The organism is Streptomyces sp. NPDC048504, assembly GCF_043200035.1.
In the GTDB taxonomy this organism is placed as follows: domain Bacteria; phylum Actinomycetota; class Actinomycetes; order Streptomycetales; family Streptomycetaceae; genus Streptomyces.
In genome coordinates this window covers 223,899-281,569 of sequence record NZ_JBICXA010000005.1, presented here as the reverse complement: position 1 = coordinate 281,569, position 57,671 = coordinate 223,899, and the positions used below count along the sequence as shown (strand labels likewise).

The window sequence follows — 57,671 nt, the reverse complement described above, 5'->3', positions numbered from 1 at the left end:
GCGGGCGTGCGGGCCGAAGGAGACGGCGAGGCGGTTGGGAGCGTCCGTGACTACCCGCACCGGCACGTCGATTGAAGGTGTCGCTGTCAGCCAACGGTCGAACCGCGCGTCGTGCACGGCGACCGCGCGCATGCCCGGGGCGGTTCGTTCCGCCGCCTCGATGATGTGCTGGACGATCGTGGTCGCGGGGACCACCGGCCAACGGTCCGCCACGTCGGGCCAGTCGGGGCGTTGCGGGAAGAAGCAGTGGTCCATGAGGTAGGGCATGGACTCGGGGGAGACGTGGACCGTGGTCTGCCATTCCCTTGGGGGACTGGGGAGTTGGGGTGGGGGAACGGGGGCGGACACCCGGGGCGCGGAGGCGGTCGCTACGGCACGACGGCTGCCCGCGCTGATGAGTTGGGCGGCCGTGTCCGCGGTGTCGCGCATGAGCGCGTGCAGTTCGGCGGCGGCCGGGAAGCGGTCGGTGAGGGCGTCGAGGGGAGACAGAGCGGCGAGGGTCGGTGCGGTCGCGGCCGCCGGTGTGCGCAGTTCCGCCCGTAGCGTCACCAAGGTCGGCGCGTCGAGGGACACCAGCGCGCCGCCCAGGTCGAGCCGTACCGGGGGCCGTTCCCGTCGTGGAGCCGGTTTCTGCGGGGCCAGCGTCGTCGGGTCCACCGTTGCGCCCGCCGACCACAACGCCGTGGCGACGCGCCGGAGTTGGGCCAGTCCGGTGCGGTGGGGCGAGTTGGCGGCGACGACCAGGTGATCGCGTCCGCTGAGGGTCGCGTCGATGAGGGAACGGAGTTGGCCGGTGCCGACCTGGACGAAGGCGCGGTGGCCGGCGGTGTACATGGCCTCGACGAGTTGCCGGAAGCGCACGGGCTCCAGCAGGTGCCGGATGAAGAGTTCGCGGACCGCCTTCTCGTCCGAGGGGTACGGCGAGGCGGTGGTCCCGGACCACAGGGGGACCGTCGGCGGGTGGAGGCGGAAGCGGTTCGTGGCCTCTTCGATCGGGGCGAGGTAGGGCTTCAACATCGGTGTGTGGAAGCCGGATTGGAACGGGAGGACCTGACTGAGGACGCCCTGCGCGCGGAAGGACCGCACGAACTCGTCCACGGCGTCGTCCGGTCCGCACACCATCGACTGGCCCGGCGCGTTGTCGTGGGAGAGCACGATTCCGGCGTCCGGCCAGTCGGTGGCGAGCGCCGAGAGCACGCGCTCGGCCGGGGCTCCGATCGCCCCGAAGGCGAGGCCGGGGACCGTCACCGAGTCGGGGTCGAACGCTTCCATGAAGTCGCTGACCTCGTCCGGCGCGTACACCCCGGCGGCCGTCATCGCGGTCCACTCGCCGACACTGTGTCCGGCCACCGCGTCCGGGACGACGCCCATCGTGCGCAGCGCGGCGTCCAACAGCCGCCCGACGCCGACGACATCGAAGCCGTGACGGCCGACGTCCCCCACCTGTGCGGGAGTTGCGGACCGGTTCTCCCGGAGTCCGAAGTGCGCGGCGACGTCCTCGACCCGGGGGGTGAAGTCCCCCTCCAGACCCGGGAAGACGAACGCCAGTTTTCCCGCGCCGGGCCCGATCAGCGGGCTCGGCGTGAACCACACATCGCTACGGCCCTGCCACGCGCGCCCCTTGGCGATCGCCCGGCGTGCCAGCGCGAGCCGCTTGGCGTCCGGGGCGACGATGCCGAGGCGGGAACGGTCCGAGGCGGCAGGGGTGTTGCCCGCGGCCAGGAGGGCGGAGTCGTCCGCGTCCAGCAGCGCGGCCAGGGCCTCGGGGCTGTCGGCGGCGAGCATCAGCACGCGTTCCGGCTCGGCCACGGAGGCTGTGCGAGCGGGGGCGTTCGTGCGTTCCGGGTCGTCGACCACCCCCGCCGAACGTGACGCGCGCGCTCCCGGTGCCTCCTCCAGCACGACATGCGCGTTGATGCCGCCGAACCCGAAGGCGTTGACCGCCGCCCGTCGCACCGGCTGTTCGGGAGTGGTCTCCCAGGGCGCCGCCTTCTCCAGCGGACGGAACCGGGTCGCCGCGAGCGCCGGATGCGGGTCGTCGCAGTGCAGGGTCGGCAGGAGCATGCCGTGGTGGACGGCGAGGGCGGCCTTGACCAGTCCGGCGACTCCGGCGGCCGGCATCGTGTGGCCGATCATCGACTTCACCGAGCCGATCACCGCACGGCCCTGGGATGTGCCCGTGTTCCCGAACACCTCGGCCAGCGTGGTCAGTTCGGCCGTGTCACCGGCGGGTGTCGCCGTGCCGTGCGCCTCCAGCAGGCCGATGGAGCCGGGCAGCGCGGGGTCCAGTCCCGCCGCCTGCCAGGCCTGGCGTACGGCGTGGGTCTGGCCGGTCGAGTCGGGGTTGACGAGACTCGCGGCGCGGCCGTCACTGGACACGCCGGTGCCGCGGACGACGGCGTAGATCCGGTCGCCGTCGCGCTCGGCGTCGGCGAGGCGTTTGAGGACGACGACTCCCGTGCCCTCGCCGATCAGGATGCCGTCGGCATCGCGATGGAAGGGGCGGATGCGCTGGCTCGGGGAGAGTGCGCGCAGTTGGGAGAACACGCTCCACAGCGTGATGTCGTGGCAGTGGTGGACACCGCCCGCGAGCATCAAGTCGCAGCGCCCGGCGGCCAGTTCGGTGACCGCCTGGTCGACCGCGATCAGCGAGGACGCGCAGGCCGCGTCCACCGTGTACGCCGGGCCGCGCAGGTCGAGGCGGTTGGCGACGCGGGACGCCGCGAGGTTGGGGACCAGGCCGATGACCGACTCGGGACTGTCGGGGCCGAGCCGTTCGGTGAACGCGGTGCGGATGCGGTCGAGTTGGCCGGGGTCCAGGTCGGGCAGCAACTCGCCCAGCGTGCGGACGAGTTGGCCCGCCGTACGGACCCGCTGGTCGAGGCGGACCAGACCCGGGGTGAGATAGCCGCCCCGGCCGAGGACGACACCGACGCGCCGCCGGTCGGGCAGGCGGGACTCGCCGCCCGCGTCGGCGAGGGCGGCGGCGGCCACGTGGAGGGCGATGAGCTGGTCGGGTTCGGTGCCGGGCACCGAGTTCGGCATGATGCCGAACCGGGTGACCTCGACCTCGGCCAGCGCGTCGACGAAGCCGCCGCGCCGGCAGTACACCTGGTCGGCCACGGCCGGACCGCTCGCGGAGTCGGGCCGGTAGTAGTCCGCGTCCCAACGCCCGTCCGGCACCTCGCTGATGGCGTCCGTGCCGCCCAGCAGATTCCGCCAGTACGCGTCGAGGTCGGCGGCGCCGGGAAGCAGCACCGACATTCCCACGATGGCGACCGGCACTTGACGGTCCGTCACGGCTACCAGCCCGAAGCGGTGTAGACGACGGCCCCTGCTGACTCGTCGCCCCAGGCGAGCTCGCGCAGCAGGGCCGCGGTGCCCTCCTCGGGGTCGATCAGCGAGATGCCGCGCCGGGCGTACTCGCGTCCCAACTCCGGGGTGACCATGCCGTGGTGACCACCGGTCGGCGCCCACGGCCCCCAGTGCACGGTCAGCGCACGGTGCCCGGTCCGGGCCGCCCAGGCGGTACCCAGGCTCTGCAGCGCGTCGTTGGCGGCGGCGTAGTCGACCTGACCCCGGTTGCCGAGCACGGCCGAGATGGAGCCGAACAGGACCGCGAAAGCAGGGCCGTTGGGCAGTTCCTCCAGGGCCGACAGCAGGGTCTCGGCGCCGTGCGTCTTCGTGCCGTAGACCCGCTGGAAGGACTCGGTGGTCTTCTCGGCGATCAGCCGGTCCTCGATGACGCCGGCCGCGTAGACGACACCGTCGAGGCGGCCGTGTTCGGCGTGGATCTCCTTGACCGCCTGGAGCGCGGCGTCCGGTTCACGGAAGTCGACGGAGTGGTAGCGGGCCTCGCTGCCGAGGGCCGTCAGTTCGTCCAGGGTCGCGGTGATCTCCCGCTGGGCGAGCAGGAGTTCGGCGGTGCGGTTGATCTCGGCGGGGGTCAGTCCACCGCCCTTCGCGGCGAGGGCGGCGCGCAGTTCGGCCGGGGTGCGGGCACCCGCGGTCGCCGGGTCCTCGGGCCCTACCGGTGCGGCCGTCCTGCCCAGCAGTTCGATACGGCACCGGGAGGCCGCGGCGAGCGCGACGGCGAACTTCGCGGTGATGCCCCGCGCGCCGCCCACCAGCAGCACCACCGAGTCGCGGTCGAGCCCGATCGCGGATGCTTCGGCGACTCCGTCACCGGCAGGCCCGGCACCGTTCGTCGCGAGCGCGCCGAGCGGTGTCTCCGTCAGCTCAAGTCCGTGTCGTCCGGCGGCAGTTCGCAGGACGACCGACTCGGTGCCGGGCGCCAGCAGTTCGGCGATCACCGCGTCGGCGACGGCGTCCGGTGCGGTGTCCGCCAGCTCGACGACCCGGGCGACGGTGTCCGGATACTCGCGGGCCACCGTACGGAACAGCCCGTGCAGCCCCGCCGATCCACCGTCCGCGCCCTGTACCGCGAGGAGTTGACGCGGGCCGCCCCGCAGAGCGGCCTGGAACACGGGGAACGCGTCGGGCAGCACCGGCGCCGACGCCGTGAGCGGAGCGAGATACAGGACGCCGTCCACCTGGCCGTCCACGTCGGTGAGTTGGTGCTCGGGGCCCATGGTCACCGTGTCGGCACCGTAGGAGGAGAGCCGGGCCGCGACCGCCTCGGGGCCGTCACCGTCGCCGTAGAGGACGAACCGCCTCCCGCTCAGTACGGATGCCGGGTCCACCGGGTTGTCGCCGTCCTGGTGTGCCAGCAGTACCGGCCGCAGTTGGAGGCGCTTCGGCGCGGCGCCGGTGATCTCGTCCTGCGGGGCGCTCGGGGAGGTGGCCTGGGGGGCTCCGGCACTCGGGGGAGTCTCGTCCGTCGCCGCCGGTTCGGTCAGCCGCGCCGACAGCCAGCCCGTGACGGAGGCCGCCGTGCGGGCTTTCGCCAGGTCCTCCAACTCGGCGTCGTCGAGCGTCGCCACGTCCATCCCGCCGCCGATGCCCAGCCGCCCGGCCAGTTCCCCGGCGATCTCGGCGCGCTTGATGGAGTCGATGCTGAGGTCTGCCTCCAGGTCGAGGTCGGGCTCGATCATGTCGACGGGATAGCCGGTGCGTTCGCTGATGACCTCCAGGACGACCCGGAGCACGTCGGCTTCGGTGACGGCCTCGGGGGCCGCCGGGGCAGTCGTCAACCCCTGGACAGCTGGGGGCTGTTGAGCTGTCGGAGCCTCGGCAGCCGGCAGGGCGGGCGTCTGTGGCAGGGCCTCGATCGCGGCGGGCGCCGGGGCCGGAACCCACGTTCCCTGGGGCGCCGCCCCCTGCGCCGCGCCGAAGTACGTCATCAGCACATCCCGTTGCGCGGCCACCATCTCCCGGCTGGTGCGCAGGAATTCGGAGATGAGCGCGTCCCTGTTCGCCTCGACGTGGACACCGTCCTGAGGGTTCGTCGTCACAGTCGTCTCCACAACGCGTCGGGCCGGTGCGAGGGCACCGGGCAGGAGTGCTCCGGCGGCGGTACGGACGAGTTGTCCGTCGACCGTCCAGCCGGGTCGCGAGGGCACGGGGGTCCGGGCCGCGTCGACGGCGTCGCGCCCGTTGAACAGCCATCCGGTGCGCACCGGCAGCCCCGCGACGGCAAGTTGGGCCAGCGCGTCGAGCCAGCCGCGCAGCCCGCTGTCCTGCCGGGGCTCGCACGCGACCGTGCGGTGCGGGCGGTCGCCGAGGATCTGGTCGACCAGCCGGGTCAGCACGGAGCCGGGTCCGGCCTCGACGAAGACCCGGGCTCCCGCCTCGTACATCGCCTCGATCTGCGCGACGAAGCCGACCGGCGAGCCTATCTGCGCGGCGAGTTCGGCCCGGACCGCGTCGGCGTCCTCGCCGTACGGGGCCGCCGTGCGGTTGGACCAGACGGGGAACTCGGGTGTGAGCACGGGCCGTTGGGCGAGAGCCTGTGCGAAGCGCTCGCCCGCCCCAGCCACCAGCGGGCTGTGGAAGGCGCAGGCCACGGGGATGCGCTTGGCGCCGAGACCGGCGTCGCGCAGGAGCCGTACGGCGGTGGCGACTGCCTCCGTCGGGCCCGAGATCACCGTCTGGCGGGGCGAGTTGTGATTCGCGACGACGACGGAGTCGGGTGCGTTCGCGGTCTTCAGGGCCTGCTCGACGTCCTCGGCACCGGCCGCCACCGCGGCCATGGTTCCCGGGTCGTCCGCGCCCGTGGCTTCGAGGATCGCCGCCGCGCGCTCGGCGCTCAGCTCCAGCAGCGCCTCCGGCGCGATCGCACCGGCCGCGCACAGGGCGACCAGCTCGCCGTAACTGTGGCCGGCCGCCATGTCGGGCCGCACGCCCGCCTCGGTGAGCAGGGCGTGCGCGGCCAACCCGGCGATGCCCAGCGCGGGTTGCGCGACCCGGGTGTCGGTGAGGCCTGCCTGCTGGCGGTCGCGGGCGGTGTCGTCGAAGGCGGTGGGCGGGTAGAGCGCGTCGGCGTGGTCGCGGCCGAGGTGCAGATAGTGCTGCAGCTCGGGGAACGCGATGAAGACATCGGCGAGCATGCCGGGGCGCTGACTGCCTTGACCGGGGAAGAGGAAGGCGACCTTGCCCGTGTTCCCTTCCTCGTCAGCCGCGTGGATTCCGGAGGCGGGGTCCTGCTCACCTTGGAGGGCCCGCCGCAGTTGCCCGGCCAGTCCCTCCACATCCCGCGCCACGACGGCTACTTGCACCGGCTCCTGCCGGGCGTCGGAGCGCCGCGACGCGCTCAGCGCGAGGTCGCGCAGCTTCCATTGGCCCGTCTCCGCGAGCTTCAGGATCTCCTCGATGCCCCGGCGCGCAGCCGCCCGGTCCGCACCCCGGAAGGTGAACAGCTCGGCAGACCACGCGTCCAGACCCTGCGCGGGCGGAACCGCCTCGCCGTACGCCCCGATCACCGCATGGAAGTTGGTGCCGCCGAAGCCGAACGCGCTGAGGCCCGCGACGCGTTCCTCGGCGGGGGCCGCCCACGGCCGTGGCTTGGCGTGGAAGACGAACGGGCTGCTGTCCTCCTTCCACGCCGAGTTGGGCTGCTTCATGTGCAGGGTGGGCGGCTTCACGCCGGTGTAGAGGGACAGCACGGTCTTGATGAGACCGGCGAGTCCCGCGGCGCACTTCGTGTGCCCGATCTGGGACTTGACCGAGCCGAGCGCACAACTGCCCGTCTCCGCGCCGGACTCGGTGAACACCGCGCTGAGGATGGAGAGTTCGGTGCGGTCGCCGACGACCGTCCCGGTGCCGTGCGCCTCGACCAGGCCGACCTCGGAAGGGGAGACGCCCGCGTTGCGGTACGCCCGCTCCAGCGCGGCCCGCTGTCCCTCGGGGCGGGGTGCCGTCAGGCCCAGGGAGCGGCCGTCGCTGGAGCTCCCAACTCCCTTGATCACGCCGTAGATCCGGTCGCCGTCCCGCTCCGCGTCCGCGAGCCGCTTGAGGACCACGCAGGCGACGCCCTCGCCGAGCGCGATGCCGTCCGCCGAGCTGTCGAAGGCGCGGGAGCGGCCGGTGGGGGACAGGGCGTGCACGGAGGAGAAGAGGACGTAGTCGTTGATGCCGTTGTGGAGGTCGGCGCCCCCGCACAGGACGACATCGCTGGTGCCGCCCACGAGTTCCTTGCAGGCGACGTCGACGGCGGCCAGCGAGGACGCGCAGGCCGCGTCGACCGTGAAGTTGGCGCCGCCGAGGTCGAGCCGGTTGGCGATGCGGCCCGAGATGACGTTGGAGAGCATGCCGGGGAAGGAGTCCTCGGTGAGCGTGGGGAGTTGCTCCTCGATGCCCTGCGGGATCTTCCCGTAGTAGGAGGGCAGTACGGCGCGCAGCGTGGTCGCGTTGGACAGGTCGCTGCCCGCCTCCGCGCCGAACACCACGGAGGTGCGCGCACGGTCGAACTTCCGCCCCCGGTCGCCGTATCCGGCATCCTCCAGCGAACGCCGGGCCGCTTCGAGGGCCAGCAGCTGCACCGGTTCGATGCTGCCGAGGGAGGTCGGCGGGATGCCGTAGCGAAGCGGGTCGAAGGGGATGCGCGGCAGGAAGCCGCCCCACTTCGACGGGGTGGCGCCGTCCTTGTCGGCGGAGTAGTGGACGGCGGGGTCCCAGCGGTCGGGCGGGACCTCGTCGACGGAGTCGCGGCCGCCGAGGATGTTCGCCCAGAACGTGGGGAGGTCGGGCGCCTGCGGGAACATGCACGCCATGCCGATGACAGCGATGTCCAGGGGGGCCGGTGCCTCCGGCTCGGCTGTCTCCTCAACTCCCAGGAGCGCGCGGGCAGTCCGCGCGCTCTCGGCCAGGAAGGCGGCGGCCTCCTCGGTCACCGAGCGGTGCAGGGCGTCGATCGTGGTGGTCGCCGAACGCAGCACGGCGACCTCGCCGGCCATGAACATCCCCTCGGCGAGCTGGCGTTGCTCGTCCACGGCGGTCAGCGCGCCGTCCGCGTCCCGCTCGACACCCTTGCTCGCGATGCGCAGCCGGCCGACGTTGAGCCGCTCCAGCTTCTCCCAGATCTGCCGGTCGGGTACGCCCTGCTCGCGCAACTGGGCCTCGAAATCGAGGTAGTTGTCGCTGAACGGGCTCGGCACGCAGCGGGTGGCGTGACCGGGCGCGGTCTCAAGCAGCGCAGTGCGAGTGGCCCGGACGACCTGGTCCTGGAACAGGGGCTGGACCGCCCCGCGCGTCACCGCCTCCTCCGTGAACAGATAGGCGGTGCCCATCAGTACGCCGACGGCGGCGCCGCGTGCGGTGAGCGGTGCGGCGAGGGCGGCCACCATCGCCGCCGAGCGTCCGTCGTGGACGCCGCCCGCGAAGAACACCTCGATGTGCTCGGCCGTACCCGGGTCGGCCTTCTCCAAGAAGTCGGCCAGGACGGCGAGTTGGGCCTCCCAGAGGGGAAAGCTGCCGCGCGGTCCGACATGGCCCCCGCACTCGGAGCCCTCGAACACGAATTTGCGCATCCCCGCGTCCAGGAACTGCCGCAGCAGCCCCGGCGAGGGCACATGCAGGAAGGTGGAGATCCCGGCCCGCTCCAGCGCCTCGGCCTGGGAAGGCCGCCCGCCCGCGATGATCGCGTGGGTGGGCTCCAACTCCCGTACGGCTTCGAGCTGGGCGTTGCGCATCTCCTCGGGTGCGAAGCCGAGCACCCCGACACCCCAGGGGCGCCTCCCCACGGCGGCGCGGGTCTCGGCCAGCACCGTGCGCGACTGTTCGCCGCTCGACAGGGCCAGCGCGACGAACGGCAGGGCGCCGCCCTCGGCGACGGCCGCGGCGAACTCCGCCTGGTCGCTGACCCGGGTCATCGGGCCCTGGGCGATGGGGAGTCGGGTGCCGAGCGTCCGGCTCATCGGGGAACCGGCGCGCAGCGCGTTGGCGGGGCCCTCGTCCCGTATCGACTCCCGTATGGCGGCGGTCAGCTCGCGCACCGTGCGACCCGCGTCGCCCCAGCGTTCCGCGAAGCGCGCGGCGAGGAAACCGTCCTGGCCGACCGGCAGCAACTGGGTGCGCGGGTCGCGGGCGCCGAGCAGCCCGGACACCCGGTCGGCGGGCACCTGGGGGGCGTCAGGACCGCGCCGCAGGAGCACGCGGTGACCGGCCACCAGTGTGGTCTCGGAGCCGTCCATCGAGCGCAGCGCGGCGGCCGCCGCCTCCGGCAGGACCGACTCGGCGAGCAGGGCCAGTTGGCTGTCGAGGACGACCCCGGCCGCGCCACCGGCCACGGCCGCGGCGGCCGTACGAGGGCCGATGCCGCCGCAGGCCCAGACCGGGACGTCCACACCGGGCTCGGCGAGCAGCCGCTGGAGTAACACGAAGGTGCTCAACTCGCCCACCCGGCCGCCGCTTTCGGCGCCCCGGGCGATCAGCTCGTGCGCACCGGCGCGGACCGCGGCCAGCGCCTGGTCCGGGTCGGTGACCTCGACCAGCACCCGGTGCTGCGCGACGACCTCGTCGACCCGCCAGGGAGCGTCCGCGGTGAGGACCACGGTGTGCGGGGCGGCGCCGGTGCCCGTCGTGAGGTCACCGGGACCGATCCGGCAGTGCGGCCCGACCCGTACCCCGAAAGGACCCGGGGACCAGCGGCGGATGCGCGCCAGGGCCTCTCTTGATCTTCGGTCGCCATTTCCCAGGTCCAGTACCCCCAGCCCGCCGGCGCGGCTGACGGCCGCCGCGAGTCGGGCATCCGGCTCATGGAACGGGGTGATTCCAATGATCATGCATTCGGCGCGCGCGACAGGCGTCATGATTCTCCGAATAAACGGTGAAATGGCACGGTGGGGGGTTTCGGCGGGGGTGCGCCGAATGTAATCGCAGAGGCGCGAGAGGGCTGATGGAAAGCTAGCCCCCCGGTTACTCGTCGGTCAACAACGCCAAGGTAAGCAACTGGTTGACGGAGGTGATCCGGCCAGCCGGAACAGGGTCCCAAACAACCGAAAACCCTGCCAATTTCCTTCAGAGGGCACACCACTCGGACCGCAGTGGCGCAAGCGGTCCAAAAGCCCCTGCTATTCATCCGAGGCTCACAGTCCCGAAACACCGCTGACGGCGGGGCGGAATTATGTAAACGTTGGGTGTCGATGCCTCCTCGCATAAGCCGCGCTAGGTTGGCACCCATGAGCACACCGCGGGACCTGATGATCGTCGCCATGGATGTCGCACCCGACCGCCCCGTCGAGACGGGTGATCTGTCGCTCGCGCTCGCCGGAGCGGAGGTGGTCGACCTCCTCGCCGCCGAAGCCGTCGCACTGGACGGCGACCTGATCGTGCCGAACCCCCAACTTCCCTTGGCGGACGGCCTGTTGGACCAGGCCGCGGCCGCGCTCGTGCGGGAGACGCCGTACGAGTCGGTCGAGGACTGGCTGTGGCGGCGCGGGCGGAGCCTGTCCTCCGCCTATCTCGCCGCGCTGGAGGCGGAGGGACTGGTCGAGCGGCAGCGCGGGCGCTGGATCCCGGTGCGCACCGGCCGGACGGCCCTGGTCGACTCCCCGGCCCGCAGCAGCGCGGCGGACCGCTGGGCCCAGGGCGAACCCGTCCTCGCCCAGCTCGCCGCGGCCGCCGGGATCCGCGAGGTGTCCGACGAGGACTCCGCGAAGGTCACCGACGAGTCGCTGGACACGGTCATCGCCGTGGTCCACGACGCGGTGACGGAGCTGGAGGCCGTACGGCAGCGGAAGAGCGTCGAGGACGCGGCCTACGACAACGTGTGGCGCGGTATGTGACGGTGACCTCTCGGCTTTGAAACACGACAACTGCCGATAAAGCAGAGCCAGTTGATGGTCCTGAGCCTTAGGTGACGACACGTCACCCATGGTAGGCGCACGCCCGGTGCCCGGCCTAGGGCGACAAAGGGGACGAGGCCGCCCGCAGCGGGATCGTCACCGTGAAGACCGTCGCGCCGGGCTCGGACGTCAGCTCCACGGTGCCGCCGTGCGCCTTCGCCAGCGAGCGGGCCACCGCGAGGCCCAGCCCGCTGCCGCCCCGGTCCCGGGTGCGGGCCTTGTCGACCCGGTAGAAGCGGTCGAAGACCCGGGCCCGGTCGTCCTCCGGGATGCCGGGGCCGGCGTCGGCGATCTGTACGGATGCCATGCCGGCGGCGACCGACAGGGACACCGACACCTGTGTCCCGGCCGGGGTGTGCACGGCCGCGTTGGTGAGGAGGTTGTCCAGCACCTGCCGGACGCGGACCGGGTCGACGCGCAGCCGGACCGGGGACTCGGGCACCGACACCGTCAGCGGATGGTCCCGGTGTCCGGCGCGGAAGGCGTCCGCCGCCTGCCCCACCAGCTCCACCAGGTCCGCGTCCTGCAGCCGTATCGGGGTCTCCACGTCCGCCGCGTCGAGGCGGGCCAGCAGGAGGAGGTCGTCGAGGAGGACGCCCATGCGGGCGGCCTCGGCGCGCAGCCGGGCCAGGTGCTTGTCGCGCTCCTCGGGGACGTTCGCGGCCGCGTACTGGAACAGGTCCGCGTAGCCGCGCACCGACATCAGCGGGGTCCGCAGCTCGTGCGAGGCGTCCGCGACGAACCGGCGCAGCCGCTGCTCCGCCTCCGCGCGCACCGCGAGGGAGTCGTCGATGTGCTCCAGCATCGTGTTGAAAGCGGTGCGCAGCTCCTCCACCTCGGGCCCGCCGTCGCCCCGCTCGGCACGCAGCGGCAGCCGGGCCGCCGAGTCGGTGAGGTCGTGCGAGGTGATGCCGTGGGCCGTGGTCGCCATGTCGCTCAGGGGCCGCAGCCCGCGCCGCAGCAGGTTCCGCCCTATGACCACCAGCACCAGCAGCGCCAGCGCGAACGCCACCACCTGCACCGTGACCAGCTGCCGTACCGTGCCCTGCACGTCCGCCAGCGGGGCCGCGCTCACCAGGACCACACCGGGCTCGACCTCGCAGGCCCGCAGCCGGTAGGTGCCCTCGCCGTCGATCGTCACCGTGCGGGTGATCTCCTTGGTGGAGTGCGCCATCGTCTTGGCGAGGGCGGTGAGCGCGCGGGTGTCATCCGGTACGTCGGAGGGCTCGCGCAGTTTCGGGGTCGTGCCCGAGACGTCGTAGACCGCCGTGTACCAGCCGTAGTACGGCTTGCGCTGGACGATGCCGTGGGCCTGGGCGTCCTTGGACTGGACGACCTGGACGAGCTTCATCTGGTCGCTGACCTGGCGTTCCAGGTAGTCCCGCATGTACATCGTCAGGGCCGTGCCGACGACCGCGAACACGATCAGCGACAGCACGCCGACGCCCAGGGCGAGGCGGGTGCCCAGGCGTACCCGGCGCCAGTTGTGGCGCAGCCGTCGGATCATTCGGCGGCCTGCCGGATCACATAGCCGAAGCCGCGCACGGTGTGGATCAGCGGATCGTGCCCCTCGTCCAGCTTGCGGCGCAGGCGGCTGACCACCAGTTCCACCACGTTCGAGCGGCCGCCGAAGCCGTACTCCCACACATGGTCGAGGATCTGCGCCTTGGTGAGCACGGTCGGCGACTTGCGCATCAGATAGCGCAGCACCTCGTACTCGGTCGGGGTGAGCGTGAGGAGGCGGTCGCCGCGGCGCACCTCGCGGGTGTCCTCGTCCATCGTCAGGTCGGCGACCCGCAGCACCGAGCGCGGGAAACCGGGCCCGGCGCTGCGCCGCAGCACGGTCCGCAGCCGGGCCATCAGCTCCTCCACCGCGAACGGCTTGACCAGGTAGTCGTCACCGCCCCGCGTCAGCCCCGCGACCCGGTCGGCCACGGCGTCGCGCGCCGTGAGGAACACCACGGGCACCATCGTCCCGGAGCGCCGCAGCCGGTCCAGCACGCCGAAGCCGTCGAGGCCGGGCAGCATCAGGTCGAGCACCACGATGTCCGGTGCGAACTCGGCGGCCACGGTCAGCGCCTCCTCACCGGAGTACGCGCACGCGGCCTCCCAGCCCTCGTACCGGGCGACCGTCGCGACAAGATCGGCGATCGGCGGGTCGTCGTCCACGACGAGGAGTCGTACTTTGTCCACCCGCTCATACTGCGCCACACGCCTCCCGACGCCAGACCCGCGGCACCGCCACACCCGCATCGATAACCACTTGAAAGCCGGCCGACAGGAAAACGACAGCCCCCCGAGGTCAAGCTCGTCTCCCAGGACCCGATCAAGGAGCTGCCGTCCGTGACGACCGTCCAATCACCCCCTGCGCCCCCCACGGCGATACGCCCCAGGGTGGTGGCCCGCACGGGCCTGTACGCCGTGCTGGCCGCGAACGTCGCCGTGGTGACCGTCTTCTTCGCCCAGGCCGGATTCGCCTCCAACGCGCTCATCGTCATCGGCCGCCTCCTCGGCCTCTACGGCGCGCTCGTCATGGCCTTCCAGCTGCTGCTGGTGGCCCGTCTGCCCTGGCTCGACCGCCGGATCGGCATGGACCGGCTCACCAACTGGCACCGCTGGACCGGCTTCGCGCTGCTCTGGACGCTGCTCGGGCACCTCGTGTTCATCGCCTTCGGCTACGCCCAGGGCACCGACACCGGCCCGGTCGGCGAGGTCGTCGACCTGGCCGAGACCACCGAGGGCATCCTGCGCGCGCTCGTCGCCTTCGCCCTGATCCTCGTCATCGGCGCGACCTCCGCCCGCTACGCGCGACGCCGGCTCGCCTACGAGACCTGGCACTTCATCCACCTCTACACCTACGTCGCCGTGGTCCTCGCCTTCACCCACCAGGTCGCGGTCGGTACGACGTTCACCGCGTCCTCCGCCGCCACGACGTACTGGTACGCGGTGTGGGGCGTCGCGCTCGGCTCGGTCGCCCTGGGCCGGCTGGTCCTGCCCCTGTGGCGCAACCTCCGCCACCAGTTCCGGGTGGAGGCGGTCGTCCCCGAGTCCGACAACGTCGTCTCGATCTACATCACCGGCCGCGACCTCCACCAACTCCCGGCCCAGGCAGGCCAGTTCTTCCTCTGGCGGTTCCTCACCAAGGACCGCTGGTGGCAGGCCAACCCCTTCTCCCTCTCGGCCGCCCCCGACGGCACCCGCCTCCGCCTCACCGCCAAGACGGCCGGCGCCGGCACGGCAGCCCTCCGCCACCTGAAGGTCGGCACCCGCGTCTTCGCCGAGGGCCCCTACGGCGCCTTCACCACCCTGCACCGCACGAAGCCGGAGTCCCTGCTCATCGCGGGCGGCGTCGGCGTCACCCCGATCCGCGCCCTGCTGGAGGACCTGGAGGGCCACGCGGTCGTCATCTACCGCGTCGCTTCGGACCGGGACGCCGTCCTCTACGACGAGCTGGCCGAACTGGCCCGGGCCAAGGGCGCCCAGCTCCACCTGGTCACCGGCCCGCCCGTCCCCGACAAGCTCGCCCCGCGCGAACTCGCCCGGCTCGTACCGGACATCGCCGACCGCGACGTCTTCCTCTGCGGACCGCCGCCGATGATGAACGCGGTGCTGCGCAGCCTCGGCGACATGGGCGTGCCCAAGCAGCAGATCCACTTCGAACGCTTCAGCCTGGCGGGATGAGAGACATATCGTGAAGCGAGTCATACCTGTCCTGGTGCTGTCCGTCGCGGGGCTGATCCCCGTGTGGCGTTACGAGCCGTCCATCGGGACGACGACGAGTACGACGACCACGACGGAGGCGGTCTCGACACCGACTCCTACGGCTACTTCGTCGTCCTCCTCGTCCGGGTCTTCGGCTGCCCCCTCCACGTCCTCGAAGAAGGTCGTCCAGGGCACCGCGATCAACACCTCCAAGGGCACCGTGCAGGTGCAGGTGACCTTCGAGGGCGACAAGATCAGCTCCGTGAGCATGCTCCAGCAGCCGGACCACCCGCAGACCACGGCGGCCGTCCCGGTGCTGATCGAGGAGACCCTCAAGGCGCAGAGTTCGAAGATCGACACGGTGTCCGGCGCCACGATCACCAGCGACGCCTACGTCCAGTCGCTCCAGTCCGCGATCGACGCCAAGGGCGCCTGACATGCGCCGAGTTGAGCATGTGATGGGCTTCCCGGTGTCGTTGCGGATCGACGACGAGGGCATCGGGGACGAGACGGCGGACGCGCTCTTCGCCTGGCTGCGCGAGGTCGACGCCCGCTTCAGCCCGTTCCGCCCGGACAGCGAGGTCTGCCGCTACGACCGCGGCGAGCTGCGACTCCGGGACCTCAGCGCGGACTTGACCGAGGTGCTCGACCTCTGCGAGCAGTACCGGGTCGCGACCGGCGGCGCCTTCGACGTCCGCCTGCCCGGCCGGCCCCTCGACCCCTGCGCGGTCGTCAAGGGCTGGTCGGTGCAGCGGGCGGCGGAACTCCTCACCGCCGCCGGCGCCCGGCGCTTCATCCTCAACGCCGGCGGCGACGTGGTCGTGGCCGGCGGCCCGTGGCGGGTGGGCGTACGGCATCCCGAACACGCCGACCAGCTGTGCACGGTCCTGGAGTTGACCGACGGGGCGGTGGCGACCTCCGCGCGCTACGAGCGCGGCGACCACATCGTCGACGGACGCACCGGCGAGCCCGCGACCGGCCTGCTCAGCATCTCCGTCGTGGCCGCCTCACTGACCGAGGCGGACGCCACGGCCACCGCGGCCTTCGCGATGGGCCCGGAGGGCGTCGACTGGGCCGCCGCCCGGCCCGGCTGCGAGGTGTTCGCGGTCGACGCCGGACGACGGGTCCGCCGTACACCGGGATTCCCGGTCGCGACGGTCGCCGCGTAGTCGCCCGCGATAAACCCGGCGACGTCGGCGACCGTCCCCGGGATACTGATCGCCCATGGATGAGGTCGAAGTCGTCGTCGCCCATTCCGAACGCGCGACCCTGCGCGTCGGCGACGTGTTCCTGAAGGTGGACGCCGATCAGGCGCGCGTCGACGCCGAGGTCGCGGCGATGGCCCTCGCGCCGGTGCCGACGCCGGAGATCCTGTGGCACAAGCCGCCCGCGCTCGCGATCGCGGCGGTCCCGGGGACGACACTTGGCCGCCTCGGCGGGCCGGCGACCGGATCGCCGGCGGCGTGGGCCGCGGCGGGCGCCGCCATCCGGAAGCTGCACGACGCGCCCCTGCCGCCCTGGCCCGCCCGGGGAAAGGGCCTCGACGCGTTGACGGCGGAACTCGACGCCGAGTGCGAGTCGCTCGTGACGAACGGCGTCCTGCCCGCCGAGCTGGTCACGCGCAACCGTCAGGTCGCCGAGGCCGCACTACGGCCCTGGACTCCGGCGTTCACACACGGCGACCTGCAGATCGCGCACGTCTTCGTCGACGGCGACGAGGTCACCGGCGTCATCGACTGGTCCGAGGCGGGCCCAGGTGACGCCCTGTACGACCTCGCCACCTTCACACTCGGACACGAGGAGCGCCTCGGTGACCTCCTCGCCGGCTACGGCACCGACGTCGATCTCGACGTGATCCGCGGGTGGTGGTCGGTGCGAAGCCTGCTGGTGGTCCGCTGGCTGGCCGAGCACGGCTTCGACCCGTTCGCACCGGGCTGTGAGGTCGACGTGCTGCGATCCCGGATGTGAGGCTGCGCGGGCCTGTTGCTACGCCCTCCATCGCGCGGATGCGGACAAGCGGACGGGCCGCCGGGGTCACCGGCGGCCCGTCCTGTCGGGAAATGTGGCTGGGGGTTGGTGCGGGGGAGTGCTTCAGCTGACGTCGGAGGCGTCCAAGCGGTACAGGCCGCTGCTCGTCGACGACGATGACGATGAGGTCGAGGTCGTAGAGGAACTGCTGCTGTACGCCGAGGACTTGACCGCCGTGCCGTGGGCCTTGACCCAGGCCGTGATCGCGGAGTTGGTGCCCTGGCCGCCGTCGCTGCTGACGATGATGTAGTGCAACTTGCCTGACTTCACCAGGGACTTGAGCTTGGCGAGGGTCATCGCGTTGTCGCTGCCGGACCAGCCGCCCATCGAGATCACGGGCTGACCCGACTCCAGGATGATCGAGGACGCCGTCTGGTCGGTGGAGACCGCCAGCAGCCAAGTTGCCCCGTCCTGGTGCTTCTTGAGGTACGCGATCATCTCGGACGACACCTGGGAGCCGCCGCCCATACCGCCACCGGCCGACTGAGTACCGGACTTGGTACCCGACTCGGCGCCGGGCTCAGTGGCCGAGGACGAGGAGGACGAGGGCGCCGAACCGCTCCCCGAGGGCCGGGTGCCGGACGGGGCCGAACCGCTGGGCTTCGTACCGGACTTGGTGCCGCTCGGCGCGCCGCCCATACCGCCACCGCCGCCACCCATGCCGCCACCGGTGCTGGGACCGGCCGTCGGGTTGGTGCCGTTGGTCGAGGAGGTCGCCGCCGAGACCGAGTAGGCCGCGGGTCCGGCGAGGAGTGCGACGACGGCGGCCAGCGCCGCGAAGCCCATCAGGCGGTGACGCTTGGTGAACCGGCCGACCAGCAGGCCGAGTACAGAAGCGATGCCCGCCACACCGACCACGATCTCCGCGACCGTGTACACCGTGCCGGAGCCGGAGACCCGCTGGAGCAGGACGACCGCCCAGACGGAGCTGGCCGCGATCGCCGCCGGCAGCACCCAGGCCCACTTGGCCGCCGAACCCTCACGGAAGGCGCGGTACAGCAGCACCCCGCCCGCACCGGCCAGGGCAGCGATGCCGGGCGCCATGGCGGTGACGTAGTACGGGTGGAACGTGCCCTCGGCGAGCGAGAAGGTCAGGAAGTGGAGGACGAACCAGCCGCCCCAGAGCATCAGCGCCGCGCGCCTGGCGTCCGTGCGGGGAGCGCGGCCGCGCAGCACCAGACCGCCGACGAGGGCGATCGCCGCGAAGGGGATGAGCCAGGAGATCTGGCCGCCCATGATCTCGTTGAACATCCGGTACAGGCCCGAACTGCCGCCGAACGAAGCCCCGTTGCCCTGCGAGCCGACCGAGGAGCTGGCGCCGAAGATCCGGCCGAAGCCGTTGTAGCCGATGACGAGGTCCCACACCGTGTTGTCGGTGGAGCCGCCGATGTAGGGGCGGGAGGACGCGGGGATCAGGTCGACGATCACCATCCACCAGGCGCTGGAGACGACCAGCGCGACGGTGGCGACGGCGAGGTTGCGGACGCGCTTGCCGAGGGAGACGTTCGTGGCCCAGAGGTAGACGAGGAAGAACACGGGCAGGACGACGTACGCCTGCATCATCTTGGTGTTGAACGCGAAGCCGATCGCGACCGCGGACCACACCAGTGGCATCAACTTCCCGTTGCGGACGGCCTTCATGAGGGCCGCGGCGCCGAGCATCATCAGCAGGACGAGGATCGGGTCCGGGTTGGTGTCGCGGGTGATGGCGACCGTGATCGGGGTGAGGGTGAGGACGAGTGCGGAGATCGTGCCCGCGACCGTACCGAAGTCCCGCTTGATCTGGCGGTACAGGATGGCGACCGAGCCGGTGCCGGCCGCGACCATCGGCAGCATCAACTGCCAGGTGCCGTAACCGAATACGCGGGCGGAGAGGCCCATCACCCAGAGGGCGAACGGCGGTTTGTCGACCGTGATGAAGCTGCCGGAGTCCAGCGCGCCGAAGAAGAACGCCTTCCAGCTCTTGGTGCCGCTGTAGACGGCCGCGTCGTAGAAGGTGTTGCCGGTGATCGAGGTCAGGTTCCAGGCGTAGAGCGTGGTGGCCAGCAGGAGGATCGCCCAGAGGGCCGGGCGGGCCCAGCGCGGGTCGTCCTCCGGGCCCGTGAAGAGCCTTCTGGCGCGGGAGTTGAGGCCGCCGTCGGCGGGCGGGGCCGCCCGGTGCGAGCGGCGGGCGCTCTCCTGACCGGGGGGCGGGGCGAGGGTCGTCATGACGCGTACTCCAGGTGTTCCGCGGAAGAGGCGGGCGCCCCGACGGGCAGGACAGGGGTGGTGGTGCGGGTGCGGTGGGGTACGGCGGCGATGCGGGCGCGGCCGGTGATCGTCTGCTTGAACATGCGGCGCATGCCCTTGAGGTCGTCGAGGGCGGTACGGACGATGTCGACGCGGCTGTCGGGGTCGTCGATCCAGTCGACCGGGACCTCGTGGATACGGAGCTTGTTGCGCTGGGCGAGGACGAGGAGCTCGGTGTCGAAGAACCAGGCGGTGTCCTCGATGTGCGGGGCGAGCGCCCGGAACACCTCGGTGCGGACGGCCTTGAAGCCGCACTGCGCGTCCGAGAAGCGGGCCGCGAGGCCTGCCTTGAGGAGGAGGTTGTAGGAGCGGGAGATGAACTCGCGCTTGGCACCGCGCTCGACCACCGACTGCCGGTGCAGGCGGCTGCCGATGGCCACGTCGCTGTGGCCGGACAGGAGCGGGGCGACCAGGGGCAGGAAGCCTTCGAGGCCGGTGGACAGGTCGACGTCCATGTACGCGACCACGTCCGCCTCCGACCGGCTCCACACCTGATTCAGCGCGCGGCCCCGGCCCTTGGCGTCGAGGTGGACGGCGTGCACGTGCGGCAGCCGCTGGGTGAGGCCGAGCGCCACCTGCCAGGTGCCGTCGGTGCTCGCGTTGTCCGCCACGGTGATCGTGAACGGGAACGGGAAGGACGTTTCGAGGTATGCGTGGAGACGGCCGACACTGCCGGCGAGGACGTGCGCCTCGTTGTACACCGGCACCACGATCTCGACCGACCGCTGCCGGACGCCTCCCGCGTTCTGTTCGTTCATGACGGTGACTTTCCGGGCCCTGTCTAGGGCGTTGCTGTGGCTTCGCTGAACGGTCGATGAGAATCAGCGGACTCACAGGAAGGGCACAGTCGATCCGCGTCGAACCCCCAGGAAACGGCACCCAAAACCCCTCAGGTGCCCGCCAAGTTCCCGCAACACAAGCCGTCTAGACTCTCCCCTCAACGGCCTGAGACAGCGGTCAGGAACGGGCAGTTTCTGCCACATCCGAAGGGTATTCGGCGCTTTGATACGGATAGATTCAGTCACCAAGCGGTACCCGGACGGCACGGTGGCGGTCGACCAACTGTCCTTGGACATACCGGACCGCTCGATCACCGTCCTCGTCGGCCCCTCCGGCTGCGGCAAGACGACCACCCTGCGCATGATCAACCGGATGATCGACCCCAGCGAGGGCACGATCTCCCTGGACGGCGCGGACATCACCAAGCAGCCGGTCAACACGCTGCGCCGGTCGATGGGTTACGTCATCCAGAACGCCGGGCTCTTCCAGCACCGCACGATCGTCGACAACATCGCGACCGTGCCGCGCATGCTCGGCTGGGGCAAGGAGAAGGCCAGGGCGCGGGCCACCGAACTCATGGAGCGGGTGGGCCTCGACGGCTCGCTCGCGAAGCGGTACCCGTACCAGCTCTCCGGCGGCCAGCAGCAGCGCGTCGGCGTCGCCCGCGCCCTCGCCGCCGACCCGCCGGTGCTGCTGATGGACGAGCCGTTCTCGGCCGTCGACCCGGTGGTCCGCAAGGGACTTCAGGACGAACTCCTGCGCCTCCAGGAGGAGTTGGGCAAGACGATCGTCTTCGTCACCCACGACATCGACGAGGCGATCAAGCTCGGCACGATGGTCGCGGTGCTGCGCACCGGCGGCAAGCTGGCCCAGTTCGCGCCGCCCGCCGAGCTGTTGTCCGACCCCGCGGACGCCTTCGTCGAGGACTTCCTCGGCACCGACCGGGGCATCCGCCGCCTGTCCTTCTTCTCCTCCGCGGGCCTCGACCTCAAGACCTCCCCGATCATCGCCGTCGACTCCACCGCCGAGCAGATCGCCGAACGCACCACCCCCGACGTGCCGTACCTCCTCGTCACCGACCTGGACGGCAAGCCGCTGGGCTGGAGCGAGCCCGGCGCACTCACCGCGGGGCAGATCGATCCGTCCGAACTCCTCGCCCACGGCCGCCCGTTCGAGGCCGGCAAGGACTCGCTGCGGGCCGCGCTGGACGGGGCGGTGCTGTCGCCGACCGGGTGGGCGGTCGGGGTGGACGGGACCGGGCGCGTGGTCGGGGTTGTCTCGCAGGGGGCTGTGGGCGAGGCGATCCGCAGCGCCCACGCGGCAGGTCGCAGCGGTGCGAAGGTCGCCGGATGAACGACTGGTTCCGCATCCCCAGCGACCTCCAGAACAGCTACCTCGGTCTGATCGGCCTGCACCTGCGCGAGGCCGTCATCCCGGTCCTCGTGGGCCTGGTGGTGGCGCTGCCCATCGCCCAACTGTGCGTGCGGCTGCGCTGGTTGTACCCGCCGGTGCTCTGGGTGACGACCGTGCTCTACGCGATTCCCTCGCTGGCGTTCTTCGTCGTCCTCATCGACTACACCGGCCAGACCGAGACCACCGTGATGATCCCGCTCGGCGTCTACAGCCTCGTGGTGTTCGTCCCGGCGATCGTGGACGGCGTCCGCTCGGTGCCCCAGGAGACCCTCGACGCGGCCACCGCGATGGGCCTCGGACCCGTACGCCGCTATCTCCAGGTGCAGTTGCCGATCGCCGTGCCCGCGATCATCGCCGGCCTGCGGGTGGCGACCGTGTCCAGCATCTCCCTCGTCAGCGTCGGCATGCTGATCGGCAACCAGGGAGCCCTCGGCAACCTGCTCAACGACGGCCAGATCTACCACCAGCCGCGGCTGATCTGGCTCTCCGTGATCACCACGGCCGTCCTCGCCATCGTCGTGGACGCCGTCCTGGTCGGCGTACGACTGCTCCTCACGCCCTGGATGCCGCGCGGCACCCGCAAGGCCCGCCCCGCCGAGGACCGGCCGGAACCGGCCGAACTCGTACTGGAGGACGCAGCCCGGTGAACGTACTCCACTACATCAACCTGTTCTTCAGCGACAGCACCCACTGGCACGGCTACGACGGCATCCCCACCCGTCTCGTCGAGCACATCCGGTACTCGCTGATCGCGCTCGCCATCGCCGCCGCCATCGGCCTCCCGATCGGCCTGCTGACCGGCCACACCGGACGCGGCGGCAACACCCTGTCGCTCATCGCCACCGCCGCCCGCGCCCTGCCCAGCTTCGGCCTGCTGGTGCTGATGTTCGTGCTGATCGGCTTCGGCCTGGTCCCGGTGATGATCCCGCTGGTCGTCCTCGCCGTACCGCCGATCCTGGTCACCACGTACGAGGCGATGCGCTCCGTCGACCCGTCCCCGGTCGACGCGGCCCGCGGCATGGGCATGAACGAGGCGAACGTCCTGTTCCAGGTGGAACTCCCGGTCGCCCTCCCGCTGATCCTCAGCGGCCTGCGCTCGGCCGCCATCCAGATCGTCTCCACGGCCACCATCGCGGCCTACGTCAGCCTCGGCGGCCTCGGCCGCTACATCATCGACGGCCTCTACCAGAGGAACTACGAGAAGGTCGTCGGCGGAGCCACCCTGGTCGCCGGCATGGCCCTCGTGACGCTTGCGCTCTTCTGGGGCATCGCACGGCTCGCGGTGTCACCGGGGGTTCGTAGGAGCAACTGAGCCCGCTGAACGCACAGTTGGGGGGAGGGGCGACAGGCCCTCCCCCCAACTCGCTTTCCGCCGCTCTCAGTTCTCCGTGCGCGCCAGCGCCAACTCCAGCACGACCAGCAACGCGTCCCGCACCGAGCCGCGTTCGCGCGCGTCGAAGGCGAGGACCGGGACACGCTCGTTGACGTCCAGGGCCCAGCGGACCTCGTCCAGGGAGTGCTCGATCTTGCCGTCGAAGGCGTTGAGGGCGACCGCGAACGGGATCTGCTTGTGCTCGAAGTAGTCGACCGCGGCGTAGCAGTCGTCGAGGCGCCGGGTGTCGACGATGACGAGACCGCCGACCGCGCCCTCCACGATGTCGTCCCACATGAAGCCGAACCGGTCCTGCCCGGGCGTACCGAAGAGGTACAGCTTCAGCGTGGGGTCGATGGTGATGCAGCCGAAGTCCATCGCGACCGTGGTGGTGGTCTTGCGCGGGGTGTGGGACAGGTCGTCCACGCCCGCCGCGACCTCGGTGATGGCGGCCTCGGTGGTGAGCGGCTCGATCTCGGAGATCGCGCCCACGGTGGTGGTCTTGCCCACGCCGAAGCCGCCCGCGACGACCATCTTCACCGGCAGCGGCGGTCGTACGACGGTCTGCGCAGCCGCACCGCGGGCGACCGGTTCAGTCGGTGTCACGGAGTACTCCCCGGGAGTTGGGGATGGCGCGGAGGCCATCGATGACCCTTCGCAGGACGGTTGCGTCATGGGTGATGTCGGAGTTGGGCACGTGCACCGTCAACTGCCCGGCGGCACGCAGGTCCTCGGCGAGGACCCGCACCACGTTCAGGTGCAGCCGCAGCCGGGCCGCGATCTCCGCGAGGGACTGCGGCTGCCGGCAGGCGGCGACGATGTCGTGCTGCTCGAAGGAGAGCCGGTCGAGCACGTCGAGCCCGGCGGCCGTGGCCACTACCTGGGTCTCGACCGGGATCGGCCGCCCGGTGGCGGCCGCATCCGCGCCCGCCACCCGGCCGGCGGTGACCAGGAACGGCCGTACGGCGGAAGGCGTGCGCACCGGATCGCGACCCGGGGGTGTGGCCCCGTCCGCGCCGGCACCGCTCGGAGTGCGGCCGTCGGGCATGTGTGGCTGTTCCTCTCTCGACCGGTCGGGGACCGGTCACCGAGCCGAAGCGGCGCCGACGCTGTTCTTCAGCTGGAGCACCAGCTGGGGGTTGAGCGCGGAACCGGCACGGTTGGCGAACAGCGTCATCTCGTAGGCGATGTTGCCGAGCTTGGCCTCCTTGTCGGTGACGACGCCGAGGACGGCGCCGCTGCCGATCGCGGAGACGAGGACGTGGCCGCCCTCCAGGTCGATGATGACCTTGTTCAGGCCGCCGAGACCGTAGTTGCCGGAGGCTCCGGCGGCGAGGCTGGTGATGCCGGAGACGATGGCCCCGAGCCGCTCCGAGTGGGCGTGTTCACGCAGTTCGGCCACGGCGATCAGCAGGCCGTCGGAGGACACCGCGATGGCGTCGACGACACCCGCGGTCTCCGTCGCGAAACGGTTGAGCAGCCAGTTGAAATCGGCCGCGGCTGCATGCAGATCGGCCGGCGTGGTGCCCCCCGTGGGAGTGTCACCTGTCGACGTACTCACTGCTCCGCTCCTTTCGGGAGGTGGTTCCGGTCGTGCGGGTGGTTCGCGTCCGGGGCACGCAGGCCCGTGAGGGTGTCGCTGTCGCGATGTGCCTGCTCCACGGCTGCCTCGAACTCTTCGAGGGCCGAGCGGACGGCGTCCGCGTCGGCGGGCCGGGGGGCCTGCCGGGCGGCTTGCTGGGCGGCGGCGTCGGCGCCCGTACGAAGGGTGGCACCCCGGACCCGCCGACGCAGTGGCCGGGAGCCTCCCGCGTCGTCGTCCGGGGCGGTGGCGGACTCGTCCGCCGGGGCGTGGTGGGTGACGGGCGGGGCCGCCGCGGCGGCTGTCGGCGCCGTCTCGTAGCGGGAGACCCTGCGGGGGAGCGGTGTGGGCTCGTCGTCATCGGCGTGCATGTGCTCGGGTGTGCTCGGCTCGGGCCTGCTCAGGGTGATCGACGGGCGCGGCCCGGAGTCCGAGCTGGCCCAGGAGGGCGCCGGACGCTGGTCCTGGTGCGCCGGACGGTAATCCTGGTTCGAGGCGGCGGGCGACGCAACGGCCGTTCCCGTACCGGCAGTTGCTCCTGCTCCCGACCCCAACTCCGTGTATCCGGTGTTGGCCGAACCGGTGGAGGCCAGCGCGCTCATGCGCAGCAGCAGAGTCGCCGGGATGGTGATCTCGGCCGTCACACCGCCGCCCGGTGTGCGGGCCAGCGTGACGTCGATGTCCCAGCGGCGGGCGAGCGTACCGACCACGAACAGGCCCAGCACCTTCGTCGGCACCAGGTCGAGGCGCTCGCGGCGGATCAGCCGGGCGTTCTCCTCGGCGATGCGCTCGGAGCTCATCCCGAGACCGTGGTCGGCGACCACGATCAGCGCGTCGTCGCCCTCGGTCCGTACGACCACCTCGACGGGGCTGCCGGCGGGCGAGAACGAGACCGCGTTCTCCAGGAGTTCGGCCACCATCAGGGTGAGGTCGCCGATGATGTCGGGCTCGACCATGACCTCGGTGTCGGCCCGCAGACCCACCCGCTGGAAGCCCTCGATCTGGCCGAGCGCGGCCCGTACGACGTTGGTGAGTTCGGTGGGTCCGCCGTCCAGCACGGTCTCGCGGATGCCGGCGAGCAGCATCAGGCTGTCCGCGTTGCGGCGCAGGCGGACGGCGATGTGGTCGATGGAGTAGAGGCGCTCCAGCAGCGCCGGGTCGGTCTCGCCGCGCTCCACCGCGTCGATCAGCGCGAGTTGACGGGTCGTCAGGTTGCTGACGCGGCGGCCGACGTTGCCGAACATCTCGGCGACGTTGCGCCGGCTGACCACCTGGCGGGCCAGCAGCGCGGCGGCCGTGGTCTGCACATGGTTGAAGGCCTCGGCGAGGTCACCGATCTCGTCCTTCGCGGTGACCGGCATGTCGCGCAGCAGCGGCGGCCCGTCGTCCTCGGCGTCGTCGTCGGCGACGCGGGCGAGTTCACGGCCCGCGACCTCGGCGACCTGCTTCGCGGCCCCGGTGAGGGCCTGCACGGGGCGGACCACCGAGCGGCGCACGATGACCACGAAGACGAGCCACAGCACGAAGCCGAGCAGCGCGAGGCTCAGCAGCAGCCCGGCGCGCCAGGAGGCGGAGCTGGACGCGCTGTCGGCGCGGGTGGCGATCTGGTCGATGAGCGAGGTGGTGATCTTCAGCCGGCCCGCGGCCTGCTGCGGGTAGGAGGGGTAGTCGCTCATGGCGTCCGCGAAGGCCTTGCGGACGGCCCCGGGCGTCTCGGCCTGCAGCCCGCTGGGGTCGATCTGCAGCTCGGCGTAGGCCTCGGCGATCAGCCGCTGCGCCGGGGTGTGCTCGATGCCGGAGAGCTGGTCGGCCTGGTCCTCGGTGGCGAACCGGGCGAACCTGGCGGACTGGTAGGTGAAGAGGTCGTAGGAGCCGACCGCGTTGTTGTACTCGATGAGCGCGTTGCTGTCACCGGTCGTCGCGGAGAACACGCTGGTCTCGAACGAGCTGTGGGCGGCATCGGCCCGCAGCACGGAGTCCAGCAGGTTGCCGGTGAAGGTGGTGGCGAGGTTCGCGTTGTGTTCGAGGTCGAGCCCGTCGATCAGACCGTCGGAGGCGCTGGTGTAGGCCGGGTCGATGTTGTCGGCGGGCAGATAGCTCTGCTCGACGGTGTCGCGCAGCGTCTCCAGCCCGTTGATCTCCTTCAGGGCCTGGGCCTCGCTGTCCGGCAGCCGGTCTCCGAAGGTGTCGCGCACCTTCTCGACCTGCTTGTCCACGGCCACCTGGGCCGCCCGGTAGGCGCTCTGCGAGGGGGTGCCGCCGTCGTTGGTGGCCTCGAAACGGACGGAGAGCAGGATGGCCTGCTGGTGCTCCGCCTCCACGAGGTTCACCAGCCTGGCGACCTGCCCGCTGTCCCGCACCAGTCGCGCAGCGTCGCTCGCGTCCGTCGACTGCCCGACCTCGTCCGAGATGAGATACGCCAGCAGCACAGCGACCACCGCGAGCGGTACGCCGACGAGCAGATTGAGCTTGCGCCTGAAGGGCCAACGGTCTGCGAAGCCCCGTATGGACACCAGGCCTCCTTCGTGGGGTGTTGTCACGATACGCGCAGCGATGCGTGTGACTGTTTTTGATCGAAGCGGCCCCCGCACACCGCTGTGACCGACGCCAACTCCGGGGAGACTACCGCCTCTTTGAACGATCAAGCGCGTCGCCCTACGTCAAGAATCAATTACAAAGCGACCGTGTTCGTGACCGGTCTGTTTACGTTGCCTTCACAACTGGGCACTCATTGAGGCCAATCGGTGACCAGAGTTCTCTTGACTGACCAAGAACCGGCTGGATTGGATCAGCGGAGTGCGGCGTTCACGCCCCGCGCGTGGACGCCACAGCCATGCCTGCACGCCTGTGCCAACATCCAAACCCGGAACGGGAATTGTGACTTCTAAAGCGAAGAACAGCTGGTCCAGCACTAGGTACCCCGGCGCGGCCGCCATCGCGCTCGCCGCGACGGCTGCGCTTGTCACGGGATGTGGTTCGTCCTCCGACAGCAAGTCCGACAACCCGCTCTCGGGCGGCAAGGCCAGTGGCGACACCGTCGTCGTCGGCTCGAACAACTTCGCCGAGAGCATTCTGATCGCCGACATCTACGGCGAGGCCCTCAAGGCCAAGGGCGTCAAGGTCACTTACAAGCCGAACATCGGCAGCCGCGAGACGACCTACGGCCTGCTCAAGAACGGCACGATCTCCGTGCTGCCCGAGTATAACGGCGCGCTGCTGGCCTACCTCGACCCGAAGGCCACCCCGGCGACCCTCGCGGCGACCACGGCCGCGATCAACGCCAAGCTGGACTCCAAGCTGACGCTGCTGGACCCGGCGGCCGCCGAGGACAAGGACACGGTCACGCTCAACGCGGAGACCGCGAAGAAGTACAGCCTCACGTCCGACTCCTCCATCGCGGACCTCAAGTCCATCGCGAAGGACCTGGTCATCGGCGCCTCGCCGGAGTTCCAGACCCGGCAGCAGGGCCTGGTGGGCCTGAAGGCGGTCTACGGCCTGGAGTTCAAGTCCTTCAAGGCGCTGGACGCGGGCGGCCCGCTGACGGCGGCCGCGCTGAAGAAGAACACGGTGCAGGCGGCCGACCTCTTCAGCACGGACCCGACCATCGTCAAGGAGAAGCACGTCACGCTCCAGGACCCGAAGAGGCTCTTCGGCTTCGAGAACGTGCAGCCCCTCGTCTACAAGAGCGGCCTCTCCGCGGCCGGTGTCGCCGCCCTCAACGCGGTTTCCGCGAAGCTCGACACGGCGACCCTGCTGGACCTCGACACCCAGGTCCAGTCCCAGAACAAGGACCCGCTGGACGTCGCGAAGGCCTGGCTGAAGACGGCCGGCCTGAGCTGACTTTCCCCGGCGACGACGCGGGTGCCTCCGTTTCTCCGGGAGGCACCCGCGTCGTGCTCAGTACCCGACGCGGAACGTCGCGTCCTGCTGGTCCGTGGCCGTCGAGATCGGGTCGATCCGCAGGACGTAGTTCGAGTGCCGGATGTAGCGCGTCGGATTGTTGTACGACCGGAACGACGCCCAGGTGGAGTCCGCGAGCCCCGCGGTCCGGTAGAACGTCGCGTCCCCGGCGAACGTCGACGTGCCGTCGTTCACGTCGAGTTGGAGCGCGTAGTCGTAGTGCCGCAGATAGCGGGTCGGGTAGTTGACCGACTGGAAGGACACCCCGGCGCTGTCCGCGAGACCCGGCACCAGCGTCCACTGCGAGTCGGTGTACGGGTCGAAGGCGTACTCGTCGATCCGCCCGACGAAGTTGGCGTGCCGGACGTAACGGGCCGGGTAGTTGTAGGATTTGAGCCGGTTCCAGGCGGGGGTGCCCCACTTGGCGATCAGGTTGTTGTACTCGGCCGTGGTGATCGGCTGGATGCCGCAGTGCTTGGAGTTGAGCGGCTGCGTGTAGAGCTTCTGGTCCACGGCCGTCCAGGTGCCGGCGGCGAGACTGCTGGTCTGCCAGGCGTAGAAGACGCCGTTGGGATCCCAGGTGTCACCCCAGAGGTACCAAGTACCGCTGGACGCAAGGGACTTGACCAACGTCGGCGCCTCGGTGCCGTTGTGCGAGACCGCCGTGCTGAACTCGGTGAAACTGCCCGGGTCCAGGGACGTGGACTTCGCGCCGACCAGCGTCGAATTCTTCTTGAAGTAGAGGTAGTTGACCCCGTTCACCCCCACGGCGAGATCACCGTCGATGACGTCGTACCCGGGGTCGAAGAACACCTGCGGATCACCGGCGGTCACGAAGTCGCTGGTGTAGTTGACCATGATGACGTTGTGCCCGCTGTCGTTGACGGCCGAGTAGATCACGCCGTACTGCCCGCGCCCCGCGTCCCAGAACGACTCCGGCGCCCAGGCGTGGGTGTCCAGGTCGTGCACCTTCATCCGCCGGTAGCCGGTGAAGGTACGCAGATCGGCGGAGTCCCAGACATGGATGTACTGGCTGACGTACGACCAGTCGGTGCCGTTGAGGTCGGTCGCGAGGACCACGAACGTGCCGTCCTGCTTGCGCAGGATGAACGGGTCGCGCAGGCCCAGGGAGCCGGCGGTGGGGGTGGCGACGGGGGCGTTCTGGTTGAGCGGCGTCCACTGCAGACCGTCGGCGCTGACGGCCAGGTGCAGGCCGTAGTTGGCGCCCAGGAACGTCGGCGACTCGGTGAAGTAGGCCATGACATAAGCCGAGTCGGTGGCGGCCTGTGCGCTGCCCGCGCCGAGCGTGAGCGTGCCGGTGGCCGCCAGGGGGACGGTCGCGGCCATGCCGAGGAACAGGCGGCGGGACGGGTGGGGGAGAGGGGGGACGGCCATGTGTTCTCCAGGGGGTGCGGGGCGGCCCAGTAGTCCTACGTGTTCGACATCCCGAACGGAGTTCGGTAAGTCGATCAGAAGGTAGAGATGGGGCACGTGTGCGTCAATCACACGGTCGCGCTTGGCCGATTCCCGTCGTTCACGTAGGAGTCGACTGAGGGTGGCCTGTGTGGATCAGCACCCCCTACGGCACCTCACACACCCGCACCCACACCGAGTTCCGCCCGCGCCCGGGCCGCCGCCCCGACCGCCACCGCGTCCCCGCCCAGCCGCGCCGGCAGCACCCGCACCGGGTGACCGCTCACCGGCGGCTCCAGCGCCAACGTCTCCTGCACGGCCGACTCGAGAAGTGCCCACGACCGGCTGACACCCCCGCCGATCACACACGTCGTGACATCCAGCAGCCCCGCCGTGATCAGCAGCGCACGGGCGACACCGCGCCCCACCGCCGCGTACACCTCCCACGCGTCCGGATCGCCCGACCGGGCCGCCTCGGCGACCTCACGGGCCGTGAGCGCACGCCCCGTCCGCTCCCCGTACCGCGCCGCGATCGACCGCCCCGACGCCAGCGTCTCCAGGTGCCCTCTTCCCCCGCACGTGCACGGCAGTTCACCGAACCCGGGCACGTGGCCGATCTCGCCCGCCGCCCCGCGCGGCCCGTCGTAAAGGGCGCCATTCAGCCAGAGCGCGCCACCCACCCCCGTGCCGAGCGTCATCCCGAGCACGTTTTCCTCGCCGACGACCGCACCCTTCGCGACCTCCCCGCGCAGAAACGCGTTCACGTCGTTGTCGAGGAACGCCGGTACACCGAGGGCCTGTTGGACGGTCGCCGTCACCTCGAACCCCGCCCAGTCGCGGAAGGAGTCGCTCGCCACGAGGATCCGCCCGGCCCGCACATCCACGAGCCCGGCCGCGCCGACCCCGACCCCGAGCAACCGGGCGGGCGTACGGTCCAGCAGCAGCCGTAGCGCGGAGAGCGCGGCACCGACCATCGCCGCCCCGCCCTCACTCGCGGGTGTCGGGACCTCCGTCCGGTCCAGGACGTCGAGTTCGGCCGTGCACAGCACGACCTGGGTGGTCGTCCCGCCGATGTCGACGCCGACGACCACCCCCGGGGAGTCCGTCACGCGCCGACCCCTGTCCCCAACGCCAACCGACGTTCCCTGCGCTCCCGTTGGAGCACCGGATCGGGCACGGGCACGGCGGCGATGAGCCGGCGCGTGTACTCCGTCTCCGGGTGCAGCAACGTGCTCATGGTCGGCCCCTGTTCCTCGACCCGCCCGCCCCGCATCACGACCACGCGCCCGGCGAACTGCTGCACCACGGCTAGGTCGTGCGAGACGAAGAGACAAGCGAACCCGAGCTCTCCCTGCAACTCGGCGATCACGTCCAGCACGGTCTGCTGCACACTCACGTCCAGCGCGCTCGTCGGCTCGTCCGCGACCAGCAACCGCGGTTCGAGGACCAGCGCCCGGGCGAGACTCACCCGCTGCCGCTGCCCACCGGACAGCTCACGCGGCCCGCGCCGCGCCAACTCCCGGGGCAGCCGCACCAGTTCGAGCACCTCCGCAACCCGCTCGCGCCGTTCGGCGGCACCCATCCCACGCCGGTGCACCCGCAACGGCTCGGCCACGCACTCCGCGACACTCATCCGCGCGTCCAACGAGGCCACCGGATCCTGCAACACCACACCGACCCCGGCCAGCAGCGCCCGCCGAGCCCGCCCCCGCGCCCTGCGCAGATCGGCCCCGAAGAGTGAAACACTCCCCGACTCCGGCGAGACCAGCCCAAGAGCCACCCGGGCGGCGGTCGACTTCCCGGACCCGGACTCACCGACAAGCCCCACGGTCTCGCCCGCCCGCACGGTGAGCGACACCTCCTCCAGCGCCCGCACGGCACGCGGCCCACGCCCGAACTGGACGGAAACATCCCGCAGTTCGACCACAGGAGCGGCCGTCTCGACCTGCTCGCGTACGGCAGCACCCACCCCCTCGCTCACCGCGAGCCGAGGCACAGCGGCCAACAACCGCCGCGTGTACTCATGAGTGGGCCGCAACAGCACGTCCTCCACCGCCCCGGTCTCCACGACCTCCCCCTCCAGCATCACGGCGACCCGATCGGCGAAGTCGGCGACGACCCCCATGTTGTGCGTGACCAGCAGCACCCCGGTCCCGGAGTCGGCGGCCAACGCCCGCAGCAGATCCAGGATTTCGGCCTGCACGGTGACGTCCAGCGCGGTGGTCGGCTCATCGGCGACCAGCAACCCGGGCGAGTTGGCGATGGCCATCGCTATCACGACCCGCTGCCGCTGCCCACCGGACAACTGGAACGGAAAGGCGGAGGCCCGCCGTTCAGGCTCGGGAATCCCAACCCTTCCCAGCAACGCGACAGCTTCAGCGGCCGCCTCCTGCCGGGAGACGTCCCGGTGATTCCGTACAACTTCCGCTATCTGCTTACCAATTCGGGTCAGCGGATCCAGCGCGGTGGCCGGCTCCTGGAACACCATCGAAGCCGTACGCCCCCGCAGCCGCGCGAGTTCGGCCTCACCGGCCCCCACGACATCCGTACCGCCGACCGAAACGCCCCCGGACGCACGGGCGTTGCCGGGCAACAACCCAAGAGCGGCGAGCGCGACGGTCGACTTCCCGGACCCGGACTCACCGACGAGGGCAAGAGTCTCACCGGGCTCCACCCGCAACGACACCCCACGCACGGCCGGCACATCACCGCTCTCGGTGGAAAAGACGACGCCCAGATTGTCTATCTCCAGGATGCTGTTCATCCCCGTCCCCTCACGTCGAACGCGTCGCGCAGCCCGTCGCCGACCGCGTTGAACGCGCACACGACGAGGATGATCGCGAGACCCGGCGGCACGATCAGCCACCAGCGTCCCGAGTAGGCGGCCGTCAGCCCGGCCGACAGCATGCCGCCCCAGTCGGTCGACGGCGGCTGGACTCCCAGTCCCAGATAGGACACATAGGCGACGAGCAGAATCGCGTCGGCGACCTGGAAAGTGGCCGCGACGACGATCGTCGACACCGAGTTGGGCAGGATGTGCCGCGTGATGGCCCGGCTGTGCGAACCACCGATGGCCCGCAGGGTCAGCACATAGTCCCGGCTCTTCAAGGTCAACGTCTCCGCCCGAACCAGCCGCGAAGGCACGAGCCAGGACACCAACCCGAGAATCACGATCAGCCCAGGCACGCCAGGCGTGGTGATGGCGGACACGACCAGCAGGATGAACAGCGCGGGAATGGCGATCCCGGCATCGACAACCCGCATCATCACGGCATCGACCCACCCACCCGCATACCCGGCGACCGCCCCCCAGACCGTCCCGATGACGGTGGCGAGAACGCCGGCGGCAAGCCCGACAAGCAGCGAGACCTTCCCGCCGTACATAAGCCGCCCCAACTCGTCATGCCCGACAGCGTCGGTACCGAGCCAATGCGCCCCGTTGGGCCGGAGATTGACCTGCGTGAGGTCGGTGTGGATCTGATCGGTGGAGTAAAGGAGCGGCCCCACGAAGCAGAAGAGAAGAAAGAGGGCAACGACGACGAGTCCGGCAACCGCGAGTCTATTGCGCGCGAAGCGCGCTACTAGGGGCGCGGGGAACTGCGCGACCAGCCCCGACCGACCGGCACTTTGAACACTCACGCCCGGCCCCCTTTGACCCGAGGATCAACAACCCTCTGAACGACATCCGCGAGCAGTGTCCCCACCACAGTCGCGACGGATATGACGAGCACGCACCCGAGCAGCACCGGATAGTCCGAAGACTGAGCCGCACTCCAGAACAACAGCCCCATCCCGGGGTAGTTGAAGAGCTGCTCAACAACCAGCGCACCCCCGAACAGCACCGGCACGTAGTACCCCAGCATCGCGATCACCGGCGTCAACGAGTTCCGGAACACGTGCTTGAAGAGAATCGCCCGCTGCCGCGAACCCCCCGCCCGAGCCGTACGGACATAGTCCTCGGACAGGTTCTCCAACGTCGCAGCCCGCATATACCGACTGAACACAGCAACCATCGAGGCCGCCCCGGTCACCACAGGCAGCACCAACGCCACAGGATCCGCGAAGACCTGAGCCACCGTGTCCCCCTGCGGCGCCTGCGAGGGAAACCACCGCACCATCTGCGTGAAGACCAGCACCAGCACAAGTCCCAGGAAATACACGGGAGTCGAGTACGCCACGAAGCTCAAGGCCGTAATGACATAGTCGGCCGGCTTGTTCCGCCGAACCGCCTGCCACATGCCCAGCGGAATCGCGAGCGCCAGCCCGAGAACGGCAGACAGAACGGTCAACACCAGTGTCTTTGGCAGCCGTTGCTCGATGAGCCGGGACACCGCCTCATTCAGCGTGTACGACGTCCCGAGGTCCCCGTGCAGCAACTGCCGCAGGTAGTACAGGTACTGCACGGGCAGCGGCCGGTCGAGCCCCTGGTCGTGGTTGAACAACGTGACCTGTTGAGGCGTTGCCTGCGGGCCGAGGATCCCGCGCGCGGGACCCCCGGGCAGCGCGTGCAGCAGACCGAACACCACGACTGTCACGATGAGGATCACGACCAGCGCCTGGGCGATCCGCCGGGTCAGATACAGGAGGGTGTCCATACCTCAGCTGGTCCACTTCCACTGTGCCGGGTGGAAGTTGGCGAGCGGGTCCTGGGTGAAGCCGCCGAGGCCGTTCTTGACGACCGAGATCTGGTAGTCCGGCTCGGGCAGCCAGATCACCGGCAGATCCTTGGCGAGGGCCGCGCTGTAGTCCTGGATCTCCTGCGTCGAACTCGACGTCGTGGACGAGGAGATGAGCTTGTCGACGTCCGCGTTGGAGTAGTTCCCGAAGTTCGCGCCGCCCTTCGTCTGGAAGAGCGAGTCACCGGTCGGGAAGGCCGGGAAGTACCAGCTGCCCGCCGTACCGAAGAAGGACAGCTGCCACTTGCAGATCGACTGCGAGGCCGTGCACTGCGGGGTCTGCGACAGCACGGAGTTGACGGGCGCGGTCTTGATGGAGAACTTGATGCCGGTCTTCGCGAGCGAGGACTGGATCGCGCTCATCATGTTGTCGGTCACCGTCGAACCGGACTGCGACAGCACCTGCATCTGGAACTTCGTCCCCTTGGCGACCCCGTCACCGCACTGGGCGGCACCGGTGCCCGGGCTGATGCAGGTCATGACCCCGCCCTGCTCGCTCCAACCATGGCCGCTGAGCAGGGACTTGGCGGCCGAGGTCGAGAACGGGTAGGGGTCGCTCTTCTGCGTCGCCGACAGGAACGACGAACTCTGCGCCTGCGGGATGGGCCCGTATCCCGGCACCGCCGTGCCGTTGAAGATGACCTTCGCCAGCGAGCTCTGGTCGATCGACCGCTGCACCGCCTGCCGGGCGTAGAGCTGCTTGAACACGGCACCCATGGAAGGGTTGTTGAAGTTGTACGGCATGTAGGTGATCGCCCAGCCCGACCACGGCTTCACCGTGTAGCCCTGCGCGGTGAAACTCGCCTTCTGGTCGAGGTCGGTCGCCTCGATGTAGCCGTAGTCGACGCTCCCGGACCGCAGCGCGTTCTTCTCGGCGTCGGCCGTCGTGAACGGAAGGAGGTTCACGGTGGGGATGCCGGGCTTCTCGCCGCCGTCGTACTTCGCGTTGGCGGTCAGGACGACCTTGCCGGCCGTGGAGAAGGACTTGACGGCGTAGGGGCCGCTGGTCGTCTTCCACAGGGCGTTCGTCGCGTAACCGCTGATGTTCTTGGCCGCGTTGTTGAGGTACGTCCAGTCCTTCTTGGCGTCCCCGGCCTTGTCCCACACGTGCTGGGGGAGCGGCGTGATGGAACTCAGCTCATTGGCCAGCATCCACTGCGGGTTGTAGGCCTTGTCGAACGTGATCGTGAAGTGACTGGTGTCCACGGTCTTGAAGGACGTCCAGTTGTCCGGCGCCTTGCCCGGGTTGTAGCCCGCCCACTGCGCCTTGTTCGCCTTGATGAGGTCGAACCAGAACTTCACGTCGGCGGAGGTGATCGGCTTCCCGTCGCTCCAGTGCCGGTCGCCGAGGGTGATCGTGACGCTCTTGTTGTCGGCCGCGAAGTCGGCGGCGGTCGCCACCGAGCCCTTCTTGTTCCAGCCCATGGTCCCGGTCGAGCCGTCGTAGGCGATGAGCGGCTCCCACAGCGAGTTCGCGATGGAGATGTTGTTGGTGTTGAGGTGGGCCGCCGTGCCGATCGGCAGGATCCAGTTCGGGGTGAAGTTCGCGGGCAGCGCGTAGTTGATCGAGTCGTGCGACCCGGACGACGACGTGCCGCTCGACCCGGAACAGCCCGTGAGCAGCAGCGAGGCCGTGGTCAGGGAGGCACCGGTGAGGAGTCTCAGGCGAACAGGGGACATGGTTCTCCTCGGAAAAAGAGGGGCGGAGGCCGGAGTGAGGACAGTCAACGACCCCTGGTGTCGAAGAAACAGGCGTCTCGCTGTAAAAAGCCTGTTTCTGCTGTTCTGAAAAAAGCGGAGAGGGTGTCCGAGTGGCTTACGCTCATCGCCCCGATCGCCGATCCGGAAGTAACTTCCTCTATGCCTGAAAAAAGTGCGCACCGCCGGAAGAGCGCCTCGGGCGTCTCCTCACTGGCCGAGCACGTCCTCGAACTCCTCGCCTCCGGGCAGGCCGCCACCCGCACCGAACTCGCCGAACTGCTCGGCGCCGCGCCTTCGACGATCTCCCTCGCGGTGGGCCAGCTGGTGTCCCTGGGCCTGGTCGCCGAGCACGGCACGCGCTCCTCCACCGGCGGCCGCCCGCGCAAGGTGCTGCGGCTGGGCGGCAGCGACGGGTTCGCGGTCGCGGCGGAGCTCGGCGGCAAGCATGCGCACGTAGGGGTTGTACTCCCCGGCGGCGGCCTCACGGACGTATCGACCGTGCCATTCCCCACGGCGGACGGCCCCGAGGCCGCGCTGCCAGGCCTCGCCGAGACACTCACCGCACTCGCCGACCGGCACGGACGCGAACGACTCCGGGGCGTGGGCCTGTGCCTGCCCGGCCCGGTCGACATCGCTTCCGGGACCGTCACGCTGCCCGCCCGCATGCCCGGCTGGAACAAGTTCCCCATCCGCGACTGGCTCGCCGAACGCTTCGAGGTACCGGCCGCCGTCGAGAACGACGCCAACTGCATGGCCGTGGGCGAGCACACCGTCCAGCCCGCCGAGCGCCGCCAGTCGATCATGGTCAAGGTGGGCACCGGGATCGGCGCCGGTGTCATCGCCGACGGCCGCCTCTACCGCGGCGGCACCGGCGCCGCCGGCGAGATCACCCACGTCCGCGTCGAGGCCGCCCAGGACACCCCCTGCTCCTGCGGCAACACCGGCTGCCTGGAGACCGTCGCCTCCGGCGCCGCCCTCGTTCGCATCCTGCACGGCCACGGCCTCGCCGTGACATCCACCGAGGACGTCGTACAACTCGCCACCGACGCCCACCCCGAGGCCACCCGCGCCGTCCGCCAGGCCGGCCGCTACCTGGGCCAGGTCCTGGCCGCCAACGTCAACTTCTTCAACCCCGACGCCGTGTACCTGGGCGGCATCCTCTCCACCCTGGAACCCTTCGTAGCAGCAGTCCGCAGCCAGCTCTACGAGGGCTGCCACCCCCTGGTCACGGAACACCTGGCAATCGAACGCGCGAGCCTGGGCGCGGACGCGGGGCTGGTGGGCGCAGGCCAGTTCGCGTTGCAACGGGCCCTGGCGCAAGCACTCCAGACGGTCACTGATCAATCCGGGGCGAGGTGACACCCCCAGGGGCGCGGGGAACTGCGCGACCAGCCACAACGAGCCCGCAGACGACATACGACCTGGAGCCCCCCGTGCCTTCTTCCCGTCCCGTAATCGCCATCGCAGGCCTAGGCATCGAGTCCTCAACCTTCTCCCCGGCCCGCACAGAAGCCCCGGCCTTCCACCCCCAACGAGGCCCCCAAGTCCTCACCCGCTACCCCTTCCTGGCCCCCGGCACCCCGCTCAGGGAAGCCGCAGACTGGCAGGGCGCCCTGGTCGGCAAGGCCCTCCCCGGCGGCACGGTAACCGCAGCCGCATACGCCGAACTGACCGACGAACTCATAACCCGCCTAAGCGAGTTGGGCCCCCTGGACGGCCTCTGGTACGACATCCACGGCGCGATGACAGTAGAGGGCACAGACGACGCCGAGGCCCAACTCCTCGCCCGCATCCGGGAAACCATCGGCCCGGACACCCTCGTATCGACCTCAATGGACCTGCACGGCAACGTCTCCCGCGAACTCGTCCACGCCAGCGACCTGATCACCTGCTACCGCATGGCCCCCCACGAGGACGCCATGGACACCAAGGAACGCGCCGCCCGCAACCTCGTAGACCTCTTGGCTAGCGGCACACCCCGCCCGGTCAAGGCCTGGATCCCGGTCCCGGTACTGCTCGCAGGCGAACAGACCTCCACCCGTATCGAACCGGCGAAGAGCGTGTACGCGGCGGTAGAACAGATCGAGGCAAGAGAGGGAGTCACCGACGCGGCGATCTGGGTCGGCTACGCCTGGGCGGACGAGCCCCGCAACCGCGCCGCGGTCGTCGTCACAGGCCCGTCAGCTCCCCAAGTCACCGCAGGTGCCGAACAGTTGGCCCGCAGCTTCTGGGAGGCAAGGCACGACTTCGAGTTCGTCGCCCCGACCGGAACCCTGGACGAGTGCCTGGACGAGGCCCTGTCCTCCACCGAACGCCCGTACTTCATCAGCGACACCGGCGACAACCCGACCGCGGGCGGCGCCGGAGACGTCACCTGGGGCCTCCAACAGGTCCTGGAACGCCCGGAGTTCAAAGACCAGGACGGGCCCACGGTCATCTACGCATCGCTGCCCGGACCGTCCGCCGTAGCCACAGCCGTAGAAGCGGGCGTGGGCGCCACCGTCACCGTCACGGCGGGCGCCGAGGTCGACGACCGCCACGCGGGCCCGCTCACCCTCACCGGGGTCGTGCACTCGATCCGGCACGGCGACCGGGACGCGGAGACCGAGGTCGTCCTCAGGGTCGGCAGCGTGTACGTGATCCTGACCCGGCTGCGGAAGCCGTACCACCACGAACACGACTTCACCGAACTGGAGTTGGACCCGCGCTCCGCCGATCTCGTGCTCGTCAAGATCGGCTATCTCGAACCCGAACTCTTCGCCATGGCCGCCGACTGGAAGATGGCACTCACCCCGGGCGGGGTCGACCAGGACCTCGTCCGGCTCGGGCATCACCGCATCCGGCGGCCCATGTTCCCCTTCGACCGGGACATGTCCGACCCGGACCTCACGGCCCGGGTCATCGGCCCCTCGGACGAGCCGCTCAGCGGGGCGGACGAGTGAGTTTGCCGCCCCCGCCGTCCTCGATGGCGGCGGCGATCAACTGGTCGAGCAGCGCGATCAGTACATTCCGGCACGAGTCGCGCTCACGGGCGTCACAGAGCAGCACGCGGACGTCCTCCGGGAGGGCCAGCGCCTCGCGCACCGCCTCCGCGGGATACGGGTGTTCGCCGTAGAAGCCGTTCACGCCCACCACGAACGGGATACCACGGCGTTCGAAGAAGTCGACGGCCGCGAAGCTGGACTTCGGGCGGCGGACGTCGATCAGGACCACCGCGCCGAGCGCGCCGAGGGCCAGGTCGTTCCACATGAACCAGAAGCGCTGCTGGCCCGGGGTGCCGAACAGGTAGAGCACCAGGTCCTGGCCGATGGTGATGCGGCCGAAGTCCAGGGCCACGGTGGTGGCCCGCTTCTCCTCGATGCCGTCGAGGTCGTCGACGGCGAGGCCCGCCACGGTCAGCGGTTCCTCGGTGCGCAGCGGCGCGATCTCGCTCACCGAACCGACCATGGTGGTCTTGCCGACGCCGAAGCCCCCCGCGATCAGGATCTTGACCGTCTCGGGCGGCGCGGGTGCCGGAGCGATGGTGTCAGAGCCGGCCAAGGCCCTCCCTCACTTTCTGCAGCAGGTCCAGGTCCGGGCTGGTACGTGAGACCGGGTGCGGCGGCCGGGCCGTGATCAGGCCAGCCTCCAGCAGATCGCAGAGCATGATCACTACCACGCTCACCGGAAGGTCGACAAGAGCGGCGACCTCCGCCACCGCCAGCGGCTCGGCGCACAGCCGCAGGATGCGGGACTGTTCCGGCTGCGGCCGGGGCGCCCGCGCGGGCGCCGGATCGACCGCGGTCACCGTGGTGATGAGGGTGAAATCGGCGCGGCTGGGCCGGGTTCTGCCACCGGTCAGCGTGAACGGCCGTACGAGCCGCCCCGCCGCGTCGCCACCGCTCACCTCACTCGCCGGAGCCGGCCGCGGGGCCGACGTTGGCCCGCGGCGCGGCGCTGAGATGCTCGCCTATCTTCTTCACCAGCATGTTCATCTGGTACGCCACGACCCCGACGTCCGCGCCCGGACCGGTCAGGACGACCAGATGGGCGCCGGGGCCCGCCGAGGTGAGGATCAGATAGCTGTTCGCCATCTCGATCAGCGCCTGGCGCACCGGACCGCCCCGGAAGTCCATGCTGACCCCCTTGCTGAGGCTCATCAGCCCGGACGCGGTGGCCGCGAGCCGCTCGGCGTCGTCGCGCAGGAACCCGGTGGACTTGCTGACGACCAGGCCGTCCTCGGACAGCACGACGGCCTGGTTCACCTCGGCCACCCGGTCCACGAGTCCGGTGAGCAACTGGTCGAGCTGGGTGTGCGTGGCGGGGACGGGTCGTGTCATGGCGGAGTCCTTCATGAGCGGTCGGCGGGCGGATTGGGGGAGGCTGCTGCTTCCTCCCGGTCGTACTGCGACGGCGCGACGTCGTCGATGGAGTCTCGCGCCTGGAACGTGCCACGCTGGAACCCGGCCAGCGAGGAGGCCGCACGCTCCGCGGTGAAGTCTTCCAGCTCCAGGTCCTCCTCGGCCGCCACGGCCTCCTCCCGCAACTCACTTGCCAGACTGGTCTGCGGCACCCGCCGCGGCAATGGGGTGAGCCCACCCGGATCGGCGGCGCCGGAGGGCTCGGGCGAGCGCGCCGGGGGGATCACGGGACGGACCTTGGGAGCGGGCCCCGACGCCTCAACTGCCCGATCGGCCAAGGTCGTCGACCCGGGGACGGCCGCCTGCTCCGCCTTCTCCGCTACGACGGCCTCCGCGTCGGCGGCTCGTACGGCGCCCCGAGGGGACTCCTCGGGTGCCTCGGGTACGACGATCTCGTGCGGGATGAGCACGATCGCGGTCGTGCCGCCGTACGGCGAGGAGCGCAGGGTCACCGCGATGCCGTGCCGGACGGCGAGCCGGGCGATCACGAACATGCCGAGCCGGAGGTCGTCGGCGAGGGCGACCACGTCGAACTGCGGTGCCACCGCCAGCTGTTCGTTGAGCGAGGCGTAGTCCTCCTCGGACATGCCGAGCCCGCGGTCCTCGACCTCGATGACGAGTCCCTTGGCGACCATCGCGGCCCGCACCCCGACGGGGCTCGGCGCGGGGGAGTACACGGTCGCGTTGTCGATCAGCTCGGCCAGCAGATGGATCACGTCCGCGACCGCGGGCGGCGCGAGGCACACCTCCTCCTCGGTGTGCACCTCCACCCGCTGGTACTGGGCGACTTCACCGACGGCGCTGCGCAGGATGTCGATCAGGGCGACCGGTTCGGTCCAGCTGCGGCGGGGCTGCTCGCCGCTGATGACGACGAGGTTCTCCTCGTAGCGGCGCAACTGGCTTGCGGTGGAGTCCAGTTCGTACAGGCCGCGCAGGACCTCGGGGTCGTCGTGCCGGCGCTCCAGCTGGTCGAGCTTGGTGAGCTGGAGGTTGACCAGGTTCTGGCTCTGCCGGGCGATGCCGAGGATGACCTTCTGGAAACCCCTGCGGGTGTCGGCGAGTTCGACTGCGGTGTGCACGGCGGTGCGCTGCGCGGTGTTGAACGCCTGGGCCACCTGGCCGAGTTCGTCGTTGCCGTAGTCCAGGGGCGGGGTCGCCGACTCCACGTCGATCTTCTCGCCCCGGTTCAACCGGGCCACCACGTCGGGCAGTCGGTCCTCGGCGAGGCCCAGGGTGGCGATCTTCAGGCCGCGCAGCCGACGGGACAGGGAGCGGGTGATCCGCCAGGACATGCCGACGCACAGCAGCAGGGCGCCGAGTCCGCCCGCGCTCAGCAGGGCGGCGGTGACGAGCAGGTTGTGCGCCTTGTGAGAGCTGCGGTCGAGGAGTGCGGACGTCTGCTGCCGGATCAACACCTCGTACTCGTCGGCGACTTGGGTCAGTGCCGCGTTCCACTGCTTCTGCTCGGCGGGCAGGGCGATCCGGCCGGCCGAGCCGTCGTCCGGCACCGCCTTGTCCGCCGTACCGGCCGTGAGCACCGCGTCCTCCGTGGACTCCAGGGTGCTCCACTCGACGCTCTGCAGAATGTGTTCGATCCGCGTCTTGGTGGCGCCCTGGAACCCGGTGGCGATCTGGTCCTCGACCAGCCAGCGCCGGGCGTGCACCAGCTCGGCGAACTGCTCCCACGACTCGTTGTTCACATATCCGGAGTGCCAGGCCAGTGTCAGCTGCGCGTCCTCCTGGGAGACCAGCTCCGCGCCGTGCTCCAGTGCGACGAGCGGCTCCGCCTGCGAGGTGAGGTCGCCGTCGTCGACCTGGGACAGCTCCTGGAACGCCTGGATCTGGTCGTCGATGATCGAGGTGTACTGGTCCAGCACCTGCTGGGCCGTGATGTCGGTGGGTTTGTCCACCTGGCTGCGGTAGTACTCCAGGCTGTCCACCGACGCGACGACCGAGTACATCCGGTCCCTGATCCGGGACGGCGCCTTCTTGATCGCGCCCGACTGGCCCACGAGTTGGGCCACCGCCTTGTCCGTCGCCGTGCGCTGGGCCTCCAGCGCGGCCTGCGAGCCGTGCGGATTCGCCATCCACGCCGCCGAGAGACTGCGCTCCTTCTGGAGCGCGAGCGCGGCCTCGGTGCCCATGGCGCCGGTCGACCTGCTCAACTCGGTCTGCGAGCGCAGCCGTAGCCCCTCCGCGAACATCTGGGTCGTCGTCAGGCCCCACATGGCGGCCAGCGTGACGCTGGGGACCAGGGCGAGCAGGATCAGGGAAAGACGTATGGAACCGACGCGGCGCCGGGCACCTGTCCGTGGAGACATCGTGGTCGTCCTCGCTACATCCTCGTACGAAGTGTCCGGTCAGCGCGTTCCGTTGGCCGCGAACTTCGCGACCGCGCCGACGTTCGTCTTCGTCACGAACGCCGGGCCGGTGAGCACGGGAGCCGCCCCGCCGCCACTGATGTTGCCGTTGGTCTTGTAGAGCCACAACGCGTCCACGGCCAGATAGCCCTGCAGATAAGGCTGTTGATCGACAGCGAACTGTATGGCCCCGCTCTGCACGGCCTTGACCAGGTCCTGGTTGAGGTCGAAGGTCGCGACCTCGGCCTTGCTGCCCGCCGCCTTCACGGACTTGACCGCGGCCAGCGCGAACTGGGCGCCCATCATGACCACTTCGTCGATGCTGGGGTCCTGCTTCAGCCGGTCCGTGACCCCCGCGGACACGGCGTCCATGTCGGTGCCGTCCACGTACAGCATGTCGGTCTCGCCGGTGAACGCCTTCTTCACGCCCGCGCAGCGCGCCTCCAGGGCGACATTGCCCCGCTCGTGGATCACGCACAGGGCGTGCTTGGCCTTGAGGGCGTCCAGTTTCTGGCCGACGGCGCGGCCCGCGACGCTCTCGTCCTGCCCGAAGAACTCCAGGACGCCCTCCGACTGCCAGGAGTCGATACCGGAGTTGAGGCCGACCACGGGAATGTCCGAGGCCCTGGCCTCCTTGATGGGCCCCTTCATCGCGTCCGGCTTGGCGAGCGTCAGCGCGATGCCGTCGACCCCGTCCTTGACCGAGTCCCGCACCAGCTCGGCCTGTCCGGTGGCGTCGGGGTCGCTCGCGTACGTCAGGTCGACGCCGTCCTTGGCAGCGGCGGCCTGGGCGCCCTTCTGCACCAGCAGCCAGAAGGCGTCGCCCTTGCTCGCGTGGGTGACCAGCGCGATCTTGAGCCGGCCCGTGCTCGCGGCACCGGCCGTGTCCTTGCCGGAGTCGGAACCGACGCTCAACGAGCAGCCGGAGAGCAGCAGGGAGCCGGCCACGGCGAGGGTGAGCGCCGTGCCTCGTACGGGACGGAAGGGGGCGTGAGGTGGGGGTGGAGTGGTCATGGGCGGTGCGGCACCTCGCTGTGCGGCCGAGCTGGGGGACGGGGAGGATGCGCCCGGAGCCGTAAGAGGTGCGCCGACCGGGTTACTCCCGTTGGGCCGGAGCCAATCGCGTGTGACCGCTGGTAGTCAAGTGAGCAGCGACATGGAGTGAGTTGTTGGCGCCGCATTGTGATCATCTCGACGTCGTACGGAAGTTGGGCAGTCCGAGGAGGAGGTTACGGGCGGGGGGACGGGTGGTTACGCAGAGGACCTACGCCAAGGACCGCGGCGGATCCTCCCGGAGGGTGCCCGGCCGTGGATGGGCGGGGCGTGGATCGGACCGCGGTCCAGGTCGTCAGGGGTGTTCCAACTCCCGTACGAGGAGGGGGAGTCGGCGGCAGGTCAGAGGTCGAACTCGTGCGGCGGCAGGTCGAGGCTGAAGCACGCCTCGCGGACCACGGCCTGCTCGGTCTTGTCGAAGTCGCCGTCCGCGCCGCCGATCACGATGCCGATCTGGATCACGGCACGCGCCTCGGCGGGCTTCTTCTTCGCCTTCGCGATCTCCTGGAGCACGCTGACCTTGCCGAAGGCGAAGTCGGCCGTCAGCTTGTTCAGGTTCTCGTCGAAACGGCGCTGGAGGTCCATCGCGTCGAAGTTCTGCAGCACCTCGTTGCTCGCGATGAGCTGGGCGACGCGCTGCCGCTCCGACGGGTCGACCGTGCCGTCGGCCGCCGCGACGAGTGCGCACATCGCCATGCTCGCGTCGCGGAACGCGCCGCTCTTCAGGTCGTTCTTCTTCGCCACGAGCTGGGTCTGCATCGTCGACGCGGACTCCTTGAAGCGGTCCCACAGGGCCATGCGAACTCCATATGTAGTAAGTCGTGCGTCAGGTAAGCCGTCGTGCGTCTGCGGCACCGTGGCAACTCCCCGGACCGGGGAGAAGTTCCGGCCGCCTAGACTGGGCGGTTCACGAACGGGACCGGCCAGGGACGGGAGGCGACGACGGTGGCGGCAGCCGGCAGCGGCTTCGAGGACCCGTCCGCCGACGTGCTCGCGGACGCCGCCGCGGCCTTCGGGCTGCTGGCCTCGCCCGCCCGGCTGCACATCGTGTGGGCGCTGGCCCAGGGCGAGAGCGATGTCACCGGGCTCGCGGAGCGGGTCGGCGGCGCGCTGCCCGCGGTCAGCCAGCACCTCACCAAACTGAAGCTCGCCGGCCTGGTCCGGTCCCGCCGCGAGGGCCGCCGCCAGGTGTACTTCGTCGACGACCCCGACGTGGTCGACGTCGTCCGGCTCGCGGTCACCCGCATCGGCGACCGCGCCGGCCGGGCCGATCTCCCCGCCCCCCGACTCCGTGGCCTCTGACACCGCCGCCCACCGGCACACCCCGCTCCAGGTGCTGCGGAGCCTCGACACCGGCCCGCGCGGACTGACCGACCCGGAGGCCGCGGCCCGGCTCGCGGCGACCGGCGAGAACACGGTTCCCGGGCGCCGTACGACCTCCTGGCCCCGCCTGTTCCTGCGCGGCCTGCGCGATCCCTTCACCGCCGTCCTGCTCTGCCTCGGCCTGGTCTCGGCGCTCGTCGCCTCCTGGGACACCGCCGCCGTGATCCTCGCCCTGGTCGCGGTGAGCTGCGCGCTGCGCACGAGCGGGGAGCACCGGGCCGACCGCTCCCTGCACGACCTGCGCGAGCTGGTCGGCTCCACCGCCAGCGTGCTGCGCCGTACGGACGCCGACGCGCCGGTACGGGCCAGGGAGACACCGGTCGCCGAACTGGTGCCGGGCGATGTGATCCGGCTCGGGCCCGGCGACCTCGTCCCCGCCGACGTACGACTGCTGCGCGCGACCGGGCTGACCGTGCACCAGGCCGCCCTCACCGGCGAGTCCGCGCCGGTCGCCAAGGCGGCCGTGGAACTGTCCGGCGGGGCGGACGAGGGCCCCTTCGCGCAGCCGTATCTCTGCTTCCAGGGGAGCGGGGTCGTCTCGGGGAGTGCCACGGCGGTCGTGCTGGCGACGGGGGCGCGGACCCGGTTCGCCGCCGCGCACGAGGGGCCGGTGCGGCGGGAGGCGAGCGCGTTCGACCGTTCCGTGCACGGGATCTCCTGGGTGCTGATCCGGTTCATGCTGCTGACGCCCCCGCTGGTCCTCATGGCCAACGCGGCGCTGCGCGGGCGGGGCCTGGCGACGCTGCCGTTCGCCGTCGCGGTGGCGGTCGGGCTGACGCCCGAGATGCTCCCGGTGATCGTGACGACCTGCCTCGCGCGCGGGGCCGCGCTGCTCGCTCGTACGCACGGCGTCGTCGTCAGGCGGCTCCCCGCGCTGCACGACCTCGGTGCCGTGGACGTCCTCTGCCTCGACAAGACCGGCACGCTCACCCAGGACCGCCCGGTCGTGGAACGCGCCCTCGGCCCCGACGGCGCGCAGGACCCGGACGTCCTGCGCCTGGCCTCCGTAGCCGCGTGGTGGACCCTCCAACTCGCCGAGGCGCCCATGCCGGACGCCCTCGACGAGGCGCTGCTGGAGGCGGCGGGACCGGTGGGGGAGGAGTACGACGGGGTCGGGGCCGTGCCCTTCGATCCGGTACGGCGGCTCGCGACGGCGGTGGTGCGGAGCGAGGCCCTCGGCAGGCACACGCTGATCGTGAAGGGCGCGGTGGAGGACGTACTGGAGCGGTGTGTGCTCGACGAGGCCGAGCGCGAGCGCCTGCTGTCCCTGGCCGAGCGGGAGGCGGAGTCCGGCCTGCGGCTTCTCGCGGTCGCCACCGCCGAACGGCCCGCACGCGCGCGTGGCTACGGCCCGGCGGACGAACGGGGCCTGATCTTCCGGGGGTTGGTGACGTTCCACGACGCGCTGAACCCGGACGCCGGGGAAGCCCTACGGGCCCTGGCCGACCTGGGGATCGGCGTGCGGATCCTCACGGGCGACCATCCGGCGACGGCGGCGCGGGTGTGCCGGGAGCTGGGGCTGGCGCCGGGGGAGGTGCGGGTCGAGGCCCGTCGCACGCCTCAGGACAAGGCCCGCGCGGTCGCCGCCCTGCGCGCGGCCGGACACACGGTCGGCTTCCTCGGGGACGGTCTGAACGACGTGCCCGCGCTGCGCGCCGCCGACGTCGGTATCGCACCGCGCGCCGCCGTGGACGTGGCCCGGGAGGCCGCCGACGTCGTGCTCGCCGGCAAGGACCTCGCCGCGGTCCGGCACGCGGTCACGGCCGGGCGGCACAGCAGCGCGAACATCGCCTCGTATCTGCGGATCACCCTCTCCTCGAACCTCGGCAACGTCATCGCGATGCTCGCGGCGGGCCTGCTGCTGCCGTTCCTGCCGATGCTCCCGGCCCAGGTACTCGCCCAGAACCTCTGCTTCGACGCCGCCCAACTGGCCTTCGCCTACGACCGTCCCGGCGCGGGGGCGCTGCGCCGCCCGACCGTGCTGCGGCCGCGGGCGTTCCTGCGGTTCATCACCGGGTTCGGGGTGCTGAACGCGGTCGCGGACCTGGCGACCTTCGCGGTGCTGGCGCTCGCGCTGCGCGGCCCGGACGCCGTGGACGACGAGGTGCTGTTCCACTCGGCCTGGTTCACGGAGAACCTGCTCACCCAGGCGCTGGTGATGCTGCTCCTGCGGACCAGGGGGCGTACACCGGGTCCCGTGGGGCGGGCCGCCGCCGCGCTGGCCGCCGCAGGAGTGCTCCTGCCCCTGAGCCCGCTGGGCGCGCCGCTGGGCATGACGGGCCTGGCGCTCCCTCACTACGTCCTCCTGGCAGCCGTGCTCGGTGTGTATGCCCTGGCCCTGAGGGGTCTGCGGTCCACCCGAGGGTTGTACAGTTGCGCAACATAGCAACTGTCGTGTGAGGGAAGAGGAGGACGAGGTCATGCTCCGCAACGGACTGGAACCTTGGCACCTGCTGGTCGTGGCGATCGTCGTCATCCTGCTGTTCGGCTCGAAGAAGCTCCCCGAGGCCGCACGCGGACTGGGCAAGTCCATGCGCATCCTCAAGAGCGAGGCGAAGGCGATGAAGGAGGAGAACACCGTGGCGGAGTCGGCATCGGCGCAGCCGACGACCGCGCACGCCGTGGCGGAGTCCCCGGTGGTCGCTTCCACGGAGCCGCCGGCTGCCGCGCACTGACGGATCTTGCGCGGGGAACTGGTACCGGGTCGGCCCCACGGACTCCTTCGGCCCCGAACTCCAGCCCCTCACCGGCGCGTTGGGGTTTCTGCCGCGGTACTCAACCGGCCGCGGAACACGTCGAGCCCCGGCTGTCGCCGGGGCCGATGTGACGGGTCAGGCCTGCTGCTGGAGTTCCGTCTTCGTGGCCGTCTTCGCCTCACGCTTACGACGCTTGCGCTCCGAGCGCGGCTCCTGGTCCGGCAGCCAGCCGAACGTCATGCAGCTGCCCACGATGCCCAGCAGCAGCCCGATGAAGAAGCCGCCGAGGTTCGAGGTGAGCCAGCTGCCCAGGGAGCAGAGGATCCCGACGATCGAGTAGAAGAGCCGCTGGCCCGGGCTGAAGAGGATCAGCAGTCCGCACAGGAGCATCATCACCGGGAGCAGATAACCGGTCATGCCCTGCATCCCGATGTGCATCGCGACCTTCAGCGACACCTTCTCCGTGAGCAGGATCTCCGCCCCGCCCAGGGCGAGCAACAGCCCGCCCCAGAACGGACGGCGGGCCCGCCAGCGCCGGAAGGCGGGCCCTCTCCCCTGCTGTGGCAGGTTCTCCGACATCAGCAACCCGTGTCGCTGAAGCTGAGCTTGAGGCCCGGCAGCTTGAACACACCCGCCGTGGTGGCGTAGTTGGTCTGCCGCAGGTTGTCGATGTGCACGGTGTCGGCCTGCTGGCTGAAGACACCCTTCTTGCCCTGCACACCCGCCTTGTCGAGCGTGCTGGCGTCGTTGCCGATCTCGATGTTGTTGAAGGACGCGTTACCCGACATCTCGGTCGAGTCGGTGGTCAGGTCGGTCGCCGTCACCTTCGTCGCCCCGCTGCCCGCCTTGATGAGCAGGTTGATGCCGCCGAGGTCGACGCTCTGGCACAGGCTGTCGAGCGTGGCGTTCTTGATGGCGGAGGTGACGATCAGTTCCTGGCCGCCGGTGTCGCCCGCGTTCGGGCTGTTCGGGATCATGTTGTCGAGGTCGCCGAACTGCTCGAAGCCGGTGCCGTCCATCGACTTGGCGGTGACCGTGAACGGCATGCCCGAGATGGAGAACTGCACCCCCAGGGCGCCCTGAGCGGTGAGCACCGCGAGCGCCGCGGCGACCAGTGTGGCCGGCACCGCCATGACCGCGGCACGGCGCAGCCGGACCTGACCGCGTCTCTCGGGACCCTCTGAGGTCTCGGGTACGGAACCGCTTTCCGGCTGCTCAGGGGTGTTTCCGTTGGACGGGTTGGCGTCCGAGGGTGAAGCCATGTCTGCTCCCATGTGCTGCTCTGGTTCAACGCGAGTCGGTATCGAAGTGGCGCGTTGTCCTGGCGCGGACAGCGAGTGCGGCGCGTCCCTCCCCCCACAACTCCCGGCGGGTGCAAGGGCTTTCGAGGTTACGCAGCAGTAGCCGTCGAGGAAGTTACCGGGGGTTACATTGAAGGGTCAAGGGAGTTGTGAAAAAAGAGTGTCGATGATGCGCCACCTGTGAGGCAAGGCCTTCCCGCGCTCCCGCAAAGCCCCGGCTTGTACATCAACTTGCCCTGCATCCCTTGACGTTGACTGACACTCAGGTCTACAACTCTCCCTTGTTTGCCGGATCCGTGGCGCCGGATCCGCCGCGCGGCACGAGCCGCGTTCCCGGACTTCCCTTTCCGCAGGGGCACTTCACGCCCTCAGAGTCCGACACCCCGCGGCCCGGCACGGCCGCATCCCCCCTGGTCGTGCCGTCCGCCCCACCGTCCGGCCCGGCCGGAGACCCTCAACCCCCGCGGGCCTCCGGCCGGTGACCGGCCGGCCGCCGCCCCGGCCCGTCGCGTACGGAGAAGGCGTCACGGGCCGGCGGCGGCGAACTCGGGCGCCCCGAACCCCAGTTACCCCACCCCCCAAGAACCCCCCGGTTCGACTCCACTTCGAAAGAAGAGGTACACCCGCATGCGCACTCGCACCGTCCTCACCCTCGTCGGCTCCGTCGCCGCGCTCACCCTCCCCTTCATCGCCCCGGCGTCGGCGGCCGACACCGTGCTCACCACCGGCAGCCTCGGCGGCAGTGCCGTCGCCGTCGGCGATGTGCTGACCGCGCCCCTGGCCAGCGGCACCAGCGCCACCCTGTACTCCAGCGCGACCGGCACCAGCGGCATCAAGTGCACGACGTCGCAGTTCACGGCGACCGTCACCGACAACCCGACCGCGCCGGGCACCGCCACCGAGTCCGTCTCCGGGCAGAGCTTCGACAGCAGCAGCTGCACGAGCAACGTCCTGGGCGTCACCGGTGTCACCAGCATCACGGTCGACAACCTGCCGTACACCACCGCGGCCGTCTCGGACGGCACCCTGACCGTCACCCCGGCCAGCGGCTCCACCATCCAGACCACGGTCAAGCTGACCACCCTGCTGGGCAGCATCACCTGCGTCTACCAGGCGCCCAGCCTGACCGGCACGGCGAGCAACACCGACACCAGCATCAACTTCACCAGCCAGGCCTTCACCAAGACCTCCGGCTCGTCCCTGTGCTTCAGCGCGGGCTACTTCACCGCGAAGTACGCCCCGGTGACGGACGGCGGCGCCCCGGTCTACACCAACTAGAGGAGCAAGTAGGGCCTGTACGCGTCGAGTCGGACTTTCAGCGTCGACGCAGTCGCAGGGCCAGGGCGGCGCCCCCGGTGAGGACGAGCACCGCGGCGGCGCCGCCCGCCATCACGGGCGCCGACGGCCCGCTCGACGCGGTGTCGGTGTCGGACGCCACCGGACTGCTGCCCGGCGCGGTGCTCTCCTCGGCAGGGGACGCCTTCTGTGCCGTAGCGGACGCCGGGGCCTTGGCCGAACTGCTCGCGGCAGCAGGGGGCTTGGTCGCCGACGAGGACGGGCTCGCCGTCTTTTCCTTCGAGTCGGCCGTCCCTGTCGTAGGTGTCGGCGAAGCGGCGCCGCCCCCGGGGAACACCACGTCCGAGCACGAGTAGTAGGTGTCCTCGGTACTGCTGTTCTGCCAGATGGTGTAGATCAGCTGGCGCCCGGTCCGGCCCGTCGGCAGCGTCGCCTCGATGCGGTACGCGCCGCCGGTCAGCGGCGGGTCCTTCACCTCGGCGAACGGCGTCGTCGGCAGCTCGGACCAGGTCAACGGCTTCGACGCGTCGTAACCGGCCTTCGTCAGATACAACTTGAACGTGCCGGTGTGCGCGATCGTCGACGCGTACGTCATCGTCAGCTTCGCCCCCGGAGTCAGCCGCGTCGACGGCCAGTCGGTGCGCGCGAGGTTCAGCCCCTTGTAATCGGACAGGCCACCGCTGCACAGCTTCCCGTCGGGGATCAGCTGCCGGTCGCGGCCGTTGATGTCGGGGACCCGCAGGTTGTCCCAGTAGGTGAAGGGCGCCCCGTTCGCGGCGATGGCCGCCTTGCACGCGGCAGAGTCGGCCTGGCTGCCGCCCTGGGGCGAGCAGGCGTAGACCCGGCTGACCGGATACGTCGGCGCCCCGTGCGCCTGCGCCGGACCCGCCGCCCAGACGGTGAGCAGCAGCGGGGCCATGGCGGCGGCCGCCATGGCAGTGCGATGTGCGGTCATCCGGGACATCCGGAACGTCTCCTCGGCCGGGGGCGGCAACGGTCTGTTCGTGCAATACGGGAAGCGGGCCCGGCGCGTTCAGTCCGCCCTCCTTGCCGCGAATCCGGACGTATCCGGTCAACCGCCCGATGTTCAGGGGTGGTTTCCGGCCTGATCGAGGGTTTCCCCCGTATCCGTATGACCTTCTCTTTGCCTATCGTTTGGCCACAGCTGACCCACAGGCGACCCCTGTCGAGGCGGCCGCCCGCGCCCGGCGCTCTCTGGTTCGACCCCCCACCGCTTCGACGGCGAAGCGCATCGACCGCCGCTCCGCGCTGCTTGGAGTACGGCCACGAAAGGCAAGCCCTTGCGCACTCCCACGGCATTCCCCACCGGACGGACCCTGATATCCGTCGCCGCGGTCTCCGCGGCCCTCCTCGCCACGGCCGCCACCTCGGTCGCCGTCGCCCAGGTGCCCCCCACCCAGGCCACCGCACCGGCCCTGTCCGGACAGACCGAGGCCGCCCCCGGCACCCTCGCCGAACGCCTCATCGTCGGCTACAAGTCCGGTGCGGCGGAGGCCAGTTCGAACCGCGCCGCCGAGGCCGACGCCACCGCCAAGGGCAAGGAGACCGGCGAGAGCGTCGCCTTCCAGCGCCGCCTCGGCACCGGCGCCGCCCTGGTGGGCCTCGGCAACGCCCGCAGCACGACCGAAGTCGCCGACGTCATCGCCGAGTTCAGATCCGACCCGCAGGTCTCCTACGTCGTACCGGACCGGCTGAACACCCCGCAGGCCGACCCGAACGACACCGGGTACAGCAAGCAATGGGACCTCTTCGAGTCCACCGCCGGGATGAACGTGCCCGCCGCGTGGCCGACTTCGACCGGCAGCGGTGTCACCGTCGCCGTCATCGACACCGGGTACGTCACGCACTCCGACCTCGCCGCGAACATCGTCGCCGGCTACGACTTCATCAGCGACACCGCCGTCTCGGTCGACGGCGACGGCCGCGACAGCAACCCGGCCGACCCCGGCGACCACTACGCCGCCAACGAGTGCGGCTCGGGCATCCCGGCCGGCAACTCCTCCTGGCACGGCACCCATGTCGCCGGCACCATCGCCGCCGCCACCAACAACGGCAAGGGCATCGCGGGCATCGCCTACGGCGCGAAGATCTCCCCCCTGCGCGTCCTCGGCAAGTGCGGCGGCTACGACTCCGACATCATCGACGCCATCACCTGGGCGTCCGGCGGCAGCGTCTCCGGCGTCCCCGCCAACGGCAACATCGCCAAGGTCATCAACATGAGCCTGGGCGGCGACGGCGCCTGCACCTCGGCCACCCAGAGCGCGATCACCGCCGCCGTGAACCGCGGCACCACGGTCGTCGTCGCTGCGGGCAACGACAACGACAACGTCGCGAACCACTCCCCGGGCAACTGCGCCAACGTCATCTCGGTCGCCGCCACCAACCGCGCCGGCGCCAAGGCGTCCTACTCCAACTACGGCTCCGGCGTGGACATTTCGGCCCCCGGCGGCCAGACCAGCACCGGCACCGCCAACGGCATCTACTCCACGCTGAACTCCGGCACCAAGACGCCGTCGACCGAGTCGTACGCCTACTACCAGGGCACCAGCATGGCCACCCCGCACATCGCGGGCCTGGTCGCGCTCATGAAGTCCGCCAATTCGGCGCTCACCCCGGCCCGGATCGAGTCGGCCATCAAGGCCAACGCCCGTGCCCTGCCCGGCAGTTGCTCCGGCGGCTGCGGCGCCGGACTCGCCGACGCGGCCAAGACCGTCCAGGCCGTGAGCGCCGGCAGCGGCACCGTGTCCTCCGCTCGGTAGTCCGGCGGCACAGGGAATCCACAGAAACAGACCGACTGACCCGTAGGGTGAGGCACTTCCTCGGAGGTGCCTCACCAGGGCGGTCGGTCTTCTGTTTGGCCGGGAAGTGGCGCTAACACGTGCCACAGCAACCGAAAGTGGTCAAGAGCCGGGGCAGGGGTGACAGAGAGACGCAAGTGATGGGAACGTGAGGGGTGTTGGTGGTCTTCGGGTACAAGGTCGACACCGCCGTACCGTGAGCTACTGTGTACAGGGGGTAACAAAAAACGGCATGGGCCGTTGTTTTTCCTTCATCGGGAGAGTCTCAGTCGATGGCGAGGCAGCTACGGGCCGAACAGACCCGCACAACGATCATCACGGCCGCCGCCGAGCTGTTCGACCGGCAGGGCTATGAATCCACCAGCCTGAGCGACATCGTCGACCAAGCCCAGGTCACCAAGGGCGCCCTGTACTTCCACTTCGCGGCCAAGGAGGACCTGGCCCACACGATCCTGGAGATGCAGGCCAAGGCCTCCCGCCAGATCTCCAAGGAGATGGACGGCAGGGGCTACTCCTCACTGGAAACGTTGATACGTGTCACGTTCGGCATGACACGGCTGGCCGTCGAGGGCCCCATCCCGCGCGCCGGACTCCGGCTCGCCGCGGGGGAGATCGAGGTACGGCCCCCGATGCCGCACCCCTTCGCCGAGTGGCTGGACATCGCCTCGCGCAAACTCGCGGGCGCCGTAGCCGAGGCCGACGCGCACCCCGACACCGACGTGGACGCCGTGGCCCGTACGCTCGTCGGCCTCTTCGTCGGCATCCGCGTCCTGGGCCGCACCCTCGAACCGGTGGCGTTACAGCCCCGCAGAACGGCGGAGATGTGGCACCTGGTGATCCGCGGCCTGGTCCCCGTCCCCCGTCGCGCCCGCTATCTCAGCCTCGCCGCGCGCCTGGAGCGGGAGATCGAGACCGACTGACCCGCCCGGTACGGTGAGGCGCATGCCCGACACCCCCACCGCGCCCGTGATCCTCGGCAACGAGCCGGACTCGTTCCCCCGCAGCGTGCTGGCCGAACGGCACCCCGCGATCATCCAGCAGGTCCGGGACGCCTTCCCGTACGACCCCGGGCAGCACCGCGCCCTCGACACCCTCCTGAAGAACTGCACCGAGGGCACGATCGAACCCCTCCCCGCCGACGCCCCCGACCGCGACCAGTGGGCTGCCTGGGGCACCGACACCTACGCCGGACAGTCCTGGTACGACGTGCCCTGGCTCTGGTCCGAGAGCTACTTCTACCGCCAACTCCTCGAAGCCGTCGGCTACTTCGGCCCCGGCGCCTGGCAGGGCATCGACCCGTTCCGCCCCTTCAAACGCGCCGAACTCGACGCCCCCGAGACGGACGAGGAACTCGCCGCACTCGACGAGCTGGAGACCAAGCCGCCGGAGGAGCGCGCCAACTCCCTTCTGCACGGCTCCCTTTGGGGCAACCGCGCGGACCTCGGCTTCCGTCTCTCGGCAGCCGGAGCGGAGTCGGCTTCGCAGGCCCCGGTCCCGGCCCTGGTGGCCGACGACAGCGAACCGCTCTGGTCCCTCCTCTCCGGCACCGGCACCCTCTGCCTCGTCGCCGACAACGCCGGCCGCGAACTCATCCCCGACCTCCTGCTGTTGGCCCACCTCCTCGACCAACGGCGCGTCGAGCACGCGGTGTTGCACATCAAGCCCCACCCCTACTACGTCTCCGACGCCACGACCGCCGACGTGGTCGACGCCCTGCACCGGCTCGTCGGCGCGCCGGGTGCGGCGGCGACGTACGGCCGCCGCCTCTGGTCCGCCATGGCGGACGGCCGCCTCACCGTGCGGGCCCACCCCTTTTCCTGCGCCCCGCTGCCGTACGCCGAGATGCCCGCCGACCTCCGCGCCGAGTTCGCCGCGGCCACCCTGACGATGGTGAAGGGCGACCTCAACTACCGCCGCCTGGTGGGCGATTGCCGCTGGGCCCCCACCACGCCGTTCGCCGACGTCACCGCGTACTTCCCGGGCCCGGTCGCCGCCCTGCGCACCCTCAAGTCCGACGTGATCACGGGCCTGGCCGCCGGAACGGAGTCCGCGCTGGTCGCGGCGGAGGGGCAGCGCTGGCGTACGGGCGGCACCCATGCGCTGATCCAGGTGCGGGGGGGCTTCCTAGGCCGTGTCCGCAAAGTCCCTCCCCCACTGCCTTAAAGGCGTGGGAGGTGCCCCCAGCCCCGCGACGCCCGGCACGCTCCCCACTGCCTTAAGGGCGTGGGAGGTGCCCCCACTCGCCGCACCGGGCGAAAGCCCAAGTACGTCCAGTACGAGGGCTTCCGCCCGGCACTCCCCCAGCCTCCGGCCGGGGGCCCCAGAGCAGGCACCGGACGCCGCGGGGCCCGCCCTTCGCGCGGACGACGGGACTTTGCGGACACGACCTAGGCGCCCGCCGCGTAGTTGGCTCGGTCACCGACGTCTCTTGCCGGACGTGTCGTCGCGCGAGGGGAGTACGACCGAGATGCGTATCGGAGTGGCACCGCACCGTCTGTGGCCCGACGGCGAGGGGGAGTTGGACGAGGTCATCCAAACCGCTGTCAAGGCCGAGGAGTTGGGCCTCGACCACGTCTTCGCGAGCGGTCACGCGGTGGCCGGTGACTTGGGGGTGACCCCGGACCCGCTGGTCCTGCTGGCCGCGGTGGCCGGGGCGACCCGGCGGATCGGGCTGGTCACCAGCATCCTGGTCCTGCCGCTGTACAACCCGCTCCTCCTGGCCCATCAGACCGCCACCCTCGACCGCCTCTCCGGAGGTCCGGGGGTCTGAGGGTATCCCCCAGAAAACGCAGCACGCTGGGCGTCGGCACCGGCTGGGACGTCGAGGAGTTCGTGGCCGTAGGCGTCCCGTTCGCGGGCCGGGGTCACCGGATGGACGAACAGCTCGTCGCCGTACGGCAGTTGTGGCGCGGCGAGGGCTCACCGCGGCTCGGGGTCTGCCGCGCACCGAGGGCGGTCCGCCGGTGTGGATCGGCGGACAGAGCGACGCCGCACTGCGCCGGGCCCTGCGGTTCGGCGACGCGTGGCACGGGTCCGGGGTCGATGCCGAATCGCTCACCGGGGTGCGGGCGCGGCTGGCCGCGCTCGGCGACGAGGTGGGACGCGACCCCGGTGAACTGGCTTTGACGGCGGGCCTGTTCCTGGTTCCGCCCGGGTTCGCGCCTTCGGTGAAGGTGCCGGGCCGGCCGCTGGGCGGGGAGGACGCGACGGCCGAGAGCGTACGGGACGAGCTGGGCCGGCTGTCCGACGCCGGGCTCGTCTCCGCGTCCCTGTGGCTGCCGGTGGCCACGGAGGCGTTGCAGGACGCGCTCGCGTGGGTCGCCGGGGAACTGGTTTCGCATTTTTCCACAGCGTGAATCTTTGTCCGACGCGCGTGTGGTGATCATGCCAAAACGCTGGTATTCCTTGCTCGCATGACGACTTCACGTCCATTACAAGTGGGAACAGGGAGGTTGGCGGCGGGCGCGGCTGTGCTGGCACTCGTGCTCGTCGCCTGCGGCGACGGCGGCGACGGCGGGGGCTCCGGCTCCTCCGGCGGAGGGCGGCAGAAGGTCACCGTGGCCGCCCTGCCGCTGACGGACGCGGCGGCGCTCTACATCGCGCGGGACCGCGGGCTGTTCGTGAAGGAGGGCCTGGACGTCTCCATCCAGCCCGTCCAGCAGAGCATCCAGGCCCTGCCCGCCCTCTCCAAGGGCCAGGTCGACATGATCGCGAGCGCGAACTACGTCACCTTCCTCCAAGCCGACGAGAAGGGCACCCTCGACCTCCGCATCCTCGCCGAGGGCGTCCGCACGGCACCGCACATGATGGACGTCCTCGTCCCGAAGGACTCACCGATCAAGAGCGCCGCCGACCTCAAGGGCAAGACGGTCGCCGTGAACATCCTCAACAACATCCAGTCGCTCACCCTCGACGCGATCCTCGACCAGCAGGGCGCCGGACACCCCGTCTACCGGCAGATCGCCTTTCCACAGATGGGCCCCGCCCTGCAGAAGGGCCAGGTCGACGCCGTCCACGCGGTCGAGCCCTTCGACAGCGCGATCCAGGGCGAGTTGAAGGCGCGGGTGCTGCTCGACGGCGGGTCGGCGCCCGTCCAGTCCCTTCCGATCAGCGGCTACGTCACGACACGCGCCTTCGCCGAGAAGCACGCCAAGGCCGCGGCGGCGTTCAAGCGGGCGATCGAGGCGGCGTCGAAGATCGCGGCCCAGGACCCCGCCGCCGTACGCGCCGAACTCCCCAAGTACACCAAGGTGACCGCGGATCA

At 70.5% G+C, this 57,671-nt stretch carries 45 protein-coding genes and 1 pseudogene (2 of these 46 cut by a window edge); 21 read left to right on the top strand and 25 right to left on the bottom strand.

Annotated features, from left to right (window positions below; translation table 11 throughout):
• Together ACGFY9_RS15010 and ACGFY9_RS15005 are read right to left on the bottom strand one after the other, a co-directional pair.
• Window positions 1-3,300, bottom strand: partial view of a beta-ketoacyl synthase N-terminal-like domain-containing protein gene (locus tag ACGFY9_RS15010; RefSeq protein WP_393754175.1) — the 5' portion only. It extends 1,254 nt beyond the left edge of the window; only the first 3,300 of its 4,554 coding nucleotides appear in the window; its start codon is at window positions 3,298-3,300; its stop codon lies off the left edge, out of view.
• A gap of 2 nt (window positions 3,301-3,302) precedes the next feature.
• Complete coding sequence (locus ACGFY9_RS15005) at window positions 3,303-10,208, bottom strand: SDR family NAD(P)-dependent oxidoreductase (RefSeq protein WP_393754173.1); 6,906 nt, start codon at window positions 10,206-10,208, stop codon at window positions 3,303-3,305.
• A gap of 369 nt (window positions 10,209-10,577) precedes the next feature.
• Here ACGFY9_RS15005 and ACGFY9_RS15000 point away from each other — a divergent pair, with 369 nt between their 5' ends.
• On the top strand, window positions 10,578-11,183 hold the full coding sequence (locus ACGFY9_RS15000; RefSeq protein ID WP_393754171.1) for a GPP34 family phosphoprotein: 606 nt from the start codon (window positions 10,578-10,580) through the stop codon (window positions 11,181-11,183).
• Window positions 11,184-11,298: 115 nt separating this feature from the next.
• Here ACGFY9_RS15000 and ACGFY9_RS14995 read toward each other — a convergent pair whose 3' ends face one another.
• Window positions 11,299-12,750, bottom strand: a complete 1,452-nt coding sequence (locus ACGFY9_RS14995; RefSeq protein WP_393754169.1) for a sensor histidine kinase — start codon at window positions 12,748-12,750, stop codon at window positions 11,299-11,301.
• Window positions 12,747-13,436 (bottom strand): response regulator transcription factor, encoded by a 690-nt coding sequence (locus ACGFY9_RS14990; protein ID WP_393754494.1) that lies wholly within the window; start codon window positions 13,434-13,436, stop codon window positions 12,747-12,749. Before ACGFY9_RS14990 ends, ACGFY9_RS14995 begins: the two co-directional genes overlap by 4 nt.
• Before the next feature lie 150 nt (window positions 13,437-13,586).
• Here ACGFY9_RS14990 and ACGFY9_RS14985 point away from each other — a divergent pair, with 150 nt between their 5' ends.
• From ACGFY9_RS14985 to ACGFY9_RS14970, 4 genes are read left to right on the top strand one after another with little or no spacing between them, the layout of a single operon-like run.
• The gene (locus ACGFY9_RS14985) at window positions 13,587-14,924 is read left to right on the top strand and encodes a ferric reductase-like transmembrane domain-containing protein (RefSeq protein WP_393754167.1); all 1,338 of its coding nucleotides are present in this window, start codon (window positions 13,587-13,589) and stop codon (window positions 14,922-14,924) included.
• A gap of 10 nt (window positions 14,925-14,934) precedes the next feature.
• Window positions 14,935-15,381 (top strand): FMN-binding protein, encoded by a 447-nt coding sequence (locus ACGFY9_RS14980; RefSeq protein ID WP_393754165.1) that lies wholly within the window; start codon window positions 14,935-14,937, stop codon window positions 15,379-15,381.
• Between the two features lies 1 nt (window position 15,382).
• Window positions 15,383-16,114 (top strand): FAD:protein FMN transferase, encoded by a 732-nt coding sequence (locus ACGFY9_RS14975; protein WP_393754163.1) that lies wholly within the window; start codon window positions 15,383-15,385, stop codon window positions 16,112-16,114.
• A 55-nt stretch (window positions 16,115-16,169) separates the two neighbouring features.
• Complete coding sequence (locus tag ACGFY9_RS14970; RefSeq protein WP_393754161.1) at window positions 16,170-16,913, top strand: phosphotransferase family protein; 744 nt, start codon at window positions 16,170-16,172, stop codon at window positions 16,911-16,913.
• A gap of 123 nt (window positions 16,914-17,036) precedes the next feature.
• Here the strand turns inward: ACGFY9_RS14970 and ACGFY9_RS14965 are convergent, their stop codons facing one another.
• On the bottom strand, window positions 17,037-19,181 hold the full coding sequence (locus ACGFY9_RS14965) for an ArnT family glycosyltransferase (RefSeq protein ID WP_393754159.1): 2,145 nt from the start codon (window positions 19,179-19,181) through the stop codon (window positions 17,037-17,039).
• Window positions 19,178-20,020: a dolichyl-phosphate beta-glucosyltransferase gene (locus ACGFY9_RS14960; RefSeq protein ID WP_393754157.1), complete on the bottom strand. Its 843-nt coding sequence runs from the start codon at window positions 20,018-20,020 to the stop codon at window positions 19,178-19,180. The genes ACGFY9_RS14965 and ACGFY9_RS14960 overlap by 4 nt, the downstream gene beginning before the upstream one ends.
• A 244-nt stretch (window positions 20,021-20,264) precedes the next feature.
• Here ACGFY9_RS14960 and ACGFY9_RS14955 point away from each other — a divergent pair, with 244 nt between their 5' ends.
• Genes ACGFY9_RS14955 through ACGFY9_RS14945 form a run of 3 tightly spaced genes read left to right on the top strand, consistent with a single transcriptional unit; the run spans window position 20,265 to window position 22,767 of the window.
• Window positions 20,265-21,395, top strand: a complete 1,131-nt coding sequence (locus ACGFY9_RS14955) for an ABC transporter ATP-binding protein (protein WP_393754156.1) — start codon at window positions 20,265-20,267, stop codon at window positions 21,393-21,395.
• On the top strand, window positions 21,392-22,102 hold the full coding sequence (locus tag ACGFY9_RS14950) for an ABC transporter permease (protein ID WP_019062812.1): 711 nt from the start codon (window positions 21,392-21,394) through the stop codon (window positions 22,100-22,102). Before ACGFY9_RS14955 ends, ACGFY9_RS14950 begins: the two co-directional genes overlap by 4 nt.
• Window positions 22,099-22,767 (top strand): ABC transporter permease, encoded by a 669-nt coding sequence (locus ACGFY9_RS14945; protein WP_393754154.1) that lies wholly within the window; start codon window positions 22,099-22,101, stop codon window positions 22,765-22,767. The genes ACGFY9_RS14950 and ACGFY9_RS14945 overlap by 4 nt, the downstream gene beginning before the upstream one ends.
• Window positions 22,768-22,833: 66 nt before the next feature.
• Here ACGFY9_RS14945 and ACGFY9_RS14940 read toward each other — a convergent pair whose 3' ends face one another.
• From ACGFY9_RS14940 to ACGFY9_RS14925, 4 genes are read right to left on the bottom strand one after another with little or no spacing between them, the layout of a single operon-like run.
• Entirely contained in the window at window positions 22,834-23,433 is a 600-nt protein-coding gene (locus ACGFY9_RS14940) for an ATP/GTP-binding protein (protein ID WP_033281460.1), read from the bottom strand.
• Entirely contained in the window at window positions 23,420-23,875 is a 456-nt protein-coding gene (locus ACGFY9_RS14935) for a DUF742 domain-containing protein (RefSeq protein WP_393754152.1), read from the bottom strand. Before ACGFY9_RS14935 ends, ACGFY9_RS14940 begins: the two co-directional genes overlap by 14 nt.
• A gap of 36 nt (window positions 23,876-23,911) precedes the next feature.
• A complete protein-coding gene (locus tag ACGFY9_RS14930; protein WP_393754150.1) occupies window positions 23,912-24,388 on the bottom strand; it encodes a roadblock/LC7 domain-containing protein in 477 nt (158 codons plus the stop codon).
• Window positions 24,385-26,922 carry an ATP-binding protein gene (locus ACGFY9_RS14925; RefSeq protein WP_393754149.1) on the bottom strand — a complete coding sequence of 846 codons (2,538 nt, stop codon included), beginning with the start codon at window positions 26,920-26,922 and terminating at the stop codon, window positions 24,385-24,387. The genes ACGFY9_RS14930 and ACGFY9_RS14925 overlap by 4 nt, the downstream gene beginning before the upstream one ends.
• Window positions 26,923-27,286: 364 nt before the next feature.
• Between ACGFY9_RS14925 and ACGFY9_RS14920 the strand changes: the two genes are divergently transcribed.
• Window positions 27,287-28,249, top strand: coding sequence for an ABC transporter substrate-binding protein (locus ACGFY9_RS14920; RefSeq protein ID WP_393754147.1), 963 nt, complete (start codon window positions 27,287-27,289; stop codon window positions 28,247-28,249).
• A gap of 57 nt (window positions 28,250-28,306) precedes the next feature.
• On the opposite strand, the gene ACGFY9_RS14915 is transcribed toward ACGFY9_RS14920, so the two are convergent.
• From ACGFY9_RS14915 to ACGFY9_RS14890, 6 genes are all read right to left on the bottom strand, one after another.
• Window positions 28,307-29,704: a glycoside hydrolase family 43 protein gene (locus ACGFY9_RS14915; protein WP_393754146.1), complete on the bottom strand. Its 1,398-nt coding sequence runs from the start codon at window positions 29,702-29,704 to the stop codon at window positions 28,307-28,309.
• 194 nt (window positions 29,705-29,898) lie between these two features.
• Entirely contained in the window at window positions 29,899-30,831 is a 933-nt protein-coding gene (locus tag ACGFY9_RS14910) for an ROK family protein (protein WP_393754144.1), read from the bottom strand.
• Window positions 30,828-32,486, bottom strand: coding sequence for a dipeptide ABC transporter ATP-binding protein (locus tag ACGFY9_RS14905; protein WP_393754143.1), 1,659 nt, complete (start codon window positions 32,484-32,486; stop codon window positions 30,828-30,830). Before ACGFY9_RS14905 ends, ACGFY9_RS14910 begins: the two co-directional genes overlap by 4 nt.
• Window positions 32,483-33,361, bottom strand: coding sequence for an ABC transporter permease (locus ACGFY9_RS14900; RefSeq protein WP_393754141.1), 879 nt, complete (start codon window positions 33,359-33,361; stop codon window positions 32,483-32,485). The genes ACGFY9_RS14905 and ACGFY9_RS14900 overlap by 4 nt, the downstream gene beginning before the upstream one ends.
• Window positions 33,358-34,317 (bottom strand): ABC transporter permease, encoded by a 960-nt coding sequence (locus ACGFY9_RS14895; protein WP_393754139.1) that lies wholly within the window; start codon window positions 34,315-34,317, stop codon window positions 33,358-33,360. Before ACGFY9_RS14895 ends, ACGFY9_RS14900 begins: the two co-directional genes overlap by 4 nt.
• Before the next feature lie 3 nt (window positions 34,318-34,320).
• A complete protein-coding gene (locus ACGFY9_RS14890) occupies window positions 34,321-36,078 on the bottom strand; it encodes a peptide ABC transporter substrate-binding protein (RefSeq protein ID WP_393754137.1) in 1,758 nt (585 codons plus the stop codon).
• A gap of 180 nt (window positions 36,079-36,258) precedes the next feature.
• On the opposite strand from ACGFY9_RS14890, the gene ACGFY9_RS14885 reads away from it, so the two are divergent.
• Entirely contained in the window at window positions 36,259-37,458 is a 1,200-nt protein-coding gene (locus tag ACGFY9_RS14885; protein ID WP_393754135.1) for an ROK family protein, read from the top strand.
• Between the two features lie 74 nt (window positions 37,459-37,532).
• The gene (locus tag ACGFY9_RS14880; RefSeq protein ID WP_393754133.1) at window positions 37,533-39,041 is read left to right on the top strand and encodes a M81 family metallopeptidase; all 1,509 of its coding nucleotides are present in this window, start codon (window positions 37,533-37,535) and stop codon (window positions 39,039-39,041) included.
• Here the strand turns inward: ACGFY9_RS14880 and ACGFY9_RS14875 are convergent.
• From ACGFY9_RS14875 to ACGFY9_RS14850, 6 genes are all read right to left on the bottom strand, one after another.
• Window positions 39,022-39,639 (bottom strand): ATP/GTP-binding protein, encoded by a 618-nt coding sequence (locus tag ACGFY9_RS14875; protein ID WP_019062797.1) that lies wholly within the window; start codon window positions 39,637-39,639, stop codon window positions 39,022-39,024. The genes ACGFY9_RS14880 and ACGFY9_RS14875 overlap by 20 nt on opposite strands.
• Complete coding sequence (locus ACGFY9_RS14870) at window positions 39,626-39,985, bottom strand: DUF742 domain-containing protein (protein WP_393754131.1); 360 nt, start codon at window positions 39,983-39,985, stop codon at window positions 39,626-39,628. The genes ACGFY9_RS14875 and ACGFY9_RS14870 overlap by 14 nt, the downstream gene beginning before the upstream one ends.
• A 1-nt stretch (window position 39,986) precedes the next feature.
• Window positions 39,987-40,418 carry a roadblock/LC7 domain-containing protein gene (locus ACGFY9_RS14865; protein ID WP_019071426.1) on the bottom strand — a complete coding sequence of 144 codons (432 nt, stop codon included), beginning with the start codon at window positions 40,416-40,418 and terminating at the stop codon, window positions 39,987-39,989.
• Window positions 40,419-40,429: 11 nt separating this feature from the next.
• Window positions 40,430-42,820: a nitrate- and nitrite sensing domain-containing protein gene (locus tag ACGFY9_RS14860; protein ID WP_393754129.1), complete on the bottom strand. Its 2,391-nt coding sequence runs from the start codon at window positions 42,818-42,820 to the stop codon at window positions 40,430-40,432.
• Window positions 42,821-42,859: 39 nt separating this feature from the next.
• Window positions 42,860-43,873, bottom strand: a complete 1,014-nt coding sequence (locus ACGFY9_RS14855; RefSeq protein ID WP_393754127.1) for a substrate-binding domain-containing protein — start codon at window positions 43,871-43,873, stop codon at window positions 42,860-42,862.
• Between the two features lie 381 nt (window positions 43,874-44,254).
• Window positions 44,255-44,710, bottom strand: a complete 456-nt coding sequence (locus ACGFY9_RS14850; protein WP_019062789.1) for a tellurite resistance TerB family protein — start codon at window positions 44,708-44,710, stop codon at window positions 44,255-44,257.
• Window positions 44,711-44,857: 147 nt separating this feature from the next.
• Between ACGFY9_RS14850 and ACGFY9_RS14845 the strand changes: the two genes are divergently transcribed.
• The 3 genes from ACGFY9_RS14845 to tatA are packed head-to-tail and all read left to right on the top strand — an operon-like array spanning window position 44,858 to window position 47,970.
• The gene (locus ACGFY9_RS14845; protein WP_366493107.1) at window positions 44,858-45,214 is read left to right on the top strand and encodes a metalloregulator ArsR/SmtB family transcription factor; all 357 of its coding nucleotides are present in this window, start codon (window positions 44,858-44,860) and stop codon (window positions 45,212-45,214) included.
• Window positions 45,204-47,681: an HAD-IC family P-type ATPase gene (locus ACGFY9_RS14840; protein WP_393754124.1), complete on the top strand. Its 2,478-nt coding sequence runs from the start codon at window positions 45,204-45,206 to the stop codon at window positions 47,679-47,681. The genes ACGFY9_RS14845 and ACGFY9_RS14840 overlap by 11 nt, the downstream gene beginning before the upstream one ends.
• Window positions 47,682-47,715: 34 nt before the next feature.
• Window positions 47,716-47,970: a Sec-independent protein translocase subunit TatA gene (tatA, locus tag ACGFY9_RS14835; protein WP_393754493.1), complete on the top strand. Its 255-nt coding sequence runs from the start codon at window positions 47,716-47,718 to the stop codon at window positions 47,968-47,970.
• A 156-nt stretch (window positions 47,971-48,126) separates the two neighbouring features.
• Here the strand turns inward: tatA and ACGFY9_RS14830 are convergent, their stop codons facing one another.
• Together ACGFY9_RS14830 and ACGFY9_RS14825 are read right to left on the bottom strand one after the other, a co-directional pair.
• Complete coding sequence (locus tag ACGFY9_RS14830) at window positions 48,127-48,570, bottom strand: DUF6114 domain-containing protein (RefSeq protein WP_393754122.1); 444 nt, start codon at window positions 48,568-48,570, stop codon at window positions 48,127-48,129.
• A complete protein-coding gene (locus tag ACGFY9_RS14825) occupies window positions 48,570-49,253 on the bottom strand; it encodes a DUF6230 family protein (protein ID WP_393754120.1) in 684 nt (227 codons plus the stop codon). The genes ACGFY9_RS14830 and ACGFY9_RS14825 overlap by 1 nt, the downstream gene beginning before the upstream one ends.
• Before the next feature lie 666 nt (window positions 49,254-49,919).
• Here ACGFY9_RS14825 and ACGFY9_RS14820 point away from each other — a divergent pair.
• Entirely contained in the window at window positions 49,920-50,570 is a 651-nt protein-coding gene (locus tag ACGFY9_RS14820) for a Tat pathway signal sequence domain protein (RefSeq protein ID WP_393754119.1), read from the top strand.
• Window positions 50,571-50,607: 37 nt separating this feature from the next.
• Here ACGFY9_RS14820 and ACGFY9_RS14815 read toward each other — a convergent pair whose 3' ends face one another.
• On the bottom strand, window positions 50,608-51,552 hold the full coding sequence (locus tag ACGFY9_RS14815; RefSeq protein ID WP_393754117.1) for a lytic polysaccharide monooxygenase: 945 nt from the start codon (window positions 51,550-51,552) through the stop codon (window positions 50,608-50,610).
• A gap of 337 nt (window positions 51,553-51,889) precedes the next feature.
• Between ACGFY9_RS14815 and ACGFY9_RS14810 the strand changes: the two are divergent.
• The 6 genes and pseudogenes from ACGFY9_RS14810 to ACGFY9_RS14785 all read left to right on the top strand — a co-directional run.
• Window positions 51,890-53,350 (top strand): annotated as a pseudogene (locus tag ACGFY9_RS14810) (S8 family peptidase); the annotation flags it as partial.
• Window positions 53,351-53,679: 329 nt separating this feature from the next.
• Window positions 53,680-54,327 (top strand): ScbR family autoregulator-binding transcription factor, encoded by a 648-nt coding sequence (locus tag ACGFY9_RS14805; protein WP_393754115.1) that lies wholly within the window; start codon window positions 53,680-53,682, stop codon window positions 54,325-54,327.
• A gap of 22 nt (window positions 54,328-54,349) precedes the next feature.
• Window positions 54,350-55,570 carry a damage-control phosphatase ARMT1 family protein gene (locus ACGFY9_RS14800; protein WP_393754113.1) on the top strand — a complete coding sequence of 407 codons (1,221 nt, stop codon included), beginning with the start codon at window positions 54,350-54,352 and terminating at the stop codon, window positions 55,568-55,570.
• A gap of 304 nt (window positions 55,571-55,874) precedes the next feature.
• Window positions 55,875-56,177: an LLM class flavin-dependent oxidoreductase gene (locus ACGFY9_RS14795; protein WP_393754112.1), complete on the top strand. Its 303-nt coding sequence runs from the start codon at window positions 55,875-55,877 to the stop codon at window positions 56,175-56,177.
• Between the two features lie 133 nt (window positions 56,178-56,310).
• A complete protein-coding gene (locus ACGFY9_RS14790; RefSeq protein ID WP_393754111.1) occupies window positions 56,311-56,763 on the top strand; it encodes an LLM class flavin-dependent oxidoreductase in 453 nt (150 codons plus the stop codon).
• A 114-nt stretch (window positions 56,764-56,877) separates the two neighbouring features.
• A protein-coding gene (locus ACGFY9_RS14785; protein WP_393754110.1) for an ABC transporter substrate-binding protein crosses the window boundary here: on the top strand, window positions 56,878-57,671 show its 5' portion. It continues 133 nt past the right edge of the window; 794 of the gene's 927 nt are visible here — the first part of the coding sequence; the start codon lies at window positions 56,878-56,880; its stop codon lies beyond the right edge, outside the window.

Coding starts and splice junctions, on each gene's coding strand:
- ACGFY9_RS15005 (WP_393754173.1), bottom strand. CDS start 10,208: ATGACGCCTGTCGCGCGCGCCGAATGCATGATCATTGGAATCACCCCG.
- ACGFY9_RS15000 (WP_393754171.1), top strand. CDS start 10,578: ATGAGCACACCGCGGGACCTGATGATCGTCGCCATGGATGTCGCACCC.
- ACGFY9_RS14995 (WP_393754169.1), bottom strand. CDS start 12,750: ATGATCCGACGGCTGCGCCACAACTGGCGCCGGGTACGCCTGGGCACC.
- ACGFY9_RS14975 (WP_393754163.1), top strand. CDS start 15,383: ATGCGCCGAGTTGAGCATGTGATGGGCTTCCCGGTGTCGTTGCGGATC.
- ACGFY9_RS14970 (WP_393754161.1), top strand. CDS start 16,170: ATGGATGAGGTCGAAGTCGTCGTCGCCCATTCCGAACGCGCGACCCTG.
- ACGFY9_RS14965 (WP_393754159.1), bottom strand. CDS start 19,181: ATGACGACCCTCGCCCCGCCCCCCGGTCAGGAGAGCGCCCGCCGCTCG.
- ACGFY9_RS14960 (WP_393754157.1), bottom strand. CDS start 20,020: ATGAACGAACAGAACGCGGGAGGCGTCCGGCAGCGGTCGGTCGAGATC.
- ACGFY9_RS14950 (WP_019062812.1), top strand. CDS start 21,392: ATGAACGACTGGTTCCGCATCCCCAGCGACCTCCAGAACAGCTACCTC.
- ACGFY9_RS14935 (WP_393754152.1), bottom strand. CDS start 23,875: ATGCCCGACGGCCGCACTCCGAGCGGTGCCGGCGCGGACGGGGCCACA.
- ACGFY9_RS14915 (WP_393754146.1), bottom strand. CDS start 29,704: ATGGCCGTCCCCCCTCTCCCCCACCCGTCCCGCCGCCTGTTCCTCGGC.
- ACGFY9_RS14905 (WP_393754143.1), bottom strand. CDS start 32,486: ATGAACAGCATCCTGGAGATAGACAATCTGGGCGTCGTCTTTTCCACC.
- ACGFY9_RS14895 (WP_393754139.1), bottom strand. CDS start 34,317: ATGGACACCCTCCTGTATCTGACCCGGCGGATCGCCCAGGCGCTGGTC.
- ACGFY9_RS14890 (WP_393754137.1), bottom strand. CDS start 36,078: ATGTCCCCTGTTCGCCTGAGACTCCTCACCGGTGCCTCCCTGACCACG.
- ACGFY9_RS14885 (WP_393754135.1), top strand. CDS start 36,259: ATGCCTGAAAAAAGTGCGCACCGCCGGAAGAGCGCCTCGGGCGTCTCC.
- ACGFY9_RS14865 (WP_019071426.1), bottom strand. CDS start 40,418: ATGACACGACCCGTCCCCGCCACGCACACCCAGCTCGACCAGTTGCTC.
- ACGFY9_RS14860 (WP_393754129.1), bottom strand. CDS start 42,820: ATGTCTCCACGGACAGGTGCCCGGCGCCGCGTCGGTTCCATACGTCTT.
- ACGFY9_RS14855 (WP_393754127.1), bottom strand. CDS start 43,873: ATGACCACTCCACCCCCACCTCACGCCCCCTTCCGTCCCGTACGAGGC.
- ACGFY9_RS14850 (WP_019062789.1), bottom strand. CDS start 44,710: ATGGCCCTGTGGGACCGCTTCAAGGAGTCCGCGTCGACGATGCAGACC.
- tatA (WP_393754493.1), top strand. CDS start 47,716: ATGCTCCGCAACGGACTGGAACCTTGGCACCTGCTGGTCGTGGCGATC.
- ACGFY9_RS14830 (WP_393754122.1), bottom strand. CDS start 48,570: ATGTCGGAGAACCTGCCACAGCAGGGGAGAGGGCCCGCCTTCCGGCGC.
- ACGFY9_RS14825 (WP_393754120.1), bottom strand. CDS start 49,253: ATGGCTTCACCCTCGGACGCCAACCCGTCCAACGGAAACACCCCTGAG.
- ACGFY9_RS14820 (WP_393754119.1), top strand. CDS start 49,920: ATGCGCACTCGCACCGTCCTCACCCTCGTCGGCTCCGTCGCCGCGCTC.
- ACGFY9_RS14815 (WP_393754117.1), bottom strand. CDS start 51,552: ATGTCCCGGATGACCGCACATCGCACTGCCATGGCGGCCGCCGCCATG.
- ACGFY9_RS14805 (WP_393754115.1), top strand. CDS start 53,680: ATGGCGAGGCAGCTACGGGCCGAACAGACCCGCACAACGATCATCACG.
- ACGFY9_RS14800 (WP_393754113.1), top strand. CDS start 54,350: ATGCCCGACACCCCCACCGCGCCCGTGATCCTCGGCAACGAGCCGGAC.
- ACGFY9_RS14795 (WP_393754112.1), top strand. CDS start 55,875: ATGCGTATCGGAGTGGCACCGCACCGTCTGTGGCCCGACGGCGAGGGG.